Genomic DNA, 57,149 nt, shown 5'->3' with positions numbered 1-57,149 from the left:
CCGGCAGTGGTCGGCCGGGGTGGAAGCGCCGGTCGTAGTCGACGTCGCGGATGTCGTCGAGCGCCCGCATCAGGAGCAGGTCGGCGAACAGCGCCGCCGCCGCGACCGCCGTCCCGGCCCCGGGCCGCCACCCCCGCCCCGAGGGGTCGAGGGCGGCGAACAGCCCGGTGACGCCGCATGCCCACAGCGCGGCGAACAGCGCGGACGGAAGCGGCGGGTAGGCGCCCAGGACGAACCGCCCGACCCGGGCGCCCCACCCCCTCATCGGCTTCCGCGCGACCAGGTGACCGGGAGCTGCCAGACCCCGCGCACGAACATGCGGTCGCGCCAGGCCAGGTCGGCGGGGTCGACGGCCAGTGAAAGGTCGCCGAACCGGCGCAGGATCGCCGCGAGGCCGGTCTGGAGCTCGGCGCGGGCGTGGTGGGCGCCGAGGCAGCGGTGGCGGCCGTGCCCGAAGCCGAGGTGCGGGTTCGGGGAGCGGGCCGGGTCGAAGGCGCCGGCGGCGGGGAAGGCCGCCGGGTCGCGGTTGGCGGCGTCGGTGAGCGGGACGACGACGTCGCCCGGCGCCAGCGGCGTGCCCGCCAGCTCGGCGGCGGCGGTGACGACGTGCGGCCGGCCGCCGGTGCCGGCGAGCCAGGTCCAGCGCACGTACTCCTCGGCCGCGGCCGGGATCAGCGCCGGGTCGGCGCGCAGCCGGGCGGCGAGCCGGGGCCGGGCCGCCAGGTCCAGGACGCAGAGCGCGAGCAGGTTCGCGGTGCTCTCCCCGCCCGCCATCAGCAGCCCGGCCCCGAGCACGGCGGTCTCCTCGTCCGACAGGCCGGAGCCGTGCACGAGCGCGGTCAGCAGGTCGTCGCCCGGGAACGGCCGGCGCGCGGCGACCTGCTCGGCGAAGTAGCCGCGCATGCCCTCGTGCGCCGCCGCCACCTCGGCGTCCGGGTGGTGCCCGGCCGACATCATCGCGCTCGCCCAGGGCAGCAGCAGCCCGAGGTCGGCGGCGGGGACGCCGAGCATGCCGCAGACGACCGAGTACGGGAACGGCGTCGCGAACCGGGCGATCAGGTCGGCGGGCGGCCCGTCCGCCGCCATGCCGTCCAGGAGGCGGCTCGCGACGGCGGCCATGCGCGGCCGGTCCGCCTCGGCGCGGCGGGCCGTGAACCAGGCCCGGACGGCCCGGCGCCGCCGGGTGTGCGCCGGCGGGTCGCTCGCCGCCAGCGCGAGGGACGCCGGGGTCCGGGCGAACAAGGTGCCGCCCCGCCACGCCTCCCGGCTGAACCGGTCGTCGGACAGCACCGTCCGGACGTCGGCGTGCCGGGTGGCGAGCAGCGCCTCCCGGCCCGCCACCACGGCCGGGACCAGCGGGCGGGCGTGCAGTCGCCGCAGGTGCCCGGGGTCCAGCGGGACGCCCGGGCGGTGCGGCGGGGGGAAGTCCATCGGTCTCCTTCAGGCGCTCAGCGGCGGGGGCAGCGAGGTCTCCTCGGCGCGGCGGCCGTCGCGCTCCAGCCGGCTCAGCCGCGCCGAGGTCAGAGCCGCGCGGAACAGCTGGATGCCGCGCGCCGAACTCGGGTCGACGCCGGACAGGTCGCGGATGCGGTCCAGCCGGTAGTGCAGGGTGCGGCGGTGGATCCACAGCTCACGGGCGGCGCGCTCGCGGTCGAGGTTGCAGGCGAGCAGCACCTCCAGCGTCCGCCGCAGGTCGGTGCCCGCGTCGAGCGGCTTCAGCACGGCGGCGAGCCGGCCGCGGATCGCGGGCTGCTCCAGGATCGCCAGCTCGACCAGCAGCTCGTCGGCCCGGTAGGGGCGGTCCTCGCCGTCCGGGATGGCCTTGACCGCGGTGAGCACCCGGGACGCCTCCTCCAGCGCGTCCGGGATGCCGGCGAGGCCGCGCCGCTGCGCCTGCGCGGCGTGCACCGGGCCGCGCGTCCAGGCGGCGAGGGACGCGGTGAACTCGGCGGCCCGGCTCTCCGCGCACAGCGGGTCCGCGGCGGGGAGCAGCACGATGAGGCCGGACAGGTCGCCGGAGTACAGCACGCCGTCCCAGCCGTCCAGCCGCTCGCTGGCCCGCTCCCAGCTCGCGTCCGAGGCGGGGGCCTCGCACAGCAGCACCAGGTAGCCGGGCGCGAGCCGGACCCCGGCCGCCTCGGCGATGACGCCGGCGGGCGCCCCGTCGATCAGGGTCTCGGCGAGCAGCCGGCGCAGCGGCCGCGACGCGCCGCCCGCGCGGGGCGCCTCCGCGTAGCCCTGGATGCACGCCTCCCGCGCGCCGATGGCGAGCCGCGCCGCGTGCGCGGTCAGCTCGGCCATCTCGGCGAAGTGGCCGGGCGGCGCGACCGTCCAGCAGGTGCGGGCGGCGGCGGCGAGCGCGAGGTCCCACACCTCCGACAGCACCGGCAGCGGGATCGCCTGCCGGGCGGCGAGGACGCCGAGGTCGCGGAAGCGGCCGAGGTCGTCGCCGGGCAGCGGCTCGCCGGTGAGGACGAGCCCGATGAGGCGGGTGCAGGTCTCCCCCCGGCCGCCGAACATGGGGCCCGCCGCGCGCCGGATCGGCAGGTAGGCGGGGTGGCCGTGCAGGGCCTCGCCGACCGCGTCGGCGACCCGCGGGCCGGTGGAGACGAGGATGTCGCAGAGTCCGCCGGGAGCGGTCATCGGAGCCCGCTCCCTACGCCGCCGCCAGCCGGAACCTGGGCAGGTGGCCGACGGTCGCGTCGACCAGCCCGTGCAGCTCCCGCACGCAGCCCGGTTCGCCGCCGAGCCCGTCCAGCAGGCCGTGGGCCCGCGCGATCAGCGGCGCCACGGACGCCGCGTAGCCGTCGATGACCTCCTCGTCCAGCATCCGGGCGGCCAGCTCGGCGCGCGCGGCCGCGCACCGGCGGGCGGCGGCGTGCAGGTCGAGCGCCTCGCGGCGCCGCCCGGCGGGCAGCGCGCGCAGCAGGTGGGCGAGCAGGTACGTGGCGGTGCCGTTGGCGAGGTCCTCGTGCCGCCCGGACGCGAGGTCGCGCTGGTCGTTGACGAGCTGGCGCAGCACGCCGAGCGACCGCCCGAACGCGCGCCAGCCGGCGACCCGCTCGCGGTCCGCGCCGGCCAGGCAGGCGGCGGCCGCGGCTGCCATCCCGTACGGCGCGCCCGTCTTGCCCTCGTAGCCGCGCAGCACCGACGCGGGCGTGGCGACCGCCGCGCGCTCGGTGAGGTCGCGCAGCTGGCCGTCCACGGCGTCCAGCCAGCAGCGCGACAGCTCCTCGCCGAGCGCCGCGCGGGTCGCGGCGGGCACCGGCAGCCCGGCGAGGAGCCGGGCGGGCAGGGGGCCGCCGACGGCGAACGCGGTGAGCGCCCGCCTGCCGGCGGCGACCCGGTCCGGCACGCCGGCCGGGCCGGGCGCGTCGGTCAGGTCGTCGAGGTGGCGGGCGGACGCCCACCAGAGCAGGTGGACCACCGCGATCGGCGCCGCCGGACCCGGCTCGCCGGTCTCCGCGCCGTGCGCCAGCAGCGGCAGCGCGACCATGCCGTGCAGGCCGGGCCGCGAGCCCTTCGCGCGGACGAGGTCGAAGAACTCCACGAGGAACTCCGACATGGCGCCGCCGACCATCTCCCGGCCGCCGTCCAGGCCCATCGCCAGGCCCTCGGCGAGCAGCTCGCACAGCCGCGCGATCTCCACCTCGACCTCGGCGATCGCCCGTTCCTGGGCCGCCTTGCCGAACACTCCTTCGTCCACGTGCCAACTCCTCTGGTGCTGCGGGGGTGTGTGCGGGCCGCGCCGGGGGCCTCCGGCGCGGCCCGTCATCGGCGGGCGCGCCCGTCCAGGACCCGGACCGTGCCGGCGCGCCCGTCCAGCTCGATCCACGCGCCGTCCGGGATGCGGGCGACGGCGCCGCCGACCGCGACCGCGGCGGGCACGCCGAGCAGCCGTCCCGTGACGGCGGTGTGCGAGAGCAGGGTGCCGCGCTCGACGACCAGGCCGGACGCGGCGATCATGAGGGGAAGCCAGCCCGGGTCGGTCTCCCGGGCGATGAGGATCCGGCCGGCGCAGCCGGCGGGCGGGACGCCGGGGTCGAGGACGACCTTGGCGCGGCCGCGGACCGTCCCGCCGCCCGAGCCGAGCCCGCGCAGCACGTCGCCGCCCCCGCCCTCGGCCCTCCCGGCCGGGCGGGCGCGGGCGAGGGCCGCCGCCACCGAGGCCGCCGCCGGGACCGACAGCAGCGGGGGCGGGGGCGGCGCGTCGCGGTGCCGGTCGCGCTCGGCGCGCCGCACCGCCGCGAGGCCGCGCAGGACGTCCGGGCCGGCGCCGGGCAGGGTGCCGTCGAACGCGCCGACGACCTCCGCCGCGGTGAGGTCGACGACGTCCATGGGGTCGTCGAGCGCTCCGGCCTCGGCGAGGTCGGCGCCGAGCCGCCACAGGACCGTGCGGGACAGCCCGAACAGCTGCGTGCGGCAGAACCTGGTGTCCTCCCGGGTCCGGACCAGCGACCGCAGCAGGGCGAGCAGGGCGCCGAGCACGGCGCGGCGCGCCGGGTCGGGGCAGGCCGCCCGCAGCCGCCGCCGGGCCTCGGCCGCCGCCCGCGCCTCGTCGGCGCGGCTGCCCGCGACCGTCGCGCCCCGCCGGACGAGCGGGGCGAGCGTCGCGGCGAGCATCCAGGGCCGCTGCCGGGGCGTGGGCGCGTCGAGCTTGAGGTCGTGCACCGCGCGGTCGCCGTAGCGGCGCAGGTAGGCGCGGGCCGCGGCGGCCATGGGCGAGCCGTGCCGGCCGGCGGCGACGCCGTCCCACACGGCGCGCATGGCCTGCGCGTCGGCCGGGTCGGCGGCGAGCAGCGCGGCCTTCAGCTCGGGGATCTCCGCGGCGCGTTCGGCGAGGGCGATGGCGGCGCGGGCGGCGGCGAGCGAGCGGTTCTCGCCGCCGCCGCACAGCAGGCCCGGCAGCAGTTCGGGCCCGGCGTCCGCCCACCGGCGCAGCAGCGCGGTCGCCGCCCGCAGGACGAGCAGGCCGTAGACGCCGTTGGCGAGGGTGACGCCCCAGCGCGCGAACGCCTCCGCCCACACCCGCCGGTAGAGGGCGATCAGCTCGTCCGGGGACCGCTCGGCGAGCGGCGGGGCGGCCGGGTCGTGGACGTCCGCCATCACGCCGTCCCACCAGCGCAGGAAGCGCGCGGTCGCGCGGCGGTGCCCGGCCGCGCGGACGGCGAGGCCGGGCAGCGCGGCGGCGACCCGGACCCGCGGCCGGCGGCGCTCCGCGCGGGCCTCGCCCGTGATGCCCATGCCCTCCTCCCAGCCGGCGCGGACCAGGTCGAACACCGGCAGCCTGCCGTGCAGCTCCTGCCAGTCGTCCAGCCGGTAGTAGACGCGCCCGCCGAGGTGCCCGACCATGCGCGGCAGCCGGTGCGCGTCGGCGCGGAGCCGCCGCGCGGGCACGCCCATGCGCCGGTACAGGTCGGTGAAGGCCAGCTCGTAGAACACGCGCGCCTGCGAGTAGGTGAGCGCGCCCGACACGCCCGGGAAGCTCTCGGTGATGTTGTGGTCGCCCCAGTGGACGCGGGGGCCGCCGTCCTGGGGGCCGGCTACGAGCGGCCGCGCCTGGACGAGGTGGACGGCGCCGTCGGGGGTGAACGTCCCCTCGATGTCCTGCGGGCAGCCGAAGTGCGCCTCCACGCGGGCGGCGAGTCCGGCCACTTCGCGGGCCTCCTCGTCGGTCAGCACGGGGGCGTCCTTGAGCTCCGGCGGCACCCCGAGCACTCTCAGGCCCGTCTCACCGTCCGCCGGCGGGCCCACCATGCGCCGCTTGGCCACAACCTCGGTACGGACCTCGTCCGTCACCGGATCGACGAAGAAGTGGTCCACATCGGCCTTCTCCTGGACGACGCCCTCCCCGATCCCGTGCGCGGCGGCGATGACGTGGCGCCGCGCCCCGTCCCGGGGGTCGCGCGTGAACGCGACGAACGAGCGGTCGCCGCGCACCATGCGCTGGACGCCCACGGCGACCCTGGCGCTCGCGGGGTCGGCGCCCCGGAGCGTCCGGTACCGGACCGCCTCGGGTTTGAACGCCGACGCCCAGCAGCGCGCGACCGCCCGCAGCAGCCCGTCCCGGGGGACGTACAGGAAGCTGTCACTCATCCCGGCGTACGGGTCGCTCTCGGAGTCCTCTCCCCCGCCGTCGCTCCCCGGCACGACGCACGCGCGGACGGCCGCCGTGCCGCGTGCGCCGATCCGGTCGTCGAAGGCCTCCAGCAGGGCGGCGGCGAGGTCGCCGTCCGGGACGGCGCCGGCCAGCGCCGACGCCGCCGAGGCGCACCAGTCGGCGACGGGCGCGGCCGAGGCCGGCGGGAGGCGCAGGGCGCCGAGCGCCCGGTCGAACTCCGCCGCCGGCAGGCAGAAGAAGTCCGGGACGGGCAGCCCCGCCGCGCGCAGCGCCTCCAGCCGCGCGAACTCGAACCCGATCTCGCCCATCGTCACCACACTCCCGGCAGCAGGCGGGGCGTCGCGGCGGCGTACCGCGCGTAGCCTGGGACATCGCGGAGCGCCCGCTCCTCGACCCGGATCCGCCCGGCGACGGCCCCGGCGAGCAGGGCGAACGCCGGCACGGTCACGGGGCCGGGGAAGAAGGCCGTGACGCCGAGGTGGGCGAGCAGCATCCCCGCGTAGGCCGGATGGCGGACGGTCCCGTACGGCCCGTCCGTGACGACCCGGTGGCCGGTCTGCCGCGCCACGTGGTGGGAGTAGAACCGGCCGAGGGCGCGGATCGCGGCCTGCCGCAGCGCCACCCCTGCCGCGAACACCGCGCAGGGCAGGAGCAGCCACGGCGTCCAGTGGTCCCAGGGCGGGGGCCGCAGCGACGCGCCGGCGACGAGCAGGACGCGGGCCAGCGCGTACGGGAGCAGCGTGCGGGAGTCGGCGGGCGGTGCGGCGGAGCGGCGGAAGGTCACCGGCGCCTCCAGGAGCAGCCAGCCGAGGTAGCCGGCCAGCAGCGCCGCCGCGACCTGCCCCACCGCGCCGCCCCGGCCCGCGTGCAGCGCGATGCCGCAGGCCAGGATCGCCGTGCCCGCCGCGAACAGCAGGCGCGGCGCGAGCGTCACGTACCTCACGGCCGCGTTCACCGGGCCCGGGTCCGCGCGTACTGCTCCGGGTCGACCGCGTACGCCTCGTAGGTGAGCGACCCCAGGACCGCGCCGGTCGCGGCGTCCGCCAGCGTCGCCGCGCAGCGCGACCGGCGGCCGGGGGTCCGCGCGGTGGGCCAGCGCAGGACGAGCGGGACGTCGCGGCCGACGCGGTACGGGATGTCGGCCCGCAGCGCCACCCACAGCAGCGTCGCGTCCATGGGGCGGCCGTGCTCCGCGTGCTCCAGCATCGTGGCGAACTGCCGGCCCGCCTCGACGAGCTCCACGGGGCCGCGGGGCGCGGCGGGCGCGCCCGCCGGCCGGAGCACCGCCGACTCGACCACGGCCCGCCCGCGCCGCACCGGCTCGCCGACCAGGATGTTCTCGTCGCGGTGCCGGTGCACGAGCCCGGCGTCCGCCCGCCGGGCCGGCGCCGGGCCCGGCCCGGCGGCCGGCGGCGCCGGGTCCGCGTCGGCGAACGCGATGGAGCCGCCGCACACCTCCCGGCCGGCCTGCCGCGCGGCGACCGTCCAGGCGCGGTTGCGGCCGGGGACGGGGCGGCACGCCAGCGTCGTGCCGCGGTCCAGCTCGCAGAAGCGGGTGAAGTCGAGGCCGGCGACGACCCGTCCCGGCGGCCGCCCGCGCGCCCGCAGCCCGTCGGCGCGGGCGGCCAGCTCCAGCAGGCCGCTGAACAGCAGCATGCCCGGCACGTGGTCGAGCGGGTGGTCGAAGTAGAAGGGATCCGACTCGTCGACGACCAGCTCGCGGAATCGCTCGATAACAGGCGCGGTCATGAGCTCCCTCTAATTACCCACCCGGGGCCGCCGGCTCCGCCTGCCGAAAACGCCACCGGACGCCGTTCCCGGGAACGGCGGATATGCCGACCGGACGGCCGTCATCTTGCTACAGAAATGCGCACGGATGAACTGCACCCCTGGGCAGTCCGGGCCGCGGCGGGCTGCCCAGTCCGGCAACCCGGCGGCCCCGGAGGCGCGCCGCGCAGGGCCCTGCCGGGCCGGAAACCGCATGTCAGCGTCCACTTGCAGCCTGCGCGCCGGCGGCCGGCCGGCCCGACCCCGCACGTCACCCGGCCGCAATCCGGACCGATAGCGGCGCGATTCACCGCGCCCGCCGAAGCGTTTTCCGGGGCCGGTCGAACAAGATACATTTTCAAAACATTGTTCAAATCGGCACGGATACCGCGCACCCTGTGAGATAGCCCACAAATAAGTGGCGGAATGCGGCCGTGCGGATGGCCCGGCGGGGCGGCGGGCGTCCCTTGGGCCGGGCCGCGGCGGGCCGTCCCGGCGCGTGCGCCCGTCGCGGGTACGGTCCCGGTGCGCCGCGGCCGCCTCGTCCAGCTCGCGGCGGCGGTTTCGCGCGCGCTTGTCAACGGGCTGACAAACGGGGTGCCGGACGGTGCGGGCGGCTGAGTGTCGCGGATCACGCCGGGTGCCTACGTTGGGACGACCGGCGGCCGGACCGTCCGGAGTACGAACGCTTTCGCAGTGCGCGGGAGGTGGCGAGGTGACCGCGGCATTCGAGGACGCGCCCGCCGTATCACCGGTCCTGGCGGGCCTGACGGAGGAGCCGTGGCGCGACGTCCCGGCGGAGGAGGCCCGCTGGATGCGGCCCCGCCTGCCGGACCTGCTCGGCGTGATGGTCGCGGGCGTGCTGCGGCACGTCCCCGAGTACGACCGGCCGGGCGACGCGGCCTACTGGCGGGTCGCCGAGGCCGCGGTCGCGCAGGCCATGGAGCACTTCGTGCAGGTGATCGCCGATCCGGACACCTCGTGGAAGGAGGTGTACCAGGTCTTCTTCGACGTCGGCTACGGCGAGGCCGTCGAGGGGCGCGGCCTGGAGCACCTGCAGAACGCGATGCGGGTCGGGTCGCGGATCGCCTGGCGGCACCTGGCGGTCGAGGCCGAGCGGCTCGGCCGCCCCCGCGCGCTGATCACCCTGCTCGCGGAGGCGAACTTCGCCTACCTGGACGCGCTCGCGTCCGCCGCCGCGCACGGCTACGCGCGCGCCCGGGAGAAGGCGGCCGGGGAGCGCGAGCAGCGCCGGGGCCGGCTGCTGTCCCTGCTGCTGTCGGACCCGCCGGCGCCGCCGGAGGTCGCCCGCGAGCAGTCGGCCCGGGCCGGCTGGCCGCTGCCGCGCCGGCTGGCGGTGATCGTGCTGCGGCCGCGGCCCGGCAGCGGCGGCGAGGGCCCGGCCGGGCTGCCGCCGTCCCTGCTGACCGGGCTGGACCACGGCCGGCCCTGCCTGATCATGCCCGACCCGGACGGCCCGGGCCGGGTCGAGGAGCTGGCCGCGACGCTCGCCGGCTGGACCGGCGCGATCGGCCCGTCCGTCCCGGTGGAGGAGGCGGGGACGTCGCTGCTGTGGGCGCGGCGCGCGCTCGACCTCGCCCCGGCCGCGCCCCGGCGGGCGGGCGCCGCCGCCGCCCGCGGCGGGCGGGCACGGCGCGGCGGGGTGCTGGTGCGGGCCGAGGAGCACCTGCCGAGCCTGCTGCTGCGCGAGGGCGGTTCGCTCGCCGCGATCGTGGCGGCCCGGCGGCTGGCCCCGCTGGACGGGGCGGGCGCGCGGCAGGGGCTGCGGCTCGCCGTGACGCTGCTGGAGTGCATGAAGCACGGCTTCAACGCCACCGGCGCCGCCGAGGTGCTGTGCGTGCACCCGCAGACCGTCCGGTACCGGCTGGCGCAGCTCCACGGGATGTTCGGCTTCGACATCGAGGACCCGGAGATCCGGCTGGAGATGATGCTCCTGCTGCACACCTGGATCCAGCGCCACGGCGGCTGAGCGGCCTCCTTCCCCGCCGTTCTTCCGCCGTCCTCCTCCCCGTGTCCCATCCATGACGGAGCCCCGGATCCGCTACGGTCGGGGGCGCCGCGCAGGCGAGGGGCGCCGCGCGGCGAGGGGAAGGAAGACACAGAGCACATGGCCGAGAAGGTCATTCGCGTGGACGACATCGACGGCTCCGAAGGGAGCGATGTCGTAAAGCGAGACTTCGAAGTCTTGGGTCGGACGTTCACGATCGACCTGAGCGATGACAACTACAAGCGGCTGAACGAGATGCTGGACGCCCTCGCGCCCTTCATCGAGAACGCCGCGGAGGTGAAGCCCGCCGGGAAGGGCCGCAAGTCCCGCACCGCGAAGATCAAGGGCTACACGAACGGCGATGTCCGCGAGTGGGCATTGCGTCAGGACATCGAAGTCTCCGAACGTGGCAAGATATCGGATGAGGTCTATGCTGCATTCATCGAGGCACATCCGGACGCGAAGCCGGACGCATAGCTAGAGGGAGTCCCCGCATGGCACAGAAGGTCGAAGTCCTTCTCGTCGACGACATCGACGGTGGAGAGGCTGACGAGACCGTCAGCTTTTCCCTCGATGGGACGTCTTATGAGATCGACCTGAGCAAGAAGAACGCCGCCAAGCTGCGCAACGGCCTGGAGCCGTTCGTGGCCAGCGCCCGCAAGGCGCGCAAGACCACCGGCCGCGCCGGCCGCGGCTCGCGCACCGCGGGCAGCCGCGAGCGCTCCGCCGAGATTCGCGAGTGGGCGAAGAACCACGGCATCAAGGTCAATGAGCGGGGCCGTATCCCCGCCAATGTGATCGAGCAGTACGAGGCCGCGCACTAGCGGCACCGCGGCCGGCGGCGTTCCGGCACGGCACGCAGGGGCCGGGGTGGAATTCTCACCACCTCGGCCCCTTGGCTGCGCACCGGGCAAAACGCTATTAGGGGATAATGCCGGTAATAACACAAGACATCGCAATAGGCTGCCGGCGGGCGACGGCAGATTGGGGGCGGACCGGTTGGCACCTGTGACGCGGCGGGAGCGCATCCGGTACTGGTTCGACCGGACGATGTCGAAGGGGACGCCCGCGCTCATCGGCTGGCTCGGACTGGCCTCGGTGGCGCTGGTGCTCGTGGTGGCGACCGCGGCGGTCGTCCTCGCGCCGGGCGACACCGACGAGAACGGCGACTGGCCCGGCATGGTGTGGCGCAGCCTGCTGCGCACGCTCGACCCGGGCACCATGGGCGACGACACCGGGACGGGCCCGTTCCTGGCGCTGATGCTGACCTCCACCGTCGGCGGCATCTTCATCGTCAGCTCGCTGATCGGCGTGCTCACCACCGGCCTCGAGGCCAAGATCGGCGAGCTGCGCAAGGGCCGGTCGCGGATCGTCGAGCACGACCACACCGTGCTGCTCGGCTGGTCGGACCAGGTCTTCACCGTGGTCGCCGAGCTGGTCGAGGCCAACCAGAGCAAGCGCAGGTCGTGCGTGGCGATCCTGGCCGACCGCGACAAGGTCGAGATGGAGGACGCGATCCGCGCCCGGGTCGGCGACCTCGGCCGCACCCGGATCGTGTGCCGCACCGGCAACCCGCTGAAGGTCGCCGACGTGGAGCTGGTCAGCCCCGGCACCGCGCGGTCCATCCTCATCGTCACCCCGGAGGTCGCCGACGCCGACACCCGGGTCATCAAGGTCCTGCTGACGCTCGGCGCCCGCACCTGGGGGCGGCGCCGCCCGCACGTCGTCGCCGCCGTGCACGACTCGGCGAACCTGCCCGCCGCCCGCCTCGCCGGCGGCGAGCGCGCGCACGTCATCGACGCCGACGACGTCGCGATCCGGCTCATCGTGCAGTCGCACCGCCAGTCCGGCCTGTCGCAGGTCTGCACCGAGCTGCTGGACTTCGCCGGCCACGAGTTCTATATGCGGCCCGAGCCGGCGCTCGCCGGCACGCCGTTCGGGGAGGCGCTGGCGGCCTACGACCTCGGCGTCCCCGGCGGGCTGCGGCGCGCCGACGGGACCGTGCTGCTCAACCCGCCGATGGACACCGTGATCCGCGCCGACGACGAGATCATCGTGCTGGCCGAGGACGACCTGCTGATCCGGCTGTCCGCCGGGCCGCCCCCGCCGGTGCGGGAGGAGGCGATCAGCACGGCCGTCGCGCGGGACCCGGTGCCCGAGCGGACACTGATGCTCGGCTGGAACCACCGCGCCCCGAAGATCATCGAGCTGCTGGACGAGTTCCTCGCGCCCGGTTCGGAGCTGGTCGTCGCGGCGCCGCGGGAGGACCCGACCGGGCGGCTGGCCGAGCCCGCCAACCTCAAGGTCGGCTTCGTCCGGGCCGAGCCGACCGAGCGGCCGTCCCTGGAGTCCCTCGACGTCGGCGGGTACCAGAAGGTCATCGTGCTGTCGGACGCGGGCCACGACCCCGACACCGCCGACGCCCGCACCCTCGTCACCCTGCTGCACCTGCGCGACATGGAGGACGCCCTCGGCGACCCCGACACCCCGGGCGGCGACCCGTTCGCGATCGTCAGCGAGATGCACGACGACGCCAACCGCGAGATCGCGCAGGTCACCAAAGCCGACGACTTCGTGGTCAGCGAGAAGCTGATCAGCCTCATGCTGACCCAGCTGAGCGAGAACCGGCACCTGTACGACGTGTTCGTCGACCTGCTCGACCCGGCCGGCTCGGAGATCTACCTCAAGCCCGCCTGCGACTACCTCGTGCCGGGCGCGGCGGCCGACTTCGCGACGCTGATCGAGTCGGCGCGGCGGCGCGGGGAGGTCGCGCTCGGCTACCGGCTCACCGCGCGGTTCCACGAGCCGCCCGGCTACGGCGTGGTGCTCAACCCGGACAAGGCGGCGCCGCTCACCCTGGCCGCCGACGACCGCGTCATCGTGCTGGCGGAGAACTGACCCCGGCGCCCCCCGCCGGCGGGACGGGGCCGCGCCCGGCGCGCACCGCGCCGGGGCCGCCCGCGCGCAGCGCCCGCTCGGCGCGCCGGGCGTCCGCGGCCATGCCGCGGACCTCCGCCGCACCCAGCTCGTCCGCGGCGGTGCCGGCGAGCAGGTCCCGGTAGCGGGCGTTCTGCTCCGGCAGGCCGCGCAGCACCAGCGCCTCGTGGTAGGCGTCGTCGGCCTCGGCGGCGCGGCGGGCGTAGTCCTCCAGCGCCTCGACCCGCCCGGTGACCGACCGCACCGACAGCGCGAGCGCGCGGTCCTGCGGCTCCAGCAGCTCCCGGACGCGCGGCGAGAGCCGCTCCGGCTGCTGGCCGAGGCGCTCGCGGCGCAGCCTGGTGTGCTCGGCGAGGGCGTCCGCGATGGCCCATTCCTGCCGCGGCAGGACGACCGCGTTGTTGATGTCGTCCAGCAGCCCGGCGCCGTTCGCCCGCGACGCGAGCACGGCGTCGACGGCCCGCTGGGCGCGCACGAGCAGCCCCGCGGCGGGCCGGTCGAAGTCGGCGGGCAGCAGGTAGGAGCCGTGGTGCTCGCGGGCGGCGCGCGCGGCGGGCGGCTCCCCCACGTGCCGCAGCGCGGCGGCGACCCAGCCGGCGAAGCTGACGGCGGCGAGCACGGCGGCGGCCTGCACCTGGCCGAGGAGCAGCAGGACGACCTGCAGCGCCGGCGTGAGCATCATGGCGAGGACGGGCAGTCTGCCCCACCGCCCCGCGCCGCCGGGCAGCTCCTCGTCGTCGAGCGAGTCGAGGAAGCAGAGCCGCAGCCAGCCGCCCGGCAGCACGCCGTAGAAGACGGCGAACGCCGGGATCCACACCAGCCGCGCCACGATCCTGGCGGCGCTCGGCCGCGGCGGCGGGGGCGCGGGCAGGCTCGCCGGGACGAGCCGTTCGGGCGCGGCGGCGAGCAGCGCGCGGGCCTCGGTGCCGAGGGCCGGGTCGAACACCGGGCGGGGGCGGGCTTCTCCGGTCATCGTCACTTCCCTCCCTGCTGTCCCGGGATCCGGACGGCCCCGGCTAGTCCTGCAGCTCCGCCCAGACCTCCCGGTCGCGCTCCGCCGTCCAGACGCGGGGGCGCTCGACGCCGTCCAGCTCGTCCCAGAGCCGGGCGACGTCGAAGGGCAGGCAGTGCTCGAAGATCGGCCAGTGGCCGTAGGCGGGCCCGAGGGCGGCGCGGACCGCGGTGAACGCGTCCTTGCGGGTGCCGCCGTCCCGCCGGACCCGGCCGACCTCCGCCAGCATCACGGCGAGGAAGTCGCGGGTCTGCGCGACCGCGGCGCGGGCGGCGTCCCGGCCGTGCGCGACGGCGCCGCGCCCGCCGACGAGGGTCTCGGCGCCGAAGGAGTCGACGTGGTCGAGGGTGCCGGCGGCCCACGCGCGGTGGAAGGCGTCGCCGGTGTAGAGCGCCGCCTGCGTCTCGACGAGGTCGCCGGCGAACAGGATCCGGTGCCGGGGCAGCCACGCGACGATGTCGCCCTCGGTGTGCCCGCGCCCGCAGTAGGCGAGGTCGAGGTCGCCGCGGCCGCCGCCGAGGTCGATGGTCAGGGTGCCGGTGAACGTCACCGACGGCCAGGTGAGGCCGGGGATGCCGTCCGGGTCCTTGAACAGCCGGGGCATCCGGCCGAGCTCGGAGGCCCAGTCCTGCTCGCCGCGCTCGGCGATCAGCGCGCGGGTCAGGTCGTGCGCGATCACCACCTGGGCGCCGAAGGCGCTCGCGCCGAGCGTCCGGACGGCGTGGTAGTGCGAGAGCACCAGGTAGCGGACGGGCTTGTCGGTGTGCTCGCGTAACACCGCGAGCCAGTCGCGGGCGGCGGCCGGCGTGGCGAGCGCCTCGAAGCAGACCAGGAAGTCCTCGCCCTCGACGGCGCCGACGTTCGGGTCCCCCTCGGCGGTCAGCGCGTACACGCCGTCGGCCAGGACCTCCAGCGTCGGGGTCTTGTCGCCCAGGTCTGCGGACGACGCGAACGGTCTGGGCATCGGCCCCCCTCGCACTCGTGGCCGCGGCTCGCGCCCCTGCGGGCCCCGGGCCGGCTTCGCCCGTGCATGGGTTCATTCCACGCAGAGCGGTCGATAACCGTCCGGGAATGGGGAGAGACGGCGTCCCGCCGGGGTAAGGAAGATCGTGGACGACGGGCGCCGGACGGCGGCGCGGCGGAGGGAGGGCCGGGTGAACGGCGCGCTCGGGCTGCTGGCGGTGCTGCTGCTGACGGCCGCGACCGGCTACTTCGTCGCGCAGGAGTTCGCGTTCGTCACCGCCGACCGGCCCGTGCTCGCCCAGCGGGCGGCCGAGGGCGACCGGGCGTCGGCGCGGGCCCTGCGGGTGATGGGCCGGCTGTCGTTCATGCTGTCCGGGGCGCAGCTCGGCATCACGGTGACCGCGCTGGTCGTCGGATTCATCGCCAAGCCCGCGCTGGCCGACCTGCTCGCCCCGGCGCTGCGCGCGGCCGCGGTGCCGGACGCGGCCGTCGGCGGCGTCGCGGTGGCGGTCGGCTTCGCCGTCGCCACCGTGATCCAGATGGTGCTGGGCGAGCTGTTCCCCAAGAACCTGGCGCTGGCGCGGGCGGAGCCGCTGGCCCGCGCGCTCGCCGCGTCCACCCTCGTCTACCTGGCGGCGGCGGGCCCGCTGATCAGGCTGTTCGACGCGTCGGCGAACCGGCTCGTGCGCGCGGTCGGCATCGAGCCGGTGGAGGAACTGCACCACGGCGCGACGCTGGAGGAGCTCGGCCACATCATCGGCGAGTCCGGGGAGCAGCTGCCGGCGGGGCAGGTCGATCTGCTGGAGCGGGCGCTGGTCTTCTCCGAGCGCGACGCCGAGGAGGTCATGGTGCCGCGGGTGGACGTGGTGACCGTGCCGGCGTCCGCGCGCGCCGCCGAGCTGAGCGACGTCGTCTCGGCGAGCGGGCACACCCGGTACCCCGTCCTCGGCGAGGGCGTGGACGACGTCGTCGGCGTGGTCGGGCTGGCGGAGCTGATCACGCTCGACCCGCAGGAGGCCGCGCGCGTCCGGGTCGCGGAGATCGCGCGGCCGCCGGTGCTGCTGCCGTCGTCGCTGCCGCTGCCGGAGGTGGTGCTGCGGCTGCAGGGCGCGGCCGAGCCGATGGCCTGCGTGATGGACGAGTACGGCGGCTTCGCCGGCATCGTCACCTGGGAGGACGTCGCCGAGGAGCTGGTCGGGGAGATCGCCGACGAGAACGAGCCGGGCGAGGAGCTCGCGATCCGGACCGGCGAGTGGTGGACGACCGACGCCGGGCTGCGGATGGACGAGGTCGCCCACGAGACCGGCATCGCGCTGCCGGAGGGCGACTACGAGACCGTGGCGGGGCTGCTGCTGAAGCGGCTCGGCCGGGTCGCGCGGCCCGGCGACGTGGTGCGGGTGGACCTCCCGCCGACCCGGCTGGACGAGCCGCCCCGCACCGCGGTCGTCGAGGTGCTGACGGTCCACCGGCACGTGCCCGAGCTGATCCGCGTCCGCACCGTCGAGACCGCCGTGGAGGACCGGTGAACCTCGCCCTGGGCGCGCCGGTCACGCTGGCGCTGCTGGCCGCCAACGGCTTCTTCGTCGCCACCGAGTTCGCGCTGGTGGCGGCGCGGCGGCCGCGGCTGGAGCGGGCCGCCGCGCGCGGCGGGCGGGCGGCGGGCGCGGCGGTCGCCGGGATCGACGAGCTGTCGCTGACGCTCGCCGGCGCGCAGCTCGGCATCACGATGTGCTCGCTCGGCCTCGGCCTGGTGTCCGAGCCGGTGTTCGCGGGGGCGCTCACCCCGCTGTTCCACTCCGCCGGGCTGCCGGAGGGCGCCGCGCACGCGGTCGCGTTCGTGCTGGCCCTGGCGCTGGTGACGTTCCTGCACATGGTCGTCGGCGAGATGGCGCCGAAGTCGTGGGCGATCGCCGACCCGGAGCGCTCCGCGACCGTGCTGGCCCTGCCGTTCCGCGCGTTCGCGACCGTCGCGCGGCCGCTGCTGGCGGCGCTGAACGGCGCGACGAACCTGCTGCTGCGCGCGGTGGGCGTCCGGCCCGCCGACTCGCGGGAGGTGTCGCGCACGCCGGAGCAGCTGCGCAGCATCGCCGAGGAGTCGCGGCGGCTCGGGCTGATCGAGGAGGGCGAGCTGACCCTGCTCACGACCGCGCTGGACGCGCCGCGCGCCCCGCTGGCCGGGCTCGTCGTGCCGGTGTCGGAGATCGTGTCGGTGCCGGCGGCCGCGTCCCCGCAGGAGGTCGTGGACGCCGCCGCCCGCAGCGGCCACACGCGCCTCATGCTGCGCGGCACCGGCCGGCCGGGCGCCGCCCGCATGGTGCACGTCCGCGACGCCTACCTGGCCCGTGCGCGGGGCGCCGCGACGCCGGCCGGGCGGCTGGCGCACCCGGTCCCGGCGATGCCGGTCGGGACGCCGGTCGGCGAGGCCGTGGCGATCCTGAAGTCCCACCACAGCCACCTCGGCCTGGCCGTCGACCCGGACGGCGGCATCGCGGGCCTGGTCAGCCTGGACGACCTGCTGACCACGCTGCTGACCGTCCGCTGAACCCCCCAAGCGCGTCAACATCGGTTGACATGCACCCCGATGTCAACCTAGATTGACGCCATGAGCGATGGAGTGACACTCGCCCAGGAGGCGAGCAGCCGGGACCCGGCGGTGGGGCTGCGGGCCGTGCGGGCGCTGCGCGAGCTGGCCGAGCGGCTGGAGGCGCTGCAGGTCGCCAGCGCCCGCGACCAGGGCTGGTCCTGGCAGGACATCGCGGTCTGCCTCGGCGTGAGCCGGCAGGCCGTCCACAAGAAGCACGGCGGCGGCCGCCGCCTTCCCTTCCCGGCGAAGCCGGGCGGGGGCCGCGGGGGGTCGTCGCCCCTCGACACGACACAGAAGGAGCAGTGAGGGATGTTCGAGCGTTTCACCGACGGCGCGCGGGCGGCGGTCACGGGCGCCCAGGTGCAGGCACGGGCCCTCGGCGCGCCCTTCATCGGCACCGAGCACCTGCTGCTGGCGATCGCCGACGGCGGCGACGCCATGGCGTCGCTGCTGGCCGGGCACGGGCTCACGGCCGAGAGCCTGCGCGCCCGCCTCGCCGGGATGGGCCGCACACCGCTGGACGCCGACGCGCTGAAGAGCATCGGCATCGACCTGGACGCCGTCCGCGCGGCGACGGAGGCGAGCTTCGGCGAGGGCGCGCTGGACTCGCCCGCCGAGGGCCGGCGCGGTGACAAGGGGCACCTCAGGTTCACCCCGCGGGCCAAGAAGTCGCTGGAGCTGAGCCTGCGGCACGCGATCCGGCTCAAGCAGCGGCGCATCGGGAGCGGGCACATCCTGCTCGGCGTGCTGCACGACAAGGAGTTCACGGCCGCGCGGCTGGTCGGCGAGGCGGGCGTGGACGTCGGCGAGCTGCGCGCCGGCGTCGAGCGGGCGCTCACCGCCCGGGCCGCCTGATCAGCGCCCGAACGGGCCGGAGAGGGCGGCGACGCAGGCGGCCCTGCGGCGCGGGTCGCCGGGAAACCGCCGGCGGCACTCGGAGGTGACCCAGGACGGCGTGGCCGGGCGCGCGGTCCGCGGCTTGCGCGCCTTGTGCTTCGGGTGCCGCGCGGGCGGGTGGGGGCGCGCCTTGCGGGGCGCGGGGCGCGGGACGGCCGAGCGGGGGCGCGGCCGCTTCGGGACGGCCCGGCCCGGAGCCCGCTTCCCGCGCTCCCGCGCGGTGGCCGCCTTGCTCGGCGGGCTGGGCTCCGGCACCGGCGGGAGCACCACGGCCGGGCGCGTGGACGGCGGGCGCGTGGACGGCGGCCGGGTGGCGGCGTCCGGCACGACCGTGCGGGCCGGCGACGCCGGCCCCGCCCCCGAGCCGACCGCGAAGAAGCCCGCCCCGAGGGCGAGCGCGGCGACGGCGACGGGCAGCCACGGCGTCCGGAGCATCCGGCGCCGCACGGGCGGGCTCGGCTCGCCCCGGGTGAACCCGGCGGGCGGGAGGCTGGAGGAGAGGCGCACCCAACGATGGTCACGCTGGGCGGTCGTCCGGACACGGAGAATCGCCCCGACCGTTGCCGGCTTGATACACACTCCAGCCCCGCACATGGTCGTCCGGTGAAGAAAGGGCGGGGCTAGCCGGTCTGGACGACGGTGAAGCGGCGCAGGGCGAGAGCCGGGTTCTTGGCCCGGACGGCGGCGATCCGCTCCGCCGAGACCTCGCCGGACACGGTGCCCGGGTCCTCCCCCAGCCCGGCCGCGACCACGCCCATCGGGTCGACGATCATGCTGTTGCCGGCGCCCGTCGGGGCGCACTGGCCGGCGGCGGCGACGTAGACGGTGTTCTCGATCGCGCGGGCCCGGACCAGCGTCCGCCAGTGGTCCTCCTTCAGCGGCCCCGGCACCCAGTCGGCCGGCAGCGCCAGGACGTCGGCGCCCGCGTCCACGATCCGCCGCGTCACCTCCGGGAACCGGACGTCGTAGCAGGTCTGCATGCCGAACGTGACGCCGTCCACGGTGAAGGTCTCCGGCTCGCCGATGTCGCCCGGCCGGACCAGCGCCGACTCCTGGTACCCGAACGCGTCGTACAGGTGCAGCTTGCGGTACTCGGCCACGATTCCCCCGCCGGGGCCGATGGCCACGAGCGTGTTGGAGATGCGTGACGCCGAGCGGAGCTCGTCCGCTGAACGGCGGTGGGCGGGGGCTGGAGGACGGTCCGGGGCGTCCAGCCGCTCGTTGACGCCCGCGACCAGGTGGACGCCGTGCCGCCGGGCCAGCTCACCGAGCCCGGCGACGAACGGGCCGTCGAGGGGCTCGGCCGAGTCGACGAACCGGTCGTCCAGTTTCGGCGCCGTGAACATGGCGAACTCGGGGAACACCACGACCTTCGCGCCGTGCCCGGCGGCCTCGGCGGCGAGCCCGCCGATCGCCGCGAGGTTCTCGTCCTTGTTGACGCCGGGCGCGAACTGCGCCACCGCCACCCGCACCATCCGCTGCCTCCCCTACATCCGGTCGACGCCGGTCACCCGGATCACGGCCTCGCCCTCCTGGTCGGAGCCCGCGAGGTCGACCTCGGCGCTGACGCCCCAGTCGTGATGCCCCTCCGGGTCGTCGAACACCTGCCGGACCCGCCACAGCGCGTCCTCCGGCACCTCCTCGATCCGCAGCAGCTTCGGCCCGCGCGCGTCGGCGCCGGTGAGCAGCTCGTCGTGCTCGGCGAAGTAGCCGTCCATGGCCTCGGCCCACGCGGCCGCGCCGAAGTCGGGGTCGAGGTCGCCGAGCTCGCCGTAGCGCTCCAGCGCCGCCAGCTCCACCCGCCGGAACAGCGCGTTGCGCACCAGCACCCGGAACGCCCGCGCGTTCGCGGTCACCTTCGTGACGCGCTCCTCGATCGGCTGCTCCAGGTCGCCCTCGTCGGCGGGGTTCGCGAGCTGCTCCCACTCGTCCAGCAGGCTGGAGTCGACCTGCCGGACCAGCTCGCCGAGCCACTCGATCAGGTCGATCAGGTCATCGCTCTTGATCGACTCCGGGACGGTCTGCTGCAGCGCCTTGTACGCCCCCGACAGGTACCGCAGCACCAGGCCCTCGGCCCGCGCCAGCTCGTAGAACCCGATGTACTCGGTGAACGTCATCGCGCGCTCGTACATGTCGCGGACGACCGACTTCGGGCGCAGCGGATGGTCGCCGACCCACGGGTGCCCGGCCCGGTAGATCTCGTAGGCGGCGTCGAGCTCGTCCTCCAGCGGCTTCGGGTGGTCGACGTCCTGGAGCAGCTCCATCCGCTCCTCGTACTCGATGCCCTCGGCCTTCATCTCCTGGACGGCCTCGCCCCGCGCCTTGTTGACCTGCGCCGCGAGGATCTGCCGGGGGTCGTCCAGCGTCGCCTCGATCACCGACAGGACGTCCAGGGCGTAGGACGGCGACGCCGGGTCGAGCACCTCGAACGCGGCCAGCGCGAACGTCGACAGCGCCTGGTTGAGCGCGAAGTCCTCCTGGAGGTCCACGGTGACGCGCGCGTACCGGCCGAGCTCGTCGGGCTCGGGCAGCACCTCCACGACCCCGCCCGCCAGCAGCGACCGGTAGATCGCGATGGCCCGCGAGATGTGCCGGCGGCGCGCCGCCGGCTCCTCGTGGTTGTCGGTCAGCAGCCGCTTCATCGCCTGGAACGCGTTGCCCGGCCGCGCGATCACCGACAGCAGCATCGCGTGGCTGACCTGGAACCGGGACCGGAGCATCTCCGGCTCGGCCTCCTGCAGCTTGGCGAAGACGTCCTCGTCCCAGCCGACGAACCCCTCGGGCGGCTTCTTGCGCTGCACCTTGCGCCGCTTCTTCGGGTCGTCGCCCGCCTTGGCGAGGGCCTTCTCGTTCTCGACGACGTGCTCGGGCGCCTGCGCGACGACGAACCCGACCGTGTCGAACCCGGCGCGGCCCGCCCGCCCGGCGATCTGGTGGAACTCCCGCGCCCGCAGCCGCCGCACCCGGTGCCCGTCGTACTTGCTCAGCGCGGTGAACACCACGGTCCGGATCGGGACGTTCACCCCGACGCCGAGGGTGTCGGTGCCGCAGATGACCTTCAGCAGCCCGGCCTGCGCGAGCCGCTCCACCAGCCGGCGGTACTTCGGCAGCATCCCGGCGTGGTGCACCCCGATCCCGTGCCGGACGAACCGCGACAGGTTCCGCCCGAACTTGGTGGTGAACCGGAAGTTGCCGATCAGCTCGGCGATGCGCGCCTTCTCGGCCTTGGTGGACACGTTGATGCTCATCAGCGCCTGCGCCCGCTCGATCGCCGCCGCCTGCGTGAAGTGCACCAGGTAGATCGGCGCCTTCTGCTCGGCCAGCAGCTCCTCGATCGTCTCGTGCAGCGGCGTCACCCGGTAGTCGTAGATCAGCGGGACGGGCCGCTCCGCCGAGGTCACCAGCGCCGTCGGCCGGCCCGTCCGCCGGGTGAGGTCCTTCTGGAAGAACGCGACGTCGCCGAGCGTCGCCGACATCAGCAGGAACTGCGCCTGCGGCAGCTCCAGCAGCGGGATCTGCCACGCCCAGCCCCGCTCGGGCTCGGCGTAGAAGTGGAACTCGTCCATCACCACCACGCCGATGTCGGCGTCGGCGCCGTCCCGCAGCGCGATGTTGGCCAGCACCTCCGCCGTGCAGCACACGATCGGCGCGTCCGCGTTGACGCTGGCGTCGCCGGTCATCATCCCGACGTTCTCGCGGCCGAACATCTCGCACAGGTCGAAGAACTTCTCCGAGACCAGCGCCTTGATCGGCGCGGTGTAGAACCCGACCTGCTCCTTGCCGAGCGCCGCGAACAGCGCCCCCGCCGCGACCAGGCTCTTGCCCGACCCGGTCGGGGTCGACAGGATCACGTTCGCGCCGGACACCACCTCGATGAGCGCCTCCTCCTGCGCCGGATACAAGGTGATCCCGCGCCCCGACACCCACCGCTCGAAGGCCTCGAACAGCGAATCGGCGTCGGTCTCGTTTCCGGAGGGAAGCTCATCGATAAGGCTCACCCCTCCATCCTGCCCCCGATCACCCACTGCCCGTGCCGGTGGGCGCCCCGCGCTCACACCAGCGCGTGGCCGTACGCGGCCGCGAGGGGCTTGAGATCGGGTTCGCTGTACAGCGCGCGCATCTCCTGGAAGGCCTCCGCCTTGCCCGCGCCGAACCGCCGCACATGGACGGCGTAGGTGCCGGCCGACACGAAGACCGGCGGATTGGTCTTGCTGTGGAACTTGTCGGCGTACATCACCAGCCGCTCCTCGCCGGTCTCGGCGACGTAGTCGCCCGCGGGCAGCGGGAGCCCCTGCCGCCGGATGTCGTCGCGGGTCAGCCCCATGCCGGTGTGGCGGGAGCAGAACCGGCGGATCGCCTCGGGGTGGCCCTCGTCGCGCAGCAGCTCGTGCCCGAGCACCCCGTGCCGGACGTACCCCTTGACGTCGATCCCCCCTGCGGCGTCGTAGAGCCGGTACACCCCGATGTCGTGCAGCAGGCACCCGGCGCGCACCAGGTCCGCGTCGACGCCGAACCGGCCGCCCGCCATGATCCGCTCGGCGATCTCGCACACGATCGCGCAGTGCGTCCAGACGAGCTCGAACGCCTCCCGCCCCGGCGCGTGCCGCTCGTGCAGCGCCCGGATCTCCGCGTCGCTCGGTACCCGCATCCCGCAAGCCTAGGGCGGCTCGCGCGCCGGGCCGGGCGCGCGAGCCGGCTGGTGGCGGTCAGGCGGGGGTCTCGGTGCGGTCGCCGCCCCAGAGGGTGTGGAAGGAGCCGTCGCGGTCGACGCGGCGGTAGGTGTGGGCGCCGAAGAAGTCGCGCTGGCCCTGGGTGAGCGCGGCCGGCAGGCGGTCGGCGCGCAGCGAGTCGTAGTAGGCCAGCGCGGTGGAGAAGCCGGGCGCGGGGACGCCGAGGCGGGCGGCGGTGGCGACGACGTCGCGCCAGGCGTCCTGCGCGTCGCCGACGGCCGCGGCGAAGTGGTCGTCGGTGAGCAGCGTCGGCGTGTGCGGGTCGGCCTCGTAGGCGGCGCGGATGCGGTCCAGGAACTCGGCCCGGATGATGCAGCCGCCGCGCCAGATGGTGGCCATCGCGCCGAGGTCGATGTCCCAGCCGTACTCGGCGCTGCCCGCCTGGATCTCGTGGAAGCCCTGCGCGTACGCGACGATCTTGGACGCGTAGAGCGCCTTCTCGACGGCGTCGGCGAAGCCGGCGCCCGCGGCGGCGGTCCGGGACGGGCCCGGCAGGCCCTGGGCGGCCTCGCGCAGCGCGGCGTGGCCGGAGACGGAGCGGGCGAACACGGCCTCGGCGATGCCGCCGACCGGGACGCCGAGGTCGAGCGCCGTCTGGACCGTCCAGCGGCCGGTGCCCTTCTGCTCGGCCTGGTCCAGCACGACGTCGACGAACGGGCGGCCGGTGGCCGCGTCGGTGTGCGCGAGGACCTCGGCGGTGATCTCGATGAGGTAGGAGTCGAGGCGGCCGGCGTTCCAGGTGCGGAAGACCTCGGCGATCTCGGCGGGCGCGAGCCCGGCGGCGTGCCGGAGCAGGTCGTAGGACTCGGCGATCAGCTGCATGTCGGCGTACTCGATGCCGTTGTGCACCATCTTCACGAAGTGCCCGGCGCCGTCGGGGCCGACGTGGGTGCAGCAGGGCGTGCCGTCCACCTTGGCGGAGATGTCCTCCAGCAGGGGGCCGAGGGCGGCGTAGGACTCGGCGGAGCCGCCCGGCATGATGCTCGGGCCGTGCAGCGCGCCCTCCTCGCCGCCGGAGATCCCGGTGCCGACGAAGTGCAGGCCGCGCTCGCGGAGGGCGGCCTCGCGGCGGCGCGTGTCGAGGAAGTTGGCGTTGCCGCCGTCCACGATCATGTCGCCGGGCTCCAGCAGCGGCGCGAACTCGTCGATGACCGCGTCGGTCGGGGCGCCCGCCTTCACCATGATCACCAGCCGCCGGGGCCGCTCCAGCGACGCGACGAACCGCTCCGGCGTGTCGGCCGGCAGGAACACCCCCTCGTCGCCGAACTCCTCGACGAGCGCCTTCGTCCGGCTCGGCGTGCGGTTGTGGACGGCGACGGCGTGCCCGTGCCGGGCGAGGTTGCGGGCCAGGTTCCGGCCCATCACCGCCAGGCCGGTGACCCCGATTCGCGCCTTCTGCATTGGCTCACTCCTCCTCGTGTGCGACCCTGACCAAGGGGTTGTACGCGGGGCATGATCCCTCTGTTCGAGTGCCGGGCCGGTGTGCCCGGGCTCGGCGCGGGAACGGGTCGCGCGGTACTGATCATCGTCAACCTTCACTTCGATGGTGACATTCCAGGGGGTGCGGATGCTGGGACTGCCGGACGAGGCGACGGCGTGTCTCTTCGATCTCGACGGGGTGCTGACCCGGACGGCGTCCGTCCACGCGGCGGCGTGGAAGGAGATGTTCGACGGGTACTTGCGGGAACGTTCCGAACGGACGGGCGAGCCGTTCACCGAGTTCGACCCCGTGCACGACTACGGCCGCTACGTCGACGGCAAGAAGCGCGAGGACGGGACGCGTTCGTTCCTGGAGTCGCGGGGCATCACCCTCCCGGAGGGCGATCCCGGCGACCCGCCGGAGAAGGAGACGGTCCGCGGCCTCGGCAACCGCAAGAACGCGCTGGTGCTGAAGCTCATCGAGGAGAAGGGCGTCGAGACGTTCGACGGGTCGATCGACTACGTCCGCGCGGCGCGCGCGGCCGGGCTGAGGACGGCGGTGGTGTCGTCGAGCGCCAACACCGTCCAGGTGCTGGCGACGGTCGGCATCGCCGGCCTGTTCGACGCGCGGGTGGACGGCGTCGTCGCCGCCGAGCGGCACCTGCCCGGCAAGCCGGCCCCGGACATGTTCCTGGAGGGCGCGCGGGAGCTGGGCGTCGCGGCGGACCGGGCGGTGGTGTTCGAGGACGCGCTCGCGGGCGTCCAGGCGGGCCGGGCCGGCGGGTTCGCCTACGTCGTGGGAGTCAACCGGGTGGGCGACGCGCACGGGAAGGCGCTGGCCGAGCACGGCGCCGACGTGGTGGTCGACGACCTCTCCGAGCTGCTGGAGGGCGAGTGACGGAGCTGAAGGGGCAGAGCGCCGCCGACCGGCCGGTGTTCATGGTGGAGCCGTGGTGCGTGCGCGAACCGGAGCTCCGGCTGGACCGGCTCGCCCAGGGCGAGTCGGTGTTCGCGCTGTCCAACGGCCATCTCGGCATGCGCGCCAACCTCGACGAGGGCGAGCCGCACGGGCTGCCGGGCACGTACCTGAACTCGTTCTACGAGCAGCGCCCGCTGCCGCACGCCGAGACCGCCTACGGGTATCCGGAGTCGGGGCAGACGGTCATCAACGTCACCAACGGCAAGGTGATCCGGCTGCTGGTGGACGACGAGCCGCTCGACGTCCGCTACGGCCGCGTCCACCACCACGAGCGGGTGCTGGACATGCGCGAGGGCACGCTGACCCGGCAGGTGGAGTGGACGTCCCCCGCCGACAAGACGATCAGGGTCACCTCGGTGCGGCTGGTGTCGCTGACGCAGCGGGCGATCGCGGCGATCTGCTACGAGGTCGAGCCGGTGGACGGCTCGGTCCGGGTGGTCGCCCAGTCGGAGCTGGTGGCCAACGAGGCGCTGCCCGGCGGCGGCAAGGACCCGCGCTCCTCGGCGATCCTGGACAGCCCCCTCGTCAGCGAGGAGCACTTCGCCAACGGCACGAAGGTGCTGCTGCTGCACCGGACGCGGCGCAGCGGGCTGCGGATGGGCGCCGGCATGTCGCACGACATCGAGGGCCCGGAGTCGATGCGGGTGGAGACCGAGAGCGCGCCCGACGTGGGCCGGCTGACGGTCGCGACCCGGCTGGAGCCGGGCCAGAAGCTGCGCATCGTCAAGTACATCGCCTACGGCTGGTCGAGCCGCCGGTCCCGGCCCGCGCTGCACGACCAGGTGGTCGGGGCGCTGGCGGGCGCGCGGCAGACCGGCTGGGAGGGCCTGCTCGCCGAGCAGCGCGCCTACCTCGACGAGTTCTGGGAGGGCGCGGACGTCGAGGTCGAGGGCGACGCGGAGATCCAGCAGGCGGTCCGGTTCGGGCTGTTCCACATCCTCCAGGCGGGCGCGCGCGCGGAGCGCCGCATGATCCCGGCCAAGGGGCTGACGGGCCCCGGCTACGACGGCCACGCGTTCTGGGACACCGAGACGTTCGTGCTGCCCGTGCTGACCTACACGTCCGCCGGCGCGGCGGCGGACGCGCTCGCCTGGCGGCACATGACGCTGCCGCTGGCCTGCGAGCGCGCCCGGCAGCTCGGCCTGCACGGCGCGACGTTCCCGTGGCGGACGATCCGCGGCCAGGAGTGCTCGGGCTACTGGCCCGCGGGGACGGCGGCGTTCCATATCAACGCCGATATCTCCGACGCCATCGTCCGGTACGTGGACGCGACGCGCGACGAGCAGTTCGAGCGGGAGGTCGGCCTCGACATCCTGGTGCAGACGGCGCGGCTGTGGCGCAGCCTCGGCCACCACGACGTCGGCGGCGTGTTCCGCATCGACGGCGTCACCGGCCCGGACGAGTACAGCGCGGTCGTCGACAACAACGTCTACACCAACCTGATGGCGCGCCGGAACCTCCAGGAGGCCGCCGAGATGGCGATGCGCCATCCGGACGTGGCCGACCGGCTCGGCGTGAACGCCGAGGAGGCCGCGTCGTGGCGGGACGCGGCGGCGGCCATGCTGATCCCCTACGACGACCGGCTCGGCGTCCACCCGCAGAGCGAGAGCTTCACCAACCACGCCCGGTGGGACTTCGCGTCCACCAAGCCCGACCACTACCCGCTGCTGCTGAACTACCCGTACTTCGACCTGTACCGCAAGCAGGTCGTCAAGCAGGCCGACCTCGTGCTCGCCCTGCACCTGTGCGGCGAGGCGTTCACCGCCGAGCAGAAGGAGCGCGACTTCGCCTACTACGAGGGGCTGACCGTCCGCGACTCCTCGCTGTCGGCGCAGACGCAGGCGGTCGTCGCGGCCGAGGTCGGGCAGCTGGAGCTGGCGCACGACTACCTCGGCGAGACCGCCCTGATGGACCTGCACGACCTGAACCGCAACACCCGCGACGGGCTGCACATCGCGTCGATGGCGGGGGCGTGGAGCGGGCTCGTCGCCGGGTTCGGCGGGATGCGGGCCGGCAAGGGCGAGCTGAAGTTCGCGCCGCGGCTGCCGGGCGGGATCAGCCGGCTGACGTTCCGGATGCGCTACCGCGGCAACCTGGTCAAGGTCGGGGTGACCGCGGAGGAGGCCCGCTACGAGCTGCTGGACGGCCCGGGCCTGCCGCTGTGGCACCACGGCGAGCGGTTCACGCTGGGCGACGAGGCGGTGGAGCTGCCGATCGAGCCGGTCGCGGCGCGCCCGGCGCCGACCCAGCCGGCCGGCCGCGAGCCGGCGCCGCGCCGCTTCGACCCGCACGTCCGCGCGCAGCGCCGCCGCTAGCCGGCGGCCGGGCCGCTCCCCGGGACGCTCTCGGGGACGCAGGGCGCCGCGCACTCCGGGGGCGGCCCGTCCGGCGCGCACTCCGCCGCGTCCGAGGGCGCGGCGGGGGCGTCCGAAGGCGTGTCGGGGGCGGGGGCGTCGGGGGCGGGGGCCGCCTGCCCGGCGAGCAGCCGGCGCGGCCCCGGGCCCTCGTCGCCGAGCCGGTCGTAGGGGTTGGCGAGGGCGCACTTCTTCAGCGACAGGCAGCCGCAGCCGATGCAGTCGGTGAGGTCGTCGCGGAGCCGTTCGAGCTGGCGGATGCGGGTGTCGAGCTCGCCGCGCCACCGCTCGGAGAGCCGCGCCCAGTCGGCGACGGTCGGGGTGCGCTCCTCGGGGAGGGTGGCGAGCGCGTCGCGGATGTCGCCGAGCGGGATCCCGACGCGCTGCGACACCTTGATGAACGAGACCCGGCGGAGGGCGTCGCGGCTGAACCGGCGCTGGTTGCCGGCCGTCCGGCGGCTGCTGATCAGGCCCTTGGACTCGTAGAAGTGCAGCGCCGAGACTGCCACGCCGCTCCGCTCGGCGAGCTGCCCGACGGTCAGTTCGTGCACTCGGTGCTCCAGCCGCGTCATGGCCCGCATCCTATGCGACCTCAACCGAGGTTCAGGTTCCCGGCCGGCGGCGCGGCGGCCGGCGCGCGGTCAGCGCGGATGGGGCGCGCGCGCCCCGCCCGTCCGCGCGGCGGTCCGGCCGAGCCGCCGGAGCCGGAACGCGGCGCCGAGCATGGCGGCGCCGGACATGATCGCCAGGAGCCCGATCAGCCAGACCACGGCGATCGCCCCGGAGACCGGCCAGGCGAACAGCAGGATGCCGAACAGCAGCGAGATCGCCCCGGTCAGCACGTACGCCCATTCGCCGCGCAGTTCCCGGCGCAGCGCCACCGCGACGATGATCTCCAGCAGGCCGGTCGCGACCGCCCACGCGGCGATCAGCATCAGCAGCACGAACGCGGTGATGCCCGGCCACACCAGCGCCACGATGCCGAGCACGATCCCGGCGACCCCGGACACCGCCAGCAGGCCGCGCGGGCCGCCGGTGGTGCCGCGGAACGCCTGCGCCACCGCGACGACGCCGTCCGCCAGCGCGTACGCGCCGAACAGCAGCACCAGCGCGAACACGGTGATGCCGGGCCAGGCCAGCGCGACGATGCCGAACAGGATCGCGAACGCGCCGCGCACCGCCAGCACCCACCAGTGGCGCGTCATGAGGTCGAACATGCGGGGCCTCCCGGGTCGGAACTTCTCCCAGTGCTAGCCCGTGCGCGGTCCGAACAGCGCCAAGGCCGGTCGCGGACTGCGTAAAGTCCGCGACCGGCCCGGGTGTCACGCGTGCGGCGTCCTGCGGGTCAGTGCTCCAGGCGGCGCACCAGGTCGTTGTACTCGTCCCACAGCGGCTGCGGCAGGTGGTCGCCGAACTTCTCGAAGAACTCCGGTACGAGCGCGGCCTCCTGCTTCCACACCTCGGTGTCGACCGTCAGGAGCGTCTCCAGGTCGGCGTCGCCGATGGTGAGGCCGTCGGTGTCGAGCGCCTCCCTGGTCGGCAGGTGGCCGATCGGGGACTTGGCGGCGTCGGCCTTGCCGTTGAGCCGCTCGACGATCCACTTCAGCACGCGGCTGTTCTCGCCGAAGCCCGGCCAGATGAACTTGCCGTCGGCGTTCTTGCGGAACCAGTTGACGTAGTAGATGCGGGGCAGCTTCTCCGGGTCGGTGGCCTTGCCGATGTCGAGCCAGTGGCCGAAGTAGTCGCCCATGTTGTAGCCGCAGAACGGCAGCATCGCGAACGGGTCGCGGCGCAACTCGCCGACGGCGCCCTCGGCGGCGGCGGTCTTCTCGGACGCGATGTTGGCGCCGAGGAACACGCCCTGCTGCCAGTCGAAGGACTCGGTGACGAGCGGGACGGCGGAGGCGCGGCGGCCGCCGAACAGGATCGCCGAGATCGGGACGCCCTTCGGGTCCTCCCACTCGTCGGCGATGATCGGGCACTGCCCGGCCGGGGTGGTGAAGCGGGCGTTCGGGTGGGCGGCCGGGGTCTCGGACTCCGGCGTCCAGTCGTTGCCCTTCCAGTCGGTCAGGTGCGCGGGCGGCTCGTCGGTGAGGCCCTCCCACCACACGTCGCCGTCGTCGGTGAGCGCGACGTTGGTGAAGATGCTGTTGCCCCACAGGGTCTTCACGGCGTTGGCGTTGGTGCTCTCGCCGGTGCCGGGCGCGACGCCGAAGAACCCGGCCTCCGGGTTGATCGCGTAGAGCCGGCCGTCGTCGCCGAACCGCATCCAGGCGATGTCGTCGCCGATGGTCTCGACCTTCCAGCCCGGGATGGTCGGCTCCAGCATGGCGAGGTTGGTCTTGCCGCACGCCGACGGGAACGCGGCGGCGACGTAGCGGGTCTCGCCGGCGGGCGGGGTCAGCTTCAGGACGAGCATGTGCTCGGCCATCCAGCCCTCGTCGCGGGCCATCGTGGAGGCGATGCGCAGCGCGTAGCACTTCTTGCCCAGCAGGGCGTTGCCGCCGTAGCCGGACCCGTACGACCAGATCTCCCGGGTCTCGGGGAAGTGGGTGATGTACTTGGTGGAGCTGCAGGGCCACTTGACGTCCGCCTGGCCGGGCTCCAGCGGCGCGCCGACCGAGTGGACGGCCTTGACGAAGGAGCCGCGCTCCTCGATGAGCCGCAGCGCGCCCGCGCCCATCCGCGTCATGACCTTCATCGAGACGGCGACGTAGGCGGAGTCGGTGATCTCGACGCCGAGCTGGGAGATGGTGCCGCCGAGCGGGCCCATGCAGAAGGGCACCACGTACATGGTGCGGCCCTTCATGCAGCCCTCGAAGAGCCCGTTCAGGGTCTCCTTCATCTCGGCGGGCGCGATCCAGTTGTTGGTGGGACCGGCGTCCTCCTGCTTCTCGGAGCAGATGAACGTGCGGTCCTCGACGCGGGCGACATCGGTGGGGTCGGACGCGGCGTGGAAGCTGTTCGGCCGTTTGGCCGGGTCGAGGCGGGTCAGCGTGCCCTGGTCGACGAGGAGGCCGGTGAGCCGCTCCCACTCCTCGTCCGAACCGTCGCACCACTCGACGCGGTCCGGCCTGGTCAGCTCGGCGATCCCGCGCACCCACTCAATCAGTTCGGTGTGGCCGGTTGGGGCCTGGTCGAGGCCGGGGACCTGGATGGACACGGGCTACTCCTTCAGCTGTTCGCAGGATCTTTGCATGATGAACAAGACCCGACGTTTTTGCCATTTGGTCTGGACCAATCCCGTCCGCTTTTCTGGGGCTATGCCCGCTTTGTGATTGTTCTCACGCGGAACCGGGCGTGATGCCCGCCACCTCGCCGAACCTCCGCGCGGGCCGCCTCAAGCTGGGTAAACGTGGGTCTCGGTGGCCTTGACGGCGGCCCACACCGCGGTGCCCTCCGACAATTCGAGTTCCGCGACGGCGGCCGGAGTCACGTCCGCGACGGCGTCGAAAGGCGGCCCGGACAGGCGCACCCTGACCCGGTCCCCGTGCCGTTCGACCGCGGCCACGCGGGCGCGCCACAGGTTGCGGGGGCTGCCGTCCGGGCGCGTCCGGTACAGCGCCACCGCGGACGGCGCGAAGGCGACGAAGACCTCACCGCCGGGTGAGTCCACCGTGTCCAGGGTGGCGCCGCCGTCGCCGATCGCGACGGTCCCGCCCTCGGCCCGCCCCCGGTACAGGTTCAGCCCGACGAGCCGGGCCACGTAGTCGGTGCGGGGACGGCGCGCGACGTCCGCGGGCGCGCCCTCCTGGACGAGCCGCCCGTCCTCGACCACCGCGATGCGGTCGGCCAGCACCATCGCGTCCAGCGGGTCGTGGGTGACGAGCACCGCCGCGCCCGCGAACCCCGCCAGGTGGCGGCGCAGCGCGGCCCGGATCTCCAGCCGCGTGTGGGCGTCCAGGGCGGCGAGCGGCTCGTCCAGCAGGAGCAGGCCCGGGTCGACGGCCAGCGCGCGGGCGAGCGCGACCCGCTGCGCCTGCCCGCCCGACAGCGTGCGCGGGCGCGCCTGGGCGTACTCAGCCAGCCCCACCCGCTCCAGCCAGCCGGCGGCGGCGCGGCGCGCGGCGCGGCGGGTCAGGCCCCGGCAGCGCGGCCCGAACGCGACGTTCTCCAGCACGCTGAGGTGCGGGAACAGCAGGTAGTCCTGGAAGACCATGCCGATGCGGCGGCGGTCCGGGGGCAGCGGGCGCAGGTCCTCGCCGTCCACGCGGACGTGGCCGTCCGCCATCGGGACGAGCCCGGCCAGCGCGCGCAGCGCGGTGCTCTTCCCGGCGCCGTTCGGGCCGAGCAGCGCCACGACCTCGCCCGGCGCGGCGGCGAGCGGCAGGTCGAGGTCGAACGCCGCCCGGCGCACCACGAGCCGCGCGTCCAGCCCCGCCGCCGCCCGCCGAGGGGGGACGGCCCCCCGCACCCCCCGGTCCGCTTCGCTCATGTGGCGCTCCCCACCCAGCGGTCCCGCAGCGCCGCCAGGACGATCACCGACACCGCCAGCAGGACGAGGCTGAGCACGATCGCGGCCTGCGGGTCGGTCTCCAGCGCCAGGTAGACCGCGAGCGGCATCGTCTGCGTCCGGCCCGGGAAGTTGCCCGCGAAGGTGATCGTCGCGCCGAACTCCCCCAGCGCCCGCGCCCAGCACAGCACCGCGCCCGCCGCCACGCCGGGCGCGACGAGCGGCAGGGTGACCCGGCGGAACACCGTCCAGCGGCCGGCGCCGAGCGTGGCGGCGGCCTCCTCGTAGCGCAGGTCGGCGGCGCGCAGCGCGCCCTCCACGCTGATCACCAGGAACGGCATCGCGACGAACGTCTCGGCCAGCACGACGCCCGCGGTGGTGAACGGGAACGTGATCCCGAACGCCTCGTCCAGCCAGCCGCCGACCAGCCCGCGCCGCCCGAGGACGAGCAGCAGCGCGACGCCGCCGACGACCGGCGGCAGCACCAGCGGGACCGTCACCAGCGCCCGGACGAGCCGGACGCCGGGGAACCGGACGCGGGCCAGCGTCCAGGCCAGCGGGACCCCGAGCAGCACGCACAGGCAGGTGGCGAGGGTGGCGCTGAGCAGCGACAGGCGCAGCGCGTCCAGCACCTGGGGCTCGGCGAGCCGGGTGCCGAGCGTCGACCACGGCGCCCGGACGAGCAGCCCGAGCAGCGGCAGCACCAGGAACGCCAGCCCGGCGAGCGCGGGCAGCAGCAGGACCCACGGCGGCCTGCCCGGCGGCCGGTCGGCCTCCCCCACCGGCCTCACGGCGCCTCGAAGCCCGCCCCGGCCAGTGCCGCCCGCCCCCGCTCCCCGAGCACGAGCGCGATGAACTCCTTGGCGAGGGCGGCGTTCGGGGCCTCGGCGACCTCGGCGATCGGGTAGTCGTTGACGGCCCTCGCCGCCTCCGCGAACTCGATGGCCCGGACCCTGCCGCCCGCGGCCCTGGCGTCGGTGCGGTAGACGAGCCCGGCGTCGGCCTCGCCCAGCCCGACCTTGGTGAGGACGGCCTTGACGTCCTTCTCCCGCGACACCGGCCGCACCTCGACCCCGGCGGCGCCGAGCGCGGTCTTCGCGGCGGACCCGCACGGCACCTGCACGGCGCACAGGACGACCTTCAGCCCCGGCTCCGCCAGGTCGCCGACCGCGGCCACCTTGCCGGGGTTGTCCGCGGGGACGGCGATGACCAGGCGGTTGCGGGTGAAGACCCGGGGCGTCCCGGCGGCGTCGCCGGCGTCGGTGACCGTCTTCATCGTGGCCGGGTTCGCGGACGCGAACACGTCCGCCGGCGCGCCCTGCGTGATCTGCTGCGCGAGCGTCGAACTGCCGCCGAAGTTGAACCGCACCGTCGCGCCCCGGTGCGCCGACTCGAACTCCTTGCCGAGCGCGGTGAACGCCTCGGTCAGCGAGGCCGCCGCGAAGACCGTCAGCGTTCCGCCGCCGCCCTTCCCGCCGCCGCCCGTCCCGGACGGGCCCTCCTCGACGTCCCCGCAGCCCGCCAGGGCCACGAGCAGGAGGGCCGCGGCCGGCAGCGCCTTCTTGATCATGATGCTCCCGGTTCCGCGACCTCGACCACGACGTTGGTCGACTTCACCACCGCCTCGGCGACCACGCCGACCCGGAGGCCGAGGTCGTCGGCGGCCTCGCGGCTCATCAGCGACACGACCCGGAACGGGCCCGCCTGGATCTCCACCTGCGCCATCACGCCGTCCCGGACGACGTCGGTGACGATCCCCCGCAACCGGTTGCGGGCCGAGGAGAACCGCTCCGGCTGGTCGGGCGGCGCGGCCCCGCGCGCCTGGTCCCGCACGAAGGCGGCCAGCTCGGCGCCCGGCACGCGCCGGTGGCCGTGCTCGTCCCGGGAGGCGGGGAGCCGCCCGCCGTCCACCCAGCGGCGGACCGTGTCCGCGCTGACGCCGAGCAGCGCCGCCGCCTCGCTGATCCTGAACGTGGTCACGGGCGCAGCTTAGCCAACCGCAGATACGAGGGGAAGGACGCCATACGTCCGGATGATGCGGCCTGTATCGCCTTTTATGGCTCGCATCTGCGGTCAGCGGCCGTCCAGCAGGGCCTCGGTGATCATTCCGAGGTTCGCCCAGTCGACCGGCGGTTCCCGCCGGAGCCGCCCGTACGTGGCGACCTCCACGTAGGTGCGCTCCCCGTCCGCCGCGATCCCGTGCGGGCCGGACTCCCGGAGCCGCTCCAGCTCGTCCGCGGTCACCTCGGCGGAGAACAGGTGCGCGCGGTGCGCCGACAGCGTCGCGTTCACCTGCCGCGCCCCGTGGGCGCGCAGCCGCTCCGGTGCCAGCGCCAGCCCCGTCTCCTCCGCGACCTCGGCCAGCGCCGTCCGCACCGGCCCGCCCGCGCCGGACCCGCCCGGCGCCTCGTGGACGAACCCGGCCGCGCAGGGGCCGCGGAACTCCCGGACGAGCACCACCTCGGTCTCGTCGAGCGTCGCGCCGCGCCGGTACAGGACGACGACGGAGACGTCCGGGCGCCCGATGACGACCTCGTTGTCCTTCACCCGGTCCTCGGCGGTGACGCGCATCCGGACGTGCAGGCCCCAGCACACGCCGAACCGGAACACCACCCGCGCGCCGAGCAGCACGTTGCCCGCGCCCCGCTGCCCCGCGTACCAGGACTGGAACGCCTCGTCGCGCCACAGCAGCAGCGGCACCTCGCGCTCGCCGCCGGCCCGGGGCGCGCCCGCGCCGATCCGGTCGAGCGCCGCCGCCACCGTCCCGCCCAGGTCCGTCGCCGCGGGCACCCCGAACTTGGCGGCGTAGTGCAGCAGGTAGCGGTTCCCCGGCGCCTCAGGCGGCGCGCCGAACACCACGCGGCCGCTGTCGTGCCACATCCCCCATTCGACGTTCGTGGTGAGCGCGGGCATGGTGGCCGGGTCGCGCGGCACCCAGAAGAGCACCTCGTCGGACAGGTGCAGGCAGCGCTCCTCCCACTCCACCTGCCCGCCGTAGTCGGGGTAGCGGCCGTGCCGGTCCTCCGGGACGAACACCGCGAGCCGCCCCGGTGCCCGCCACCGGCGGCGCAGCTCGGCGACCGCGCCCGGCCGCCAGGACGGGACGCCGGGCGAGCGGGGCGTGGGCCCGGCGAGGAAGACGGCGGCGTCCCACCGGTCCGGCGGCTCCTCCCGCGCGTAGACGACCACAATGCCGCTTTCCATGGAAATGCTCCCTTATTGGCCATGTATGGGTCTTAGAGCCGTGTGGGCCGCCCCGCACCGGGTAAACGGTGACTCAAACAGAATCCGGACACGCCCGGTCAGGAGGAATGATCATGACTGGGATCATGCGAGCACCTCGCACCCGGGGCGTCCTCAGCGGCGTCATGCTGATCCTGCTGGGGCTGTGGGGCGGCCTGCTGCCCTTCGCCGGCCCCTATTTCGGCTTCGGCTTCGCACCGGACGACACCTGGGTCTACACCACCGACAGACTTGTCCTGAGCATCGCCCCGGCGGCCGCGACCGTCCTCGGCGGGCTCATCCTGCTCTTCAGCGCCAACCGCGCGGTCGCGATGTTCGGCGGCTGGCTGGCCGTGCTCGGCGGCGCCTGGTTCGCCGTCGGCCCGCTGCTCGCCAGGCTGTGGGACGTCACGGGCATCGGCACCCCGCTCGGCACCGGCCGGGGCCAGATCGTCGCCGAGCAGCTCGCCGGCTTCACCGGGCTCGGCGTGGTCATCGTGTTCTTCGCCGCGCTCGCGCTCGGGCGGTTCGCCGTCCTCGGCGCGCGGGAGGCGGCGCGGACGGCAGGCGGGGCCGGCGCCGGCGCCGCGGGCGGGGCGACCGCCACGCAGCCCATCGCGCACGGCCGCTACGCGCGCGACAACCAGACCGGACGCGTGCCGCAGCAGCCGCAGCCCGGCCACGACCAGCCCGTCGCGGGCGAGCGGCGCTACGAACGCTAGTGGCGGTCGCGGCTGCGCATGTTGCGGACCGCCTTGGTGGTCTCGTAGCTCCCGCGCTCGTCGTCCGTCCGCACGTCGTCGCGGTCGGTGAACATCGCCACGAAGGCGATCAGCAGCCCGACGCCGCCGATCCACGGCTCCCGCCAGGCGAAGCTGAGCGCCACGCACGCGACGGCAACGGAGATGAGCAGCAAGAGCTTCACGTCGCACCCCTCGACCGCGCCCTGATGTCCGGGGGGACCCAGGTCCCCCCGGACGTCCACCAAGTTCCGGCACGGATCCCCGAGTAATGGAAGACTTACTCGACGTCCGTAGGAGCATCCTGACATGCCGCGGCCCGTCCGGGAAAGATCCCCGGCCGGGCCGCGTGCCGAATATTTCGCTACCTGCGGTTCTTTCCGCGCTTCTCGCGGATCTTCATCGTGATGTCGAGCGGGGTCCCGGCGAAGCCGAACTCCTCGCGCAGCCGCCGCTCGATGAAGCGCCGGTAGCCCTCCTCCAGGAACCCGGAGGTGAACAGCACGAAGCGCGGCGGCCGCACCCCCGCCTGCGTCGCGAACAGCACCCGCGGCTGCTTGCCGCCCCGCACCGGGTGCGGATGCGAGTTCACCAGATCGGCGAAGAACTGGTTCAGCTTCGACGTCGGGACCCGCGTCTCCCAGCCCGCCAGGGCCGTCTCGATGCCCGGCACCAGCTTCTCCACGTGCCGGCCGGTCTTGGCGGAGATGTTCACCCGCGGCGCCCAGCGCGCGTTGTGCAGCTGCCGGTCGATCTCGCGCTCCAGGTAGTGGCGGCGCTCCTCGTCCAGCAGGTCCCACTTGTTGTAGGCGATCACCAGCGAGCGGCCCGAGTCGACCACCATCGAGATGATCCGCAGGTCCTGCTCGGCCAGCGGCTGGTCGGCGTCCACCAGCACGACCGCGACCTCGGCACGCTCCAGCGCCGACTGCGTGCGCAGCGTCGCGTAGAAGTCGGCGCCCTGGTTCTCCCGGTGCCGCCGCCGGATCCCGGCCGTGTCGATGAACCGCCAGGTCTCGCCGCCCAGCTCGATCAGCTCGTCCACCGGGTCGCGGGTCGTGCCCGCCACCGAGTCCACGACCGCGCGGTTCTCCCCCGCCAGCTTGTTCAGCAGGCTCGACTTGCCCACGTTCGGACGGCCGAGCAGCGCGATCCGGCGCGGTCCGCCCGCCTCGCCGAACGTCTCCGCCGGCGCCTCCTCCGGCAGCGCCGCCAGCACCGCGTCGAGCAGGTCGCCGCTGCCGCGCCCGTGCAGCGCGCTCACCGGGTGCGGCTCGCCGATGCCGAGCGACCACAGCAGCGCCGCGTCCGACTCGGCGCCCACGTCGTCGACCTTGTTGGCGACCAGCACCACCGGCTTGCCGGACCGGCGCAGGATCTCCACCACGGCCTCGTCCACGTCCGTCGCGCCCACGGTCGCGTCCACCACGAACATCACCACGTCCGCCAGGTCGACCGCCAGCCGCGCCTGCTCCGCGATCGCCGCGGCCAGGCCGGACGAGTCGGGCAGCCACCCGCCGGTGTCGACGACGGTGAACCGGCGCCCGCTCCACGCGGCGTCGTAGGCGACCCGGTCGCGGGTCACGCCCGGGACGTCCTCCACGACGGCCTCGCGGCGGCCGAGGATCCGGTTGACGAGGGTGGACTTGCCGACGTTCGGCCGCCCGACCACCGCCACCACCGGCGCCGGCCCCGCGTCCCCGGCGACGTCCTCGACGACGTCCACCGTTTCGATCTCGTAATCGCTCACTGCCCTGTCCCCGGGGCGGCCCTCAGGCCGCCCGCTCACTCATGCTCTTTGGCGAGGCGGACGACCGCCTCGATGACCTCGGCGAGGCTCAGCTCCGTCGAGTCGATCTCGTGCGCGCCCGCCGCCTTCGTCAGCGGCGACGCCTTCCGGGTGGAGTCCAGCCGGTCCCGCCGCGCCTGCTCGGCCCGCGTCACCGTCACCGACGCCCCCGGGTCGGCCGCGAGGTCCTTCGCCCGGCGCGCGGCCCGCGCCTCCTCGCTGGCCGTCAGGTACACCTTCACCGCCGCGTCCGGCGCCACGACCGTGCCGATGTCGCGCCCCTCCACCACGATGCCGCCGGCCCCGATGGCCTCCCGCTGCAGCTCGACCAGCCGGGCACGGACCGCCGGGACGGCGCTGACCGCGCTGACCGCGTTCGTCACCTCGCGAGTGCGGATCGGCCCGGACACGTCCGCCCCGTCCACCGTGATCGCCGGCGCGTCCGGATCCGTGCCCGACACGATCTCCGGCTCCCCGGCGCGCGCCGCCACGGCGGCGCCGTCCTGCACGGGCACGCCCTGGTCCAGCATCCACCACGTCATGGCGCGGTACATGGCCCCGGTGTCCAGGTACCGCAGCCCGAGCGCGCGGGCGACGCCCTTGGACGCGCTGGACTTGCCCGAACCGGAGGGTCCGTCCATGGCGATGACGAGCGGCACGATCGCTCCCTCTCTTCGTCGTCGGAGCACCCGCCGGCCCCTGGCCGGCGGACGAGAACGGGCACGACCCCACCGCCGCACGGCGCAGAGCCCCCGCAAATCCCCCGACGAACCAGGCTACCGGTCCCCAGAAGCAGGCGCGTCACTCTGGGGGACAACCCCCAGACCCCCGAAAGAGGGCTAACCGCCGCCCTCCACTCCGCTGGCGCTCCGTTGCGGGCGTCGGACGAATCACCTCTGGGGGACAACCCCCAGACCCCCGAAAAGGGGGCTAACCGCCGCCCTCCACTCCGCTGGCGCTCCGTTGCGGGCGTCGGTTAGCCCGGCACCGACCAGCCCCGCGCGCGGAGTTCGGAGGCGAGGCGGTCGGCGGCCTCCGGGACTACCGCCAGTTCCAGGACGCCGAGGGGGCGGCCCGGGGAGTGCTCTATCGTCACGTCCTCGATGTTGACGCCCGCGATGCCCGCCGCCTGGAAGATCATCGCCAGTTCGCCGGGGCGGTCGGGGATGACGACCTGGACGGTCGCGTAGGCGGGCTGGTCGCCGCCGTGCTTGCCGGGGATGCGAGCGCGGCCGGCGTTGCCGCGCAGCAGCAGGTCCGCCACGTGGGCGGCGGCCTCCTCGCTGCCGTCGCGCAGCAGCGACGCGGCCACCGCGAGATCGGTCGCGACGGCCTCCAGCACGTCCGCGACGGGCTGGGAGTTCGCCGACAGGATGCCGATCCACAGCCGCGGGTCGCTCGCCGCGATCCGGGTGACGTCCCGGACGCCCTGGCCGGCCAGGCCCAGCGCGACGTCGTCGGCGCCGGTCAGCCGGGCCGCGACCGCCGCCGACACCACGTGCGGGCCGTGCGAGACGAGCGCCACGGCGCGGTCGTGCTCGGCGGCGTCCACCCGCACCGGCATCGCCCCGCACGCCTTCGCCAGGCCCGTGACGGCCGCGACGGTCTCCGGCGTCGCCTCCGGGGGCGCGCACAGCGCCCACGGGCGGCCGAGGAACAGGTCGGCGCGCGCCGCGCTCGGCCCGGACCGCTCGCTCCCGGCGAGGGGGTGCCCCGCCACGAACGTCGTCAGGTCGCAGCCCAGCTCGGCCGCCTGCGCCAGCGGCAGCGCCTTCACGCTCGCCACATCGGTGTAGGCGGTCGCGAGGCCGCGCTTCTGCGCGTCCAGCAGCGTCACCACCACCGCGGCCGGCGGCACCGCCAGCACCGCCAGGTCGGCGGGCCCGTCGTGCGCCCCGTCCGGCAGCGCCTCACCGGCGCCCAGTTCCACCGCCAGCGACAGCGCCGCCGCGTCCCGGTCGGTCAGCAGCACCTCGGCGCCGCGCTCGCGCATCGCCAGGGCGATCGACGTCCCGATCAGGCCCGTCCCGACGACGACGATGCGCCGGGCCACCACGTCCTCACTCACGCCGAAACCCTACTGCGCCCCGCACACTGCCTCCCGCGCTACTGCGCGATGTCGAGCCGGAGCGCCGTCGCACCGCGCAGGTAGACGTGCTGGACGTCCGAGCGGGGGCGGTCGGTCTCGATGTGCGCCATCAGCCGGATCACCCGGGGCAGCGCGCCGGGCACGCCGATCTCGGTCGCGCACAGCAGCGGCACCTCGTGGAAGCCGAGCTTGCGGGCGGCGAGCGCCGGGAACTCCGCCGTCAGGTCCGGCGTCACCGTGAAGATGACGCTGATCACGTCGTCGGTGCTCAGCCCGTTGCGGGCCATCACCTCCGCGACCAGCTCCGCCGTCGCCTCCAGGAGCTGGTCCCGGTCGTCGGCGTCGATCTGCGTAGCCCCGCGGACCGCGCGTACCGCCACAGTCGTCCTCCCCTTCCGTGTCCTACAGCCCGACGGCCTTGTAGAGCTCGCCGACCTCCCGCACGCTGAGCGCGCGCATCCCGCCCGGCTTCAGCGAGCCCAGCTTGATCGGCCCGAACTCTATGCGGGCGAGCTGCTGGACCGGGAACCCGACCTCCTTCAGCAGCCGCCGGACGATGTGCTTGCGCCCCTCGTGCAGCGTGATCTCCACCAGGACGCGCCGTCCGACCTGGTCGAAGATCCGGAACCGGTCGGCCTTGGCGGGCCCGTCCTCCAGCGTCACCCCGGCCTTCAGCCGCTTGCCGAGGTCGCGCGGGATCGGGCCGTGGATCTCCGCCAGGTAGGTCTTGTCGACGCCGAAGGACGGGTGCATGAGCCGGTGCGCCAGCTCCCCGTCGTTGGTGAGCAGGATCAGGCCCTCGGTGTCGGTGTCGAGCCGGCCGACGTGGAACAGCCGCTCGGGGACCTCCACGTAGTCGGCGAGGGACTTGCGGCCCCGCTCGTCCGACATCGTGGACACGATGCCGCGCGGCTTGTTGATCGCGTAGTACCGCATCTCGGCGCGGGTCTCGACGCGCTTGCCGTCCACGTGGATGACGGCGGTCCGCGGGTCGACGCGCTCGCCGAACCGGAACACCTTCTTCCCGTCGACGGTGACGCGGCCCTCGCCGATCAGCTCCTCGCAGTGGCGGCGGCTGCCGACCCCGGCCTCGGCCAGGACCTTCTGCAGCCGCACGCCCTCGTTCTCGGTCACGGAAATCCTCAATCGTCCACTATGTCGTCGGGCAGGTCGTCCGGCAGGTAGGGGGCGAGCTCCGGAAGCTCGTCGAGGTCGCGGAGCCCGAGCCGCTCCAGGAAGTACCCGGTCGTGCGGTACAGGTGGGCCTGTGACTCCGGGTCCTGCCCGGCGTCCTCGATCAGGCCGCGCAGCGTCAGCGTCCGCATGACGCCGTCGCTGTTGACGCCGCGGATCGCCGACACGCGGGCGCGGCTCACCGGCTGCCGGTAGGCGACGACGGCGAGCGTCTCCAGCGCGGCCTGCGTCAGCCGCGCCTGCTGACCGTCGGTGACGAACCGCTCCACGACCGGGGCGCACACGTCCCGGGTGTAGAACCGCCATCCGCCGGCGACCTCCCTGAGATCGAACCCGCGGCCCTGCCCGGTGTATTCCGCGGCCAGCTCGCGCAGCGTCCCCGCGACCTCGCCGCGGGGGCGCTCCAGCAGCTGCGCCAGCGTCATCTCGGTGACCGGCTCGTCCACCACCAGCAGGATCGCCTCGATCGAGGCGCGCAGCCCCGGCTCCGGCGCCTGCGCGCCGGGGTCCTCACTCATCGTCTCGCCCGTCTTCCTCTTCTCGCGCGGCGTCCTTCTTCGGGGCGCCCTCGTAGTCGTCGCCCACCTCGACGTCGCCGTCGTCGGCGCCCGTCCAGATCACGTGCAGCTCGCCGAGGGGCTGGTCCTGCTCGAACAGGACGGCCTGCTCCCGGTACAGCTCCAGCAGCGCCAGGAACCGCGCGACGACCTCGTAGGTGCCCTCCGCGTCGGCGGCCAGGACGCGGAACGTCGTGCGGCGCAGTCGGCGCAGCAGCGCCACGACGATCGCGGCCTGCTCCTTCACGCTGGCCTTCGGCTGGTACATGTGCTCGACCGACACCGCGGGCGGCGCCTTCGGGGCCAGGGCCTTGCCGGCGAGCCGCGCGAACTCCTCCGGGCCGAGGCCGAGCAGCACCTCCGGCAGCAGGTTCGCGAACCGCGGCTCCATCGGCACCAGGCGCGGGAAGCGCCGGGCCGCCTCGGCCATCCGCGCGGCGAGCACCTTCGCGACCTCCTTGTAGGCGCGGTACTGCAGCAGCCGCGCGAACAGCAGGTCGCGGGCCTCCAGCAGCGCCAGGTCCTCCTCGTCGTCGACCTCGCCGGACGGCAGCAGCCGGGCGGCCTTCAGGTCGAGCAGGGTCGCGGCGACCAGCAGGAAGTGGCTGGCCTGGTCCAGGTCCCACTCGCGGCCGTAGGACCGGATGTGCGCGATGAAGTCGTCGGTGACCTTGTGCAGGGACACCTCGGTGATGTCGAGCTTGTGCTTGGAGATCAGGCCGAGCAGCAGGTCGAACGGGCCCTCGAAGTTGTCCAGGTGGACGCGGAAGCCCTGCTGCTCCCCGTCCTCCTCCCGCCCCGGCTCGGGCGACGTGTCCGCCACGTCGCTCACGGTAGCGGAGGACTTCTCCCGCGCTGTGCTCACCGGCCACATCGTCCCATGCCCGCCGCGCGGCTCGCACCATCGGCGGCCACGGGCGGTGACGGGGCGCTACCGCCCGGCGCTACCGCCCGGTCATCCGGCGGACGAGGCCCTCGGTGTAGGAGCGGGTGAACGTGCCCGCCGGGCCGGTGATCTGCACCTGCCCGCCGGTGATGGCCTGCATCACCTGCGCGGGCGGGGAGATCAGCGTCTCGCCGATGAGCATGCCCATCCGGCCGCTCGGCGCCCGGCTCGCGTACCCCTGCGCGGCCTTGCCGGTCAGGGCGGCGAAGCCGGGCCGGTCCGCGTCGTTGAGCGTCAGCTGGACGGTCCAGCCCGGCGCGCCGCGCGCGGGGTCGGGCGCCACCGCCTTCACCGCCTCCAGCCGCCGCACGGTCAGCTCGTCGCCGCCGAAGGTGTAGCAGGACGTGTCGCCGGCGACGGTGCGGGCACCGGCCTTGCACGGCGGCTGCGACACCTCGTCGACCAGCGAGAACGTCAGCGGCTCGCGGAGGTCGACCGGCCCGGAGGCGGCCGGCCCGGAGTCGCCGTCGTCGCCGGTGACGATCACGTAGGCGACGGCACCGGTGATCAGCAGCAGCACCGCGACGGCCGCGGCGATCAGCACGAAGACCAGCGGCCCCGGCCCGCGGCGGGGCGCGGTGGGCGGGGGCGCGCCGGGCGGCGGGCCGTACGGGATGGGCGGGGGGTGTCCCATGTGCGCGCTCCGTCAGGGGGATCGGGGAACGCCGGGCCGGGTCACTCGGCCTCGGCCCACCGCACGAGGACCTCGCGCGCGAGGCTCCGGTAGGCGTTCGCTCCCATCGAGCTGGGGTCGAAGAACGTGATCGGCTCCCCGGCGACGGTCGCGTCCGGGAAGCGCACCGTCCGGTTGATGACGGTGTGGAAAACCTTGTCGCCGAACGCCTCGACGATGCGGCCGAGGACCTCGCGGGTGTGCAGCGTCCGCGAGTCGTACATCGTGCCGAGGACGCCGTCGATGACCAGCTCCGGGTTGATCCGGCCCTGGACCTTGTCGATCGTCTCCATCAGCAGCGCGACGCCGCGCATCGCGAAGTACTCGCACTCCAGCGGGATCAGCACGCCCTCGCTGGCGGCCAGCGCGTTGACCGTGAGCAGGCCGAGCGACGGCTGGCAGTCGATGAGGATGTAGTCGTAGTGCGGGACCGCCGACTTCAGCGCGCCCTGGAGGATGTACTCGCGCCCGACCTCGTGGACGAGCTGGACCTCCGCGCCGGACAGGTCGATGTTGCTCGGCAGCAGGTCCATCCCGTCGACGCCGGTCTCGATGACGACGTCCTCCCACTCGGTGTCGTGCTCGAGCAGCAGGTTGTGGATCGTCACGTCGAGCTGGCGCGGGTCGCCCTTGCCGAGGCCGACCGACAGGGCGCCCTGCGGGTCGAAGTCGACGAGCAGGACCCGGCGGCCGTACTCGGCGAGCGCCGCGCCCAGGTTGATCGTCGTGGTGGTCTTGCCGACGCCGCCCTTCTGGTTGCAGACGGCCACGATCCGCGCCGGCCCCGGCTCGGCCAGGGGTTCCGGTTCCGGGAACACCGGCACGGGTCGCTGAGTGGGCCCGAGGGCCCGGCTCGGATCGGTCTCTATGGTGGCGGAGGAAAGGACTCCCTCCGCACCGTCTGTGCTGGTCACCAGATCCCTCCCCGGCGGCCCGGAAATGCCATCCAGAACCGGGACTCTAGGGCCGTCCATCCCGGGTCACAAGCCGACGCGCGCCGAACGTCGCGATTTGTGCCGCGACCGGTCCGTCCCGTTCCTGCCCGATTGCGCACCCCGGTCAGCTCCGCGCGCGGGGGTGCGAGGTCGCGTAGACCTCCCGCAGCAGCTGCGCCGTCACCAGCGTGTAGACCTGCGTCGTCGTGACCGACGCGTGCCCGAGCAGCTCCTGGACGACGCGGACGTCGGCGCCGCCGTCCAGCAGGTGCGTGGCGAACGAGTGGCGCAGCGTGTGCGGCGACACCTGCGACAGCTGCGCGCGGTCGGCGGCGGCGCGCAGCACCATCCAGGCGCCCTGGCGCGACAGCCGCCCGCCGCGCGCGTTGAGGAACAGCGCCGGGCCGCCCCGCCCCGCCCCGGCCAGCTCGGGCCGCGCCCGCACCAGGTAGGCGTCCACGGCCTCGCGCGCGTAGTCGCCGATCGGCACGACCCTGGCCTTGCCGCCCTTGCCCGCGACGCGGGCGATCCCGTCCCGCAGGTCGAGGTCGTCGACGTCCAGGCCGACGGCCTCGGAGATCCGCGCGCCCGACCCGTACAGCAGCTCCAGCAGCGCCCGGTCGCGCAGGCCGCGCGCCGCGCCGCGCTCGCCGGACGGCCCGGCCGCCGCCGCGAGCAGCCGCTCCACCTCCGGCAGCGAGATCGCCTTCGGCAGCCGGCGCGGCGGCGTCGGCGGCTTGACGTCGTGCGCGGGGTCGCGGGGCGCGAGGCCCTCCCGCAGCGCGAACCGGTGCAGGCCCCGCACGGCGACGAGCGCGCGCGCCGCCGACCCCGCCGACAGCGGCGGATGGTCAGGGTCGCCCTCCCGCAGCCCGAGCAGGAACGCGCGGACGTCCTCCTCGGTGATGTCGCCGATGGCGGCGCGGCCGCGCGCGTCCTGCACCCGCGCGTAGCGCCGCAGGTCGCGGCGGTAGGAGCTGAGCGTGTTGGCGGCGAGGCCGCGCTCGACGGCCAGGTGCCCCAGGTAGGTGCGCACGGCCGAGTCGAGCGCGGAGGCCGTGCCCGCGCCGTGCGCGGCGCTCCGGGGGGACGGGCTCGGGGACAGTGCGGCACCTCGTTCCGGCCGGGGACTTCGGGGACCCGCCCATCATGCCCCGTCCGGCCGCCCGAGGGGGACCTGCGCGGCCCGGTGCCCCGGGCCGCCGCGGCTCAGCCCTCGGGCGCGTCCGCGGGCCGCAGGTCCCGGAAGCCGGCGTCGCGCGCCGCGCGCACCGCCAGCACCCCCATGCAGGCGACCATGTTGTGCAGGTCGCCGGCCAGGACCTTGCGGACCGCCTCGTCCAGCGGCACCCACACGACCGGCATGTCGGCCTCCTCGTGCACCCGCTCGAAGTCGATCTCCTCGGCGGGCACCTCGGCCAGGCCGCGGGCCAGGAAGATCCGGACCCGCTCGTCGGCCATGCCGGGCGAGGTGAACACGTCGACCAGGGTGTCCCAGCGCTCGGCGCGGTACCCGGCCTCCTCCAGCAGCTCCCGCTCGGCGAGCGCGCGCAGCGGCTCGCCGTCGACGTCCCGCAGCCCGGCGGGCGCCTCCCACAGCAGCATCCCCACCGGGTGCCGGTACTGCCGCAGCAGCAGCACCCGGTCGCGGTCGTCGAGCGCGATGACGCCGACGGCGCCGATGTGCTCGACCACGTCCCGCCGGACGATCTCGGTGCCGTCGCCGCGCGGCATCTCCACCCGGTCCTGCCGGACGCCGAACACCGGCCCCCGGAAGGCCGCCGACGACCCGGCGACGGTCCAGCGCTCGGGCCGGTCGCGGACGTCGCCGGCGCCGAGGCCGCCGCTCACGCGTCGCCCGCGCGCTGCTCGCAGTAGTCCAGGGCGGCGGCGACCAGCCCGGTGAACAGCGGGTGCGGGCGCGTCGGGCGGGACCGGAACTCCGGGTGCGCCTGCGTGCCGACGAAGAACGGGTGCCGCTCGCGCGGCAGCTCCACGTACTCCACCAGGCGGCCGTCCGGGGACAGGCCGGAGAACCGCAGCCCCGCCTCCTCCAGCCGGTCGCGGTAGGAGTTGTTGACCTCGTAGCGGTGCCGGTGCCGCTCGGACACCTTCGCCTCCCCGTACAGCTCCCGCACGACCGAGCCCTCGGCGAGGTCGGCCGGGTACAGGCCGAGCCGCATCGTCCCGCCCATGTCGCGCTCCCCCGCGACGACGTCGAGCTGGTCGGACATCGTCGCGACGACCGGGTGCGCGGTGGTGGCGTCGAACTCGGCGCTGCCCGCGTCGGCGAGCCCGCCGAGGTCGCGCGCCGCCTCGATGACCATGCACTGGAGGCCGAGGCAGATGCCGAGCAGCGGGATCCGGTTCTCCCGGGCGTGCCGCACCGCGCCGAGCTTGCCCTCGATGCCGCGCACCCCGAACCCGCCGGGGATGAGCACGCCGTCGACGCCGTCCAGCTCCCGCTTGGCGCCCTCGGGGGTCTCGCAGTCGTCGCTCTTCACCCAGCGGATGCGGACCTTGGCGTCGTTGCCGAACCCGCCGTGCCGCAGCGCCTCCGTCACCGACAGGTACGCGTCGGGGAGGTCGATGTACTTGCCGACCAGCGCGATCGTGACCTCGCGGGCGGGCTTGTGGACGCGGCGCAGCAGCTCGTCCCAGGCACCCCAGTCGACGTCGCGGAACGGCAGGTCGAGCCGCCGCACCACGTAGGCGTCCAGGCCCTCGGAGTGCAGCACCTTCGGGATGTCGTAGATCGACGCCGCGTCCACGGCCGACACCACGGCCTCGCGGTCCACGTCGCACATCAGGCTGATCTTGTGCTTGAGCCCGTCGGTGATCGGCCGGTCCGACCGGCACACGATCGCGTCGGGCTGGATGCCGATGGAGCGCAGCGCCGCGACCGAGTGCTGCGTCGGCTTGGTCTTCAGCTCCCCGGAAGGGCCGATGTAGGGCAGCAGCGACACGTGCAGGAAGAAGCAGTTCTCGCGGCCGATCTCGTGCCGGATCTGGCGGACCGACTCCAGGAACGGCAGCGACTCGATGTCGCCGACCGTCCCGCCCACCTCGGTGATGACGACGTCGACCTCGGTGTCGTCCGCCATCCCGCGGATGCGGTCCTTGATCTCGTTGGTGATGTGCGGGATCACCTGCACGGTGTCGCCGAGGTACTCCCCGCGCCGCTCCTTGGCGATCACGTTGGAGTAGACCTGCCCGGTGGTGACGTTCGCGGACCCGTGCAGCTCGGTGTCGAGGAACCGCTCGTAGTGCCCGATGTCGAGGTCGGTCTCGGCCCCGTCGTCGGTGACGAACACCTCGCCGTGCTGGAACGGGTTCATCGTGCCGGGGTCGACGTTGAGGTAGGGGTCGAGCTTCTGCATGGTGACCCGGAGGCCGCGAAGCGTGAGAAGCCGCCCCAGGCTGGACGCCGTCAGTCCCTTGCCGAGGCTGGAGGCGACACCGCCGGTGACGAAGAGATGCTTGGTAGGACGTGATCTACCAGTGGCTGCCGAAGGCAAGAAGGCACTCCCGTGGTCGTGATGAGGCGGACGACCCATCGTCCACGGGCCACCAGAATAGCGCGTCTATCGCATTGACCTCGGCGTCGGGCCCTAGAGGGCCCTCCTTCCACGGTCACCGCGGCGATCGCTGCATCGCTCCGGCTCGCCTTGCGGCTCGCTGCGCGATCAGGTTTCCTGCTTCGCTCGAAACCTGGCTTCGCACGCGATCGCAACGCCGGGGTCACTGCGGGCTGGGGCTACGGACGTGCGTCCTTCCGCCTGTGCGGGTTCGCTCTCGGCATAGCGGACGTCCTGCCCCCGGCCGGGGGCAGGACGTCCGCGCGGCCTACAGGCGGGGGGTGGCGGCGCTGGGCATGATCGTGCGGAGCTGGCGGGTCAGCTCGTCGATCAGGGAGCGCGCCTGGTCGGCGGCCTGGCGGGCGGCGTCGCGCTCCTGGGACAGCTCGGCGATCTGGGCGCGCTGCTCGGTGACGGCCTGGGCGAGCTGGTCGACCCACTGGTCGCGTTCGGCGAGCTTCTCGGCGACGGCGTCGCGCTCGGCGGCCATCTGCCGCATCCCCGTGACGGCCTTGTCGCGCTCGCGGCCGGCCTGGTCGGCGCGGCCGCGGGCGAGCGTCAGCTCGGACTCGGCGCGCGCCTGGGCCTGGACGGCGGCCTCGCGGGTCCGCTCGGCGGCCTCCCGGGCCTTGGCGCCGGCGTCGCGCTCGCGCTCGGCCTTCTTGGCGGCCTCCAGGGACTGCGCGGCCGTGTCGAGGGCCTGCTGGCGCTCGGCCTCGGCGGCCTCGGCGCGGCCGCCGGCCTCCTGGACGCGGCGCTCGGCGTCCTGCGCGCGGCGCTCGGCCTCCTGGGCGCGGCGCTCGTTCTCCTGGGCGCGGCGCTCGGCGACCTCGGCGCGGCGCCGGGACTCGTCGGCCTCCTTGCCGGCGCCGACGACGGCGTGCTGGAGGTTCTGCGCGGTCATCTCGGCGTCGGTGACCTTAGCGCGCAGCTGCGCCAGCTCCGCGTGCGCGTTCTCCAGCGCGCGGGACAGCTCGGCGGCCTGCTCGGCGACGCGGTCGCGCTCGGCCTCGGCGGAGCGGCGCCCGCCGACGGCGTCCTCGACGGCGCGGAGCGCGTCGTCGCGGGCCTCGCTCATGGCGTCGCGCTGCTGGATCGCCTGGCGGACGGTGGCCTCGGCCTCGGCGACGCGGCGCTCGGCCTGCTCGACCTGGGCCTGGACCTGCTCCATCTGCGCGCGCGCCTGGTCGGCCTGGGCGCGGGCCTGGTCGGCCTGGACCCGGCCCTGCTGGGCCTGGTTCCACGCCGCGGCGGCGTCGCGCTGCGCGTTCTCCTTCTCGGTCTGGAGCGCGGCTATCTGCGTGACGGCCTCGTTCTGGACCTCGGCGGCGCGGCGCTCGGCCTCGCCGACCTGCCGCTCGGCCTCGACGGCGCGGCGCTCGGCCTGCTCGGCCTGGCCGCGGGCACGCTGCACCTCGCCCCAGGCGGCGGCCGCGTCGCGCTGCGCCGACTCCTTCTCCTGCTGGACGGCGGCGACCTGCGCGGCGCTCTCGGTCTGCGCCTCGGTGACGCGGCGCTCGGCCTCGACGGCGCGGCGGTCCGCCTGCTCGGCCTGGCCGCGGGCACGCTGCACCTCGCCCCAGGCGGCGGCCGCGTCGCGCTGCGCCGACTCCTTCTCCTGCTGGACGGCGGCGACCTGCGCGGCCGTCTCGGTCTGCGCCTCGCTGACCTTGCGCTCCCCGGCGGCGAGCGCGTCGCCGATGAGGTCGGCCATCTGGCGCAGCCGCTCGACGATGTCCCAGGGCTGGGCCTCGGGCTGCTCGGCGTCGGGGCGCACCATCTCGCCGGTCTGGCCGTGGCGGCCGCCGCCCTGCGCGGGCTTGGCCATCTGGATCGGCTGCTGCGCGGCGGGCAGGGCGGCCGGCGCGGCCTCGTGCGGGCGGCCCGGGTCGCGTCCCATGGCGGGCCAAGGGGCCGCCGCGTCCGGGACGCGGTTGCCGCCCGATCCGTTCAGCTCGCTCACCGTTCTCCTCGCCTCACGGCCGGGAGCCCGGCGAGCGGCATGGCGCCGCCCATCCTGCTCGCCGCTTTCCTCGGACGGCTCGTCACTTCGCTCACGTGTCTCCTCGCCCGGCGGCGCGGGGCCGCGTTCGCGGGGGTCGTTGTGCACATCTCGTTCGCTCCGCTGCCGGCCCTGCGGCTCCTCGCTTCGCTCACTGAAGGCACTCTAGTCCCGACCAGCGGAGCGTTTGCCCAGTTTGGGGTTTACTTTCTCGGCTCCCCCGCGGCGTTCCCGCACGAAGAGGCCCAGATGGCGGCCGGTACGGGCCGTCCCACGGTGCCGCGGGTCACATCGGGCGGGCGGGCGGGGCGGGTGGGACAATCGCGCCCCATGGAGCTTCGCACCCTGTATCCGCCGATCGAGCCGTACGACTCCGGGCTGCTCGACGTCGGCGACGGCGACGAGATCTACTGGGAGGTCTGCGGGAACCCGGACGGCAAGCCCGCGGTCATGGTGCACGGCGGCCCGGGGGCCGGGTGCAGCCCGGCGCACCGCCGGCAGTTCGACCCGGAGGCGTACCGCATCGTCCTGTTCGACCAGCGCAACTGCGGGCGCAGCGTGCCGCACGCGAAGGATCCGGAGGTGTCGCTGGAGGCGAACACCACCTGGAACCTCGTCGCGGACATGGAGCGGCTGCGCGAGCACCTCGGCATCGACCGCTGGCTGGTGTTCGGCGGCAGCTGGGGCAGCGCGCTGTCGCTGGCCTACGCCCAGACCCATCCGGACCGCGTGAGCGAGCTGGTGCTGCGCGGCATCTTCACCCTGCGCCCGTTCGAGCTGTACTGGTTCTACCAGGAGGGGGCGTCGCTGCTGTTCCCCGACCTGTGGGAGAAGTACGTCGAGCCGATCCCCGAGGACGAGCGGGAGGACCTCATCTCGGCGTTCAACGAGCGGGTCAACTCCCCCGACCCGGACGTGCGGATCGCGGCGGCGAAGGCGTGGGCGACCTGGGAGGGGTCGACGATCACGCTGCGGCCGGACGCGGAGCTGGCGGCGGGGTTCGGCGAGCCGGACTACGCGGTGGCGTTCGCGCGCATCGAGAACCACTACTTCGTCAACGAGGGGTTCTTCGAGGACGAGCAGCTCATCCGGGACGTGGACAGGATCCGCCACATCCCGGCGGTGATCGTCCAGGGCCGCTACGACGTGTGCACGCCGCCGGCGACGGCGTGGGACCTGCACCGGGCGTGGCCGGAGGCCGACTTCCACCTCGTGGACGACGCGGGCCACGCGTTCAGCGAGCCCGGCATCCTGCACCGCCTGATCGAGGCGACCGACCGCTTCGCCGCGACACGGTAAAGCCAGGGTTTAGAACGAAATGAGCCGGTCAAGTTAGCGGCTTGTCCGGCAAAAAGAACGGAACGACGGCCCCGCGAGAACCGGCCACTCCCTAATGTGGCAGTCAACCGGGCCGATATACGGCCGGGGCCGGCCCCGAACGGCGGGCCCCGGCCGCCGCGTGCACGGTCCGAAATCCGCGATTTCTTACCCATCGGCAACCCACTCCTTACCGTGCGGCCAGTGATCCTGCCCCTTGAAGGCAACTGAACGCGGCCTCCCAGGGCCCGCGCCAACGCCGTGCCCCCCATCCGCCCCAGGACGCCCGCGACCGGACGACCTCCGGCGATGCGACGTGACGCCCGCCGCACCCGGCGCGTTGACACCGAATCTGAGTGACTTACCTCACACAACCGATACACAAAACCCCTCCCGGGGCGACGCCGGAACATTAAGCTGACGTTCAGGAAGCATCCTGGGTGCTTCCGCGATCAGTTCGGCAGTACCTCCTGCGTATCAGCGGGAAAGGCGGACCACCGCCCGGCCGGCGCCCATTCGAATTGCACCGAATTCGGCAAAGCCCTTAACCCTACCCAGCGCGGTGCGCGGCTAAACATCCCGCCGATAACATTCCCCTGCGATCACGGCGCGAGATTCGCTAAGTTGCCTGGACATGGCAGCGCAACCCCTGGAATCACCGACCCGACGCCCGGACGCGAACGAGACGAACGCGGAAGTGCAACTCCAGGAGCCGAGCCTCTCCGATGGCCCGGAGCTGTGGCGGCTCGCCCGGGACTCACAGGTCCTGGACGTCAACTCGCCGTACAGTTACACGCTTTGGTGCCGCGATTTCGCGGACACTTCCGTGGTGGCGCGCGACGGCGCCGGCCCGTGCGGTTTCATCACCGGCTACGTCCGCCCGTCCCGGCCGGACACGTTCTTCGTCTGGCAGGTCGCCGTCGACCGCGAGCACCGCGGCCAGGGCCTGGCCCGCCGCATGCTGGACCGCCTCGCCGACCGGCTCGCACCACGCGGGCACCGGTACATGGAGGCCACGGTGACGCCGGACAACACCGCTTCCACCGCGATGTTCGAATCGTTCGCCCGGGACCGCGGGTGCGAGGCCGCCCGCAGCCCGCTGTTCGGCGCGGAGCACTTCCCCGAGGGGGGACACGAGCCGGAGGTGCTCTTCAGGATCGGCCCGATCGCCGCCGCGAACTGACCCACTCCACTCCCCCGACCGCTCCCCCACTCCGACTGCCTGGGAGGCAGACATGGACGTTTTCGCCCGCCTGGAATCGGAAGTCCGCGGCTACTGCCGAGGGTGGCCCACGGTGTTCACCACCGCGCAGGGCAGCCACATGACCGACGAGAACGGTAAAACGTACCTCGATTTCTTCGCCGGCGCCGGGACCCTCAACTACGGGCACAACAACCCGCAGCTGAAACGCCGGCTGATGGACTATCTCGCCAGTGACGCGATCGTGCACAGCCTCGACATGTACACCGCGGCGAAACGGGACTTCCTGGAACGCTTCAGCGAGTACGTCCTGCAGCCGCGTGGGCTGGACTACAAGGTCCAGTTCCCGGGCCCGGCGGGCAACAACTCGGTCGAGGCCGCGCTGAAACTCGCGCGCAAGTACACCGGCCGGGAGACCGTCGTCAGCTTCACCAACGCCTTCCACGGGATGACGCTCGGCGCGCTCGCCGTCACCGGCAACTCGATGAAGCGCACCGGCGCCGGCGTGCCGCTCGGCCACGGCGTGGCCATGCCGTACGACAACTACCTGGACGGCCGCACCCCGGACTTCCTGCTGTTCGACACGATGCTCGACGACAGCGGCAGCGGCCTGGACAAGCCCGCCGCCGTCATCGTCGAGACCGTGCAGGGCGAGGGCGGCATCAACGTCGCCACCGCCGAGTGGCTGCGCGGCCTGCAGGACCTGTGCCACCGCCACGACATCCTCCTCATCGTCGACGACGTCCAGATGGGCTGCGGCCGCACCGGCCAGTTCTTCAGCTTCGAGGAGGCGGGCATCACCCCGGACATCGTCTGCCTGTCCAAGTCCCTCAGCGGCTACGGGCTGCCGTTCGCGGTCACGCTCATGAAGCGGGAGCTGGACGTGTGGGACCCGGGAGAGCACAACGGCACCTTCCGCGGCTTCAACCCCGCGTTCGTCACCGCCGTCGCCGCGCTGGAGGACTACTGGACCGGCGACGACATGGAGAAGCAGACCCTCGCCAAGAGCCAGCAGGTCGAGCGCGCGCTGGAGGACATCGCGCTCGCGCACGCCGGCGCGATCGACTCCGTGCGCGGCCGGGGCCTCGCGTGGGGCCTGGTCATGAAGGACGCCGAGCTGGCCCCGAAGGTGTGCGGCGAGGCGTTCGCCCGCGGGCTGCTGATGGAGACCTCCGGCCCCGAGGGCGAGGTCGTCAAGCTGCTGCCGCCGCTCACCACGACCGAGGCCGAGCTGGCCCGCGGCATGGAGATCATCGCGGACTCCATGGAGGCCGTCCGCGCGAAGGTCGCGGTCTGACCCGCGCCGCCGCGCCACCGGTCGCGGCGCCCCGGACCGGGGCGCCGCGACCGCACCCGGAACCACCGCCGCGTCCCCGGCACCACTGGAAAGAGGAGTTTCATGATCGTTCGTTCCCTTGACGAGATCGTCGGCACCGAGCGCGACGTGCAGGCGCCGACCTGGTGCAGCCGCCGGTTCGTGCTCGCCAAGGAGGGCGTCGGATTCTCGCTGCACGAGACGATCCTGTACGCGGGGACCGAGACGAAGATGTGGTACGCCAACCACATCGAGGCCGTCTACTGCATCGAGGGCCAGGGCGAGCTCACCAACGACGAGACCGGTGAGAAGCACGACATCAGGCCCGGCGTGATGTACCTGCTCAACGGACACGAGCACCACACCCTGCGCGCGCACACGGACGTCAAGACGGTGTGCGTCTTCAACCCGCCCTGCACCGGCCGGGAGGTCCATGACGAGAACGGTGTCTACCCCCTGCTGACTGAGGAGGACGCATGAGCATCATCGAGTCCCATCCGACCATCGACGACGCCTACCCCACCCGGAAGGCCTCCGAGGCGGCGCTGCTGTACCGGCAGGACCCGGTCGTGCACGGCGGCCCCGGGGACGGGCCGATCGACGGCGCCACCCTCGACTCGTTCGAGGCCAACGGCTTCCTGTCGGTGGACCAGCTGCTCGCGCCGGAGGAGGTCGAGGACTACCGCGCCGAGCTGCGCCGGCTGTCCTCGGACCCGGAGATCCTGGCCGACGAGCGCACGGTCACCGAGCGCGGCTCGAACGAGGTGCGCTCCATCTTCGAGGTCCACAAGATCAGCGAGGTCTTCGCCGCGCTCGTCCGCGACCCCCGCGTGGTCGGCCGGGCCCGGCAGATCCTCGGCTCGGACGTCTACGTGCACCAGAGCCGGGTCAACTACAAGCCGGGCTTCACCGGCAAGGACTTCTACTGGCACTCCGACTTCGAGACCTGGCACGCCGAGGACGGCATGCCGCGCATGCGCGCGGTGAGCATATCCATAGCGCTCACCGAGAATTTCGTGCACAATGGCGGGCTAATGATTATGCCTGGCTCGCACAAGACCTTCGTGGCCTGTGTCGGGGAGACCCCGGACGACCACTACAAGGAGTCGCTGCGCGGCCAGGAGATCGGGACGCCCGACCCGAACAGCCTGTCGATTCTCGCGGACAAGCACGGAATCGAGCTGTTCACCGGTGCGGCGGGCTCCGCGACCATGTTCGACTGCAACTGCATGCACGGCTCGAACGGCAACATCACCCCCTTCCCGCGCTCCAACGTGTTCATCGTGTTCAACAGCGTTGAGAACACGTGCGTCGAGCCGTTCTCGGCGCCCGCGCCCCGGCCGACGTTCATCGGCGCACGCGATTTCAGCCCGGTGCCCGACTGACCGGCTGACAACAATTCGATAACCCGACCGTTCGCCCCGCGCACGCGGGGGGCCGCTTGCCACGGCCCCCCGCGTGCGTGTGGCACCCCGACAGGAGTTCAACGATGACTTCTTCGAGAAGAGATTTCCTCCGCACCGCCGTGCTGCTGTCCGCCGCGGCTCCGCTTGCCGCGGCGGGCTGCTCCACGACGGATCCGGAGAAGGAGAAGGCGGGCGGCGGCACGCTGCAGAAGGCCAAGGACTCCGGCACGATCACGGTGGGCTTCGCCAACGAGGCGCCGTACGGCTTCACCGACAAGTCCGGGAAGCTGACCGGTGAGGCGCCCGAGCTGGCGCGCGTCATCTTCAAGAACCTCGGCATCGGCGAGATCAAGGGCGTGCAGGTCGACTTCGGCGGCCTGATCGCCGGGCTGAACGCCAAGCGGTTCGACGCGATCGCCGCCGGCATGTTCATCAACCCGGAGCGGTGCGCGTCCGCGGCGTTCGCGAACCCCGAGTACGTCGCCAAGAGCGCCTTCATGGTCAAGGAGGGCAACCCGAAGGGCCTGAAGAACGAGAAGGACCCGGCGGCCAAGGGCGTCAAGGTCGGCGTCCTCACCGGCGCGGTCGAGGCCGGCTACGCCGAGAAGAGCGGCGTGAAGAAGGGCGACATCAAGACCTACGCCGACCAGGCGAGCGCCTACGAGGGCCTCAAGGCCGGCCGCGTCGACTGCATCTGGCTGACCCGCATCTCGCTGGCCGACCTGCTGTCCAAGCACAAGGGCGAGGGCTTCGAGGTGACCGAGGCCTTCACCCCGGTCATCGACGGCAAGGAGCAGTTCGGCGCGGGCGCGTTCGCGTTCCGCAAGGCCGACTCGGACCTGCTGACCGCCTGGAACGGCGAGCTCGACAAGCTCAAGCAGCAGAACGGGCTGCTGCCGATCCTGCAGCCCTTCGGTTTCACCCAGGCCGACATGCCGGGCCCGGACGACACCGCCGCCAAGTTCTGCAAGGGCTGATCGCGCGTGTCCGACGTCCTCGACAGCTACCCCCAGTGGCTGGACGGCGCGTGGGTCACGGTCCGGCTCACCCTGCTCGGTGGCGCGCTGGCGCTGGTGCTCGCCCTGCTGTTCGGCATGGCGGGCACCTCGCGCCACGCGTGGGTGCGCGTGCTGAACCGGGTCTACGTGGAGTTCTTCCGCGGCAACGCCACGCTGGTGCTGCTGTTCTGGTTCTTCTACGCGCTCCCGCTCATCGGGCTGCGGTTCACCACGATGTTCGCGGCCGTGCTGGCGCTCGGCCTGAACGTCGGCGCCTACGGCGCGGAGGTGGTGCGCGGCTCGATCAACGCCGTCCCGAAGGCGCAGTACGAGGCCACGATCGCGCTGAACTTCACCCCGTTCCAGCGGATGCGGCGCGTGCTGCTGCCGCAGGCGTTCGCGCTGATGCTGCCGCCGTTCGGCAACCTGCTCATCGAGCTGATGAAGGGAACGGCCATCGTGTCCCTGGTCGGGCTCGTCGACCTGACCCGGGTGTCGAAGAACATCCAGGGCAGCACCGGCGAGACCGTCGCGGCGTTCTCGATGGTGCTGGTCCTGTACTTCGTCATCGCGCAGGTGCTGCAGCTGTTCGTCCGGTACGCCGAGCGCCGCGTGGACCGCATGCTCGGCCGCCGGCTGCCCGCTGAGCCGTCCCTCGGGACGATCGCGGCGGGCGCCCCCGGAGCGGGGGTGGCCGGCTGATGACCTGGGACTGGCAGTACTCCGGGGACATCTTCCCCGACCTGCTGAGCGGCCTGCGGTACACGGTCATCGCGACGCTGGCCGGCTACGTGATCGCGATCGTCCTCGGGCTGGTGTGGACGCTGCTGCGCCGCACCCCGAGCCGGGTGTTCAACCAGACGATCCGGTGGATCACCGAGTTCATCAGGTCCACCCCGCTGATCCCGCAGCTGTACTTCGTGTTCTTCGTCCTGCCCGCCTGGGGCATCACCATCGGGTCGC

General features: G+C 74.1%; 54 protein-coding genes and 1 pseudogene (2 of these 55 running past the window's edge). 19 read left to right on the top strand and 36 right to left on the bottom strand.

What is annotated here, in order from left to right; all coding sequences use genetic code 11:
• The 7 genes from HUT06_RS16665 to HUT06_RS16635 all read right to left on the bottom strand — a co-directional run.
• Positions 1-265, bottom strand: the 5' end (the start) of a protein-coding gene (locus tag HUT06_RS16665) for a hypothetical protein (RefSeq protein WP_176196574.1). Its footprint begins 611 nt before the window's first position; 265 of the gene's 876 nt are visible here — the first part of the coding sequence; it begins with the start codon at positions 263-265; its stop codon lies off the left edge, out of view.
• Positions 262-1,431 carry a cytochrome P450 gene (locus tag HUT06_RS16660; protein ID WP_176196573.1) on the bottom strand — a complete coding sequence of 390 codons (1,170 nt, stop codon included), beginning with the start codon at positions 1,429-1,431 and terminating at the stop codon, positions 262-264. Before HUT06_RS16660 ends, HUT06_RS16665 begins: the two co-directional genes overlap by 4 nt.
• A gap of 9 nt (positions 1,432-1,440) precedes the next feature.
• Positions 1,441-2,643 carry a CdaR family transcriptional regulator gene (locus HUT06_RS16655; protein WP_176196572.1) on the bottom strand — a complete coding sequence of 401 codons (1,203 nt, stop codon included), beginning with the start codon at positions 2,641-2,643 and terminating at the stop codon, positions 1,441-1,443.
• A gap of 13 nt (positions 2,644-2,656) precedes the next feature.
• Positions 2,657-3,706, bottom strand: a complete 1,050-nt coding sequence (locus HUT06_RS16650; protein WP_176196571.1) for a polyprenyl synthetase family protein — start codon at positions 3,704-3,706, stop codon at positions 2,657-2,659.
• 65 nt (positions 3,707-3,771) lie between these two features.
• Positions 3,772-6,429: a PEP/pyruvate-binding domain-containing protein gene (locus tag HUT06_RS16645; protein ID WP_176196570.1), complete on the bottom strand. Its 2,658-nt coding sequence runs from the start codon at positions 6,427-6,429 to the stop codon at positions 3,772-3,774.
• 2 nt (positions 6,430-6,431) lie between these two features.
• Positions 6,432-7,076, bottom strand: a complete 645-nt coding sequence (locus tag HUT06_RS16640) for an isoprenylcysteine carboxylmethyltransferase family protein (RefSeq protein ID WP_176196569.1) — start codon at positions 7,074-7,076, stop codon at positions 6,432-6,434.
• On the bottom strand, positions 7,073-7,870 hold the full coding sequence (locus HUT06_RS16635) for an AfsA-related hotdog domain-containing protein (RefSeq protein ID WP_176196568.1): 798 nt from the start codon (positions 7,868-7,870) through the stop codon (positions 7,073-7,075). Before HUT06_RS16635 ends, HUT06_RS16640 begins: the two co-directional genes overlap by 4 nt.
• Before the next feature lie 733 nt (positions 7,871-8,603).
• Between HUT06_RS16635 and HUT06_RS16630 the strand changes: the two genes are divergently transcribed.
• The 4 genes from HUT06_RS16630 (at position 8,604) to HUT06_RS16615 (ending at position 12,794) form a co-directional block, all read left to right on the top strand.
• Entirely contained in the window at positions 8,604-9,878 is a 1,275-nt protein-coding gene (locus HUT06_RS16630; protein ID WP_254715221.1) for a CdaR family transcriptional regulator, read from the top strand.
• A gap of 138 nt (positions 9,879-10,016) precedes the next feature.
• A complete protein-coding gene (locus tag HUT06_RS16625; RefSeq protein ID WP_138636841.1) occupies positions 10,017-10,373 on the top strand; it encodes an Lsr2 family protein in 357 nt (118 codons plus the stop codon).
• A 17-nt stretch (positions 10,374-10,390) separates the two neighbouring features.
• Positions 10,391-10,720, top strand: coding sequence for an Lsr2 family protein (locus HUT06_RS16620; protein ID WP_138636842.1), 330 nt, complete (start codon positions 10,391-10,393; stop codon positions 10,718-10,720).
• Between the two features lie 184 nt (positions 10,721-10,904).
• Positions 10,905-12,794: a potassium transporter TrkA gene (locus tag HUT06_RS16615; protein WP_368407029.1), complete on the top strand. Its 1,890-nt coding sequence runs from the start codon at positions 10,905-10,907 to the stop codon at positions 12,792-12,794.
• On the opposite strand, the gene HUT06_RS16610 is transcribed toward HUT06_RS16615, so the two are convergent.
• Together HUT06_RS16610 and HUT06_RS16605 are read right to left on the bottom strand one after the other, a co-directional pair.
• Positions 12,772-13,806, bottom strand: coding sequence for a hypothetical protein (locus HUT06_RS16610; protein ID WP_176196567.1), 1,035 nt, complete (start codon positions 13,804-13,806; stop codon positions 12,772-12,774). The two genes, HUT06_RS16615 and HUT06_RS16610, sit on opposite strands and share 23 nt — an antisense overlap.
• Positions 13,807-13,849: 43 nt before the next feature.
• Entirely contained in the window at positions 13,850-14,809 is a 960-nt protein-coding gene (locus HUT06_RS16605; RefSeq protein ID WP_176196566.1) for an MBL fold metallo-hydrolase, read from the bottom strand.
• Positions 14,810-14,954: 145 nt separating this feature from the next.
• On the opposite strand from HUT06_RS16605, the gene HUT06_RS16600 reads away from it, so the two are divergent.
• From HUT06_RS16600 to HUT06_RS16585, 4 genes are read left to right on the top strand one after another with little or no spacing between them, the layout of a single operon-like run.
• Positions 14,955-16,334: a hemolysin family protein gene (locus HUT06_RS16600; RefSeq protein WP_254715219.1), complete on the top strand. Its 1,380-nt coding sequence runs from the start codon at positions 14,955-14,957 to the stop codon at positions 16,332-16,334.
• The gene (locus HUT06_RS16595; protein WP_176196565.1) at positions 16,331-17,350 is read left to right on the top strand and encodes a hemolysin family protein; all 1,020 of its coding nucleotides are present in this window, start codon (positions 16,331-16,333) and stop codon (positions 17,348-17,350) included. Before HUT06_RS16600 ends, HUT06_RS16595 begins: the two co-directional genes overlap by 4 nt.
• Before the next feature lie 60 nt (positions 17,351-17,410).
• Positions 17,411-17,698 (top strand): RNA polymerase subunit sigma-70, encoded by a 288-nt coding sequence (locus HUT06_RS16590; RefSeq protein WP_254715218.1) that lies wholly within the window; start codon positions 17,411-17,413, stop codon positions 17,696-17,698.
• A 3-nt stretch (positions 17,699-17,701) separates the two neighbouring features.
• Positions 17,702-18,247, top strand: a complete 546-nt coding sequence (locus HUT06_RS16585) for a Clp protease N-terminal domain-containing protein (protein WP_176196564.1) — start codon at positions 17,702-17,704, stop codon at positions 18,245-18,247.
• On the opposite strand, the gene HUT06_RS16580 is transcribed toward HUT06_RS16585, so the two are convergent.
• From HUT06_RS16580 to gndA, 5 genes are all read right to left on the bottom strand, one after another.
• A complete protein-coding gene (locus HUT06_RS16580; RefSeq protein ID WP_176196563.1) occupies positions 18,248-18,796 on the bottom strand; it encodes a hypothetical protein in 549 nt (182 codons plus the stop codon).
• A gap of 113 nt (positions 18,797-18,909) precedes the next feature.
• Entirely contained in the window at positions 18,910-19,764 is an 855-nt protein-coding gene (locus tag HUT06_RS16575; RefSeq protein WP_176196562.1) for a carbon-nitrogen hydrolase family protein, read from the bottom strand.
• Positions 19,765-19,776: 12 nt separating this feature from the next.
• A complete protein-coding gene (locus tag HUT06_RS16570; protein ID WP_176196561.1) occupies positions 19,777-22,287 on the bottom strand; it encodes an RNA helicase in 2,511 nt (836 codons plus the stop codon).
• Between the two features lie 53 nt (positions 22,288-22,340).
• Complete coding sequence (locus HUT06_RS16565; protein WP_176196560.1) at positions 22,341-22,937, bottom strand: HD domain-containing protein; 597 nt, start codon at positions 22,935-22,937, stop codon at positions 22,341-22,343.
• Positions 22,938-22,995: 58 nt separating this feature from the next.
• Positions 22,996-24,420, bottom strand: coding sequence for an NADP-dependent phosphogluconate dehydrogenase (gene gndA / locus HUT06_RS16560; protein ID WP_176196559.1), 1,425 nt, complete (start codon positions 24,418-24,420; stop codon positions 22,996-22,998).
• A gap of 142 nt (positions 24,421-24,562) precedes the next feature.
• Here gndA and HUT06_RS16555 point away from each other — a divergent pair, with 142 nt between their 5' ends.
• Together HUT06_RS16555 and HUT06_RS16550 are read left to right on the top strand one after the other, a co-directional pair.
• Entirely contained in the window at positions 24,563-25,336 is a 774-nt protein-coding gene (locus tag HUT06_RS16555) for an HAD family phosphatase (protein ID WP_254715217.1), read from the top strand.
• The gene (locus tag HUT06_RS16550; protein ID WP_254715216.1) at positions 25,333-27,732 is read left to right on the top strand and encodes a glycosyl hydrolase family 65 protein; all 2,400 of its coding nucleotides are present in this window, start codon (positions 25,333-25,335) and stop codon (positions 27,730-27,732) included. Before HUT06_RS16555 ends, HUT06_RS16550 begins: the two co-directional genes overlap by 4 nt.
• A gap of 164 nt (positions 27,733-27,896) precedes the next feature.
• Here the strand turns inward: HUT06_RS16550 and soxR are convergent.
• The 8 genes and pseudogenes from soxR to HUT06_RS16510 form a co-directional block, all read right to left on the bottom strand.
• Positions 27,897-28,352: pseudogene (gene soxR, locus HUT06_RS16545) on the bottom strand (redox-sensitive transcriptional activator SoxR); the annotation flags it as partial.
• A 60-nt stretch (positions 28,353-28,412) separates the two neighbouring features.
• A complete protein-coding gene (locus HUT06_RS16540; RefSeq protein ID WP_176196557.1) occupies positions 28,413-28,988 on the bottom strand; it encodes an HdeD family acid-resistance protein in 576 nt (191 codons plus the stop codon).
• A 128-nt stretch (positions 28,989-29,116) separates the two neighbouring features.
• Positions 29,117-30,934, bottom strand: a complete 1,818-nt coding sequence (locus tag HUT06_RS16535; RefSeq protein WP_176196556.1) for a phosphoenolpyruvate carboxykinase (GTP) — start codon at positions 30,932-30,934, stop codon at positions 29,117-29,119.
• 177 nt (positions 30,935-31,111) lie between these two features.
• Positions 31,112-32,206 carry an ABC transporter ATP-binding protein gene (locus HUT06_RS16530; RefSeq protein WP_176196555.1) on the bottom strand — a complete coding sequence of 365 codons (1,095 nt, stop codon included), beginning with the start codon at positions 32,204-32,206 and terminating at the stop codon, positions 31,112-31,114.
• A complete protein-coding gene (locus HUT06_RS16525) occupies positions 32,203-33,015 on the bottom strand; it encodes an ABC transporter permease (RefSeq protein ID WP_176196554.1) in 813 nt (270 codons plus the stop codon). Before HUT06_RS16525 ends, HUT06_RS16530 begins: the two co-directional genes overlap by 4 nt.
• Complete coding sequence (gene modA, locus HUT06_RS16520) at positions 33,012-33,794, bottom strand: molybdate ABC transporter substrate-binding protein (protein ID WP_176196553.1); 783 nt, start codon at positions 33,792-33,794, stop codon at positions 33,012-33,014. Before modA ends, HUT06_RS16525 begins: the two co-directional genes overlap by 4 nt.
• On the bottom strand, positions 33,791-34,204 hold the full coding sequence (locus HUT06_RS16515) for a molybdopterin-binding protein (protein ID WP_176196552.1): 414 nt from the start codon (positions 34,202-34,204) through the stop codon (positions 33,791-33,793). Before HUT06_RS16515 ends, modA begins: the two co-directional genes overlap by 4 nt.
• Before the next feature lie 93 nt (positions 34,205-34,297).
• On the bottom strand, positions 34,298-35,428 hold the full coding sequence (locus tag HUT06_RS16510; protein ID WP_176196551.1) for a nucleoside 2-deoxyribosyltransferase domain-containing protein: 1,131 nt from the start codon (positions 35,426-35,428) through the stop codon (positions 34,298-34,300).
• Between the two features lie 125 nt (positions 35,429-35,553).
• Between HUT06_RS16510 and HUT06_RS16505 the strand changes: the two genes are divergently transcribed.
• On the top strand, positions 35,554-36,168 hold the full coding sequence (locus HUT06_RS16505; RefSeq protein ID WP_176196550.1) for a hypothetical protein: 615 nt from the start codon (positions 35,554-35,556) through the stop codon (positions 36,166-36,168).
• On the opposite strand, the gene HUT06_RS16500 is transcribed toward HUT06_RS16505, so the two are convergent.
• The 14 genes from HUT06_RS16500 to HUT06_RS16435 all read right to left on the bottom strand — a co-directional run bounded on the left by HUT06_RS16500 (position 36,165) and on the right by HUT06_RS16435 (position 49,910).
• Positions 36,165-36,371, bottom strand: coding sequence for a hypothetical protein (locus HUT06_RS16500; protein ID WP_176196549.1), 207 nt, complete (start codon positions 36,369-36,371; stop codon positions 36,165-36,167). The genes HUT06_RS16505 and HUT06_RS16500 overlap by 4 nt on opposite strands.
• Positions 36,372-36,550: 179 nt before the next feature.
• Entirely contained in the window at positions 36,551-37,936 is a 1,386-nt protein-coding gene (der, locus tag HUT06_RS16495) for a ribosome biogenesis GTPase Der (protein WP_176196548.1), read from the bottom strand.
• Positions 37,937-37,971: 35 nt separating this feature from the next.
• Positions 37,972-38,634: a (d)CMP kinase gene (gene cmk / locus HUT06_RS16490; protein WP_254715215.1), complete on the bottom strand. Its 663-nt coding sequence runs from the start codon at positions 38,632-38,634 to the stop codon at positions 37,972-37,974.
• 317 nt (positions 38,635-38,951) lie between these two features.
• Positions 38,952-40,043, bottom strand: coding sequence for a prephenate dehydrogenase (locus HUT06_RS16485; protein ID WP_302931808.1), 1,092 nt, complete (start codon positions 40,041-40,043; stop codon positions 38,952-38,954).
• A 38-nt stretch (positions 40,044-40,081) separates the two neighbouring features.
• Complete coding sequence (gene aroH / locus HUT06_RS16480; protein ID WP_176196547.1) at positions 40,082-40,444, bottom strand: chorismate mutase; 363 nt, start codon at positions 40,442-40,444, stop codon at positions 40,082-40,084.
• A gap of 22 nt (positions 40,445-40,466) precedes the next feature.
• Positions 40,467-41,198, bottom strand: a complete 732-nt coding sequence (locus HUT06_RS16475; RefSeq protein ID WP_176196546.1) for a pseudouridine synthase — start codon at positions 41,196-41,198, stop codon at positions 40,467-40,469.
• A gap of 8 nt (positions 41,199-41,206) precedes the next feature.
• The gene (gene scpB, locus HUT06_RS16470) at positions 41,207-41,776 is read right to left on the bottom strand and encodes an SMC-Scp complex subunit ScpB (protein ID WP_176196545.1); all 570 of its coding nucleotides are present in this window, start codon (positions 41,774-41,776) and stop codon (positions 41,207-41,209) included.
• The gene (locus HUT06_RS16465; protein ID WP_254715214.1) at positions 41,769-42,638 is read right to left on the bottom strand and encodes a ScpA family protein; all 870 of its coding nucleotides are present in this window, start codon (positions 42,636-42,638) and stop codon (positions 41,769-41,771) included. Before HUT06_RS16465 ends, scpB begins: the two co-directional genes overlap by 8 nt.
• 121 nt (positions 42,639-42,759) lie before the next feature.
• Positions 42,760-43,395 carry a hypothetical protein gene (locus HUT06_RS16460; protein WP_176196543.1) on the bottom strand — a complete coding sequence of 212 codons (636 nt, stop codon included), beginning with the start codon at positions 43,393-43,395 and terminating at the stop codon, positions 42,760-42,762.
• A 41-nt stretch (positions 43,396-43,436) separates the two neighbouring features.
• Positions 43,437-44,303 (bottom strand): ParA family protein, encoded by an 867-nt coding sequence (locus tag HUT06_RS16455; RefSeq protein ID WP_254715767.1) that lies wholly within the window; start codon positions 44,301-44,303, stop codon positions 43,437-43,439.
• Between the two features lie 190 nt (positions 44,304-44,493).
• The gene (locus HUT06_RS16450; protein WP_176196541.1) at positions 44,494-45,405 is read right to left on the bottom strand and encodes a site-specific tyrosine recombinase XerD; all 912 of its coding nucleotides are present in this window, start codon (positions 45,403-45,405) and stop codon (positions 44,494-44,496) included.
• 173 nt (positions 45,406-45,578) lie between these two features.
• Positions 45,579-46,220 carry an NUDIX hydrolase gene (locus HUT06_RS16445; protein WP_176196540.1) on the bottom strand — a complete coding sequence of 214 codons (642 nt, stop codon included), beginning with the start codon at positions 46,218-46,220 and terminating at the stop codon, positions 45,579-45,581.
• Positions 46,217-47,926 carry a CTP synthase gene (locus HUT06_RS16440; protein WP_254715213.1) on the bottom strand — a complete coding sequence of 570 codons (1,710 nt, stop codon included), beginning with the start codon at positions 47,924-47,926 and terminating at the stop codon, positions 46,217-46,219. The genes HUT06_RS16445 and HUT06_RS16440 overlap by 4 nt, the downstream gene beginning before the upstream one ends.
• A 289-nt stretch (positions 47,927-48,215) precedes the next feature.
• Positions 48,216-49,910: a hypothetical protein gene (locus HUT06_RS16435; protein ID WP_176196538.1), complete on the bottom strand. Its 1,695-nt coding sequence runs from the start codon at positions 49,908-49,910 to the stop codon at positions 48,216-48,218.
• 369 nt (positions 49,911-50,279) lie between these two features.
• Between HUT06_RS16435 and pip the strand changes: the two genes are divergently transcribed.
• The 8 genes from pip to ehuD form a co-directional block, all read left to right on the top strand.
• Positions 50,280-51,248 (top strand): prolyl aminopeptidase, encoded by a 969-nt coding sequence (gene pip / locus HUT06_RS16430; protein ID WP_176196537.1) that lies wholly within the window; start codon positions 50,280-50,282, stop codon positions 51,246-51,248.
• Positions 51,249-51,900: 652 nt separating this feature from the next.
• A complete protein-coding gene (gene ectA / locus HUT06_RS16425; RefSeq protein WP_176196536.1) occupies positions 51,901-52,449 on the top strand; it encodes a diaminobutyrate acetyltransferase in 549 nt (182 codons plus the stop codon).
• A 52-nt stretch (positions 52,450-52,501) separates the two neighbouring features.
• Positions 52,502-53,764, top strand: a complete 1,263-nt coding sequence (gene ectB / locus HUT06_RS16420; protein ID WP_176196535.1) for a diaminobutyrate--2-oxoglutarate transaminase — start codon at positions 52,502-52,504, stop codon at positions 53,762-53,764.
• A gap of 102 nt (positions 53,765-53,866) precedes the next feature.
• Positions 53,867-54,262, top strand: a complete 396-nt coding sequence (locus tag HUT06_RS16415; RefSeq protein WP_176196534.1) for an ectoine synthase — start codon at positions 53,867-53,869, stop codon at positions 54,260-54,262.
• A complete protein-coding gene (thpD, locus tag HUT06_RS16410) occupies positions 54,259-55,167 on the top strand; it encodes an ectoine hydroxylase (RefSeq protein WP_176196533.1) in 909 nt (302 codons plus the stop codon). Before HUT06_RS16415 ends, thpD begins: the two co-directional genes overlap by 4 nt.
• 104 nt (positions 55,168-55,271) lie before the next feature.
• On the top strand, positions 55,272-56,165 hold the full coding sequence (gene ehuB, locus HUT06_RS16405) for an ectoine/hydroxyectoine ABC transporter substrate-binding protein EhuB (RefSeq protein ID WP_176196532.1): 894 nt from the start codon (positions 55,272-55,274) through the stop codon (positions 56,163-56,165).
• Positions 56,166-56,171: 6 nt separating this feature from the next.
• On the top strand, positions 56,172-56,888 hold the full coding sequence (gene ehuC / locus HUT06_RS16400; RefSeq protein ID WP_176196531.1) for an ectoine/hydroxyectoine ABC transporter permease subunit EhuC: 717 nt from the start codon (positions 56,172-56,174) through the stop codon (positions 56,886-56,888).
• On the top strand, positions 56,888-57,149 hold the beginning of the coding sequence (gene ehuD / locus HUT06_RS16395) for an ectoine/hydroxyectoine ABC transporter permease subunit EhuD (protein WP_176196530.1). It continues 392 nt past the right edge of the window; the window shows 262 of its 654 coding nt (coding positions 1-262); the start codon lies at positions 56,888-56,890; its stop codon lies off the right edge, out of view. The genes ehuC and ehuD overlap by 1 nt, the downstream gene beginning before the upstream one ends.

It is taken from the genome of Actinomadura sp. NAK00032, assembly GCF_013364275.1.
In the GTDB taxonomy this organism is placed as follows: Bacteria; Actinomycetota; Actinomycetes; order Streptosporangiales; family Streptosporangiaceae; genus Spirillospora.
This window is presented reverse-complemented; position numbering and strand designations above follow the sequence as displayed.

Bases quoted from the DNA above. Each gene is read 5' to 3' on its own strand.
- HUT06_RS16660 (WP_176196573.1), bottom strand. From the start codon at position 1,431: ATGGACTTCCCCCCGCCGCACCGCCCGGGCGTCCCGCTGGACCCCGGG.
- HUT06_RS16655 (WP_176196572.1), bottom strand. From the start codon at position 2,643: ATGACCGCTCCCGGCGGACTCTGCGACATCCTCGTCTCCACCGGCCCG.
- HUT06_RS16645 (WP_176196570.1), bottom strand. From the start codon at position 6,429: ATGGGCGAGATCGGGTTCGAGTTCGCGCGGCTGGAGGCGCTGCGCGCG.
- HUT06_RS16635 (WP_176196568.1), bottom strand. From the start codon at position 7,870: ATGACCGCGCCTGTTATCGAGCGATTCCGCGAGCTGGTCGTCGACGAG.
- HUT06_RS16625 (WP_138636841.1), top strand. From the start codon at position 10,017: ATGGCCGAGAAGGTCATTCGCGTGGACGACATCGACGGCTCCGAAGGG.
- HUT06_RS16620 (WP_138636842.1), top strand. From the start codon at position 10,391: ATGGCACAGAAGGTCGAAGTCCTTCTCGTCGACGACATCGACGGTGGA.
- HUT06_RS16610 (WP_176196567.1), bottom strand. From the start codon at position 13,806: ATGACCGGAGAAGCCCGCCCCCGCCCGGTGTTCGACCCGGCCCTCGGC.
- HUT06_RS16605 (WP_176196566.1), bottom strand. From the start codon at position 14,809: ATGCCCAGACCGTTCGCGTCGTCCGCAGACCTGGGCGACAAGACCCCG.
- HUT06_RS16590 (WP_254715218.1), top strand. From the start codon at position 17,411: ATGAGCGATGGAGTGACACTCGCCCAGGAGGCGAGCAGCCGGGACCCG.
- HUT06_RS16585 (WP_176196564.1), top strand. From the start codon at position 17,702: ATGTTCGAGCGTTTCACCGACGGCGCGCGGGCGGCGGTCACGGGCGCC.
- HUT06_RS16575 (WP_176196562.1), bottom strand. From the start codon at position 19,764: ATGGTGCGGGTGGCGGTGGCGCAGTTCGCGCCCGGCGTCAACAAGGAC.
- HUT06_RS16565 (WP_176196560.1), bottom strand. From the start codon at position 22,937: ATGCGGGTACCGAGCGACGCGGAGATCCGGGCGCTGCACGAGCGGCAC.
- gndA (WP_176196559.1), bottom strand. From the start codon at position 24,420: ATGCAGAAGGCGCGAATCGGGGTCACCGGCCTGGCGGTGATGGGCCGG.
- HUT06_RS16555 (WP_254715217.1), top strand. From the start codon at position 24,563: ATGGTGACATTCCAGGGGGTGCGGATGCTGGGACTGCCGGACGAGGCG.
- HUT06_RS16540 (WP_176196557.1), bottom strand. From the start codon at position 28,988: ATGTTCGACCTCATGACGCGCCACTGGTGGGTGCTGGCGGTGCGCGGC.
- HUT06_RS16530 (WP_176196555.1), bottom strand. From the start codon at position 32,206: ATGAGCGAAGCGGACCGGGGGGTGCGGGGGGCCGTCCCCCCTCGGCGG.
- modA (WP_176196553.1), bottom strand. From the start codon at position 33,794: ATGATCAAGAAGGCGCTGCCGGCCGCGGCCCTCCTGCTCGTGGCCCTG.
- HUT06_RS16510 (WP_176196551.1), bottom strand. From the start codon at position 35,428: ATGGAAAGCGGCATTGTGGTCGTCTACGCGCGGGAGGAGCCGCCGGAC.
- HUT06_RS16505 (WP_176196550.1), top strand. From the start codon at position 35,554: ATGCGAGCACCTCGCACCCGGGGCGTCCTCAGCGGCGTCATGCTGATC.
- scpB (WP_176196545.1), bottom strand. From the start codon at position 41,776: ATGAGTGAGGACCCCGGCGCGCAGGCGCCGGAGCCGGGGCTGCGCGCC.
- HUT06_RS16460 (WP_176196543.1), bottom strand. From the start codon at position 43,395: ATGGGACACCCCCCGCCCATCCCGTACGGCCCGCCGCCCGGCGCGCCC.
- HUT06_RS16440 (WP_254715213.1), bottom strand. From the start codon at position 47,926: ATGGGTCGTCCGCCTCATCACGACCACGGGAGTGCCTTCTTGCCTTCG.
- pip (WP_176196537.1), top strand. From the start codon at position 50,280: ATGGAGCTTCGCACCCTGTATCCGCCGATCGAGCCGTACGACTCCGGG.
- ectA (WP_176196536.1), top strand. From the start codon at position 51,901: ATGGCAGCGCAACCCCTGGAATCACCGACCCGACGCCCGGACGCGAAC.
- ectB (WP_176196535.1), top strand. From the start codon at position 52,502: ATGGACGTTTTCGCCCGCCTGGAATCGGAAGTCCGCGGCTACTGCCGA.
- HUT06_RS16415 (WP_176196534.1), top strand. From the start codon at position 53,867: ATGATCGTTCGTTCCCTTGACGAGATCGTCGGCACCGAGCGCGACGTG.
- thpD (WP_176196533.1), top strand. From the start codon at position 54,259: ATGAGCATCATCGAGTCCCATCCGACCATCGACGACGCCTACCCCACC.
- ehuB (WP_176196532.1), top strand. From the start codon at position 55,272: ATGACTTCTTCGAGAAGAGATTTCCTCCGCACCGCCGTGCTGCTGTCC.